The sequence below is a fragment of the Rubripirellula lacrimiformis genome (genome assembly GCF_007741535.1).
Classification (GTDB): domain Bacteria; phylum Planctomycetota; class Planctomycetia; order Pirellulales; family Pirellulaceae; genus Rubripirellula; species Rubripirellula lacrimiformis.
The window spans coordinates 5,190,424-5,248,094 of sequence record NZ_CP036525.1; the positions used below are offsets into that span (position 1 = coordinate 5,190,424).

General features: G+C 58.0%; 47 protein-coding genes (2 of these 47 only partly in view). 20 read left to right on the forward strand and 27 right to left on the reverse strand.

All coding sequences use genetic code 11. The features are described from left to right. The 8 genes from K227x_RS18310 to K227x_RS18345 form a co-directional block, all read right to left on the reverse strand. Window positions 1–2,482, reverse strand: the 5' portion of a protein-coding gene (locus tag K227x_RS18310) for an ABC transporter permease (RefSeq protein WP_218933351.1). 113 nt of this gene lie to the left of the window's left edge; 2,482 of the gene's 2,595 nt are visible here — the first part of the coding sequence; it begins with the start codon at window positions 2,480–2,482; the stop codon falls past the left edge of the window. A gap of 69 nt (window positions 2,483–2,551) precedes the next feature. Beyond that, window positions 2,552–3,580 carry an ABC transporter ATP-binding protein gene (locus tag K227x_RS18315; protein WP_145171758.1) on the reverse strand — a complete coding sequence of 343 codons (1,029 nt, stop codon included), beginning with the start codon at window positions 3,578–3,580 and terminating at the stop codon, window positions 2,552–2,554. A 70-nt stretch (window positions 3,581–3,650) separates the two neighbouring features. After that, window positions 3,651–4,124: a GntR family transcriptional regulator gene (locus K227x_RS18320; RefSeq protein WP_145171760.1), complete on the reverse strand. Its 474-nt coding sequence runs from the start codon at window positions 4,122–4,124 to the stop codon at window positions 3,651–3,653. 320 nt (window positions 4,125–4,444) lie between these two features. After that, a complete protein-coding gene (locus K227x_RS18325) occupies window positions 4,445–6,493 on the reverse strand; it encodes a DUF4340 domain-containing protein (RefSeq protein WP_145171763.1) in 2,049 nt (682 codons plus the stop codon). 105 nt (window positions 6,494–6,598) lie between these two features. After that, complete coding sequence (locus K227x_RS18330; protein WP_145171764.1) at window positions 6,599–9,532, reverse strand: Gldg family protein; 2,934 nt, start codon at window positions 9,530–9,532, stop codon at window positions 6,599–6,601. Between the two features lie 292 nt (window positions 9,533–9,824). Beyond that, window positions 9,825–10,586 carry an ABC transporter ATP-binding protein gene (locus K227x_RS18335; protein WP_145171766.1) on the reverse strand — a complete coding sequence of 254 codons (762 nt, stop codon included), beginning with the start codon at window positions 10,584–10,586 and terminating at the stop codon, window positions 9,825–9,827. A 379-nt stretch (window positions 10,587–10,965) separates the two neighbouring features. After that, window positions 10,966–11,313: a hypothetical protein gene (locus K227x_RS18340; protein WP_145171768.1), complete on the reverse strand. Its 348-nt coding sequence runs from the start codon at window positions 11,311–11,313 to the stop codon at window positions 10,966–10,968. 318 nt (window positions 11,314–11,631) lie between these two features. Continuing rightward, a complete protein-coding gene (locus K227x_RS18345) occupies window positions 11,632–12,186 on the reverse strand; it encodes a GNAT family N-acetyltransferase (protein ID WP_246145903.1) in 555 nt (184 codons plus the stop codon). Window positions 12,187–12,375: 189 nt separating this feature from the next. Between K227x_RS18345 and K227x_RS18350 the strand changes: the two genes are divergently transcribed. After that, entirely contained in the window at window positions 12,376–14,556 is a 2,181-nt protein-coding gene (locus K227x_RS18350; protein ID WP_218933352.1) for a sulfatase/phosphatase domain-containing protein, read from the forward strand. 104 nt (window positions 14,557–14,660) lie between these two features. Here K227x_RS18350 and rimI read toward each other — a convergent pair whose 3' ends face one another. Beyond that, on the reverse strand, window positions 14,661–15,137 hold the full coding sequence (gene rimI / locus K227x_RS18355) for a ribosomal protein S18-alanine N-acetyltransferase (RefSeq protein WP_145178083.1): 477 nt from the start codon (window positions 15,135–15,137) through the stop codon (window positions 14,661–14,663). A 443-nt stretch (window positions 15,138–15,580) separates the two neighbouring features. On the opposite strand from rimI, the gene K227x_RS18360 reads away from it, so the two are divergent. The 5 genes from K227x_RS18360 (at window position 15,581) to K227x_RS18380 (ending at window position 19,425) form a co-directional block, all read left to right on the forward strand. Beyond that, window positions 15,581–16,138 carry a DUF1697 domain-containing protein gene (locus K227x_RS18360; RefSeq protein WP_145171769.1) on the forward strand — a complete coding sequence of 186 codons (558 nt, stop codon included), beginning with the start codon at window positions 15,581–15,583 and terminating at the stop codon, window positions 16,136–16,138. A 306-nt stretch (window positions 16,139–16,444) separates the two neighbouring features. Beyond that, window positions 16,445–18,061, forward strand: coding sequence for a sensor histidine kinase (locus K227x_RS18365; protein WP_145171771.1), 1,617 nt, complete (start codon window positions 16,445–16,447; stop codon window positions 18,059–18,061). After that, entirely contained in the window at window positions 18,051–18,428 is a 378-nt protein-coding gene (locus K227x_RS18370) for a response regulator (protein WP_145171773.1), read from the forward strand. Before K227x_RS18365 ends, K227x_RS18370 begins: the two co-directional genes overlap by 11 nt. Before the next feature lie 11 nt (window positions 18,429–18,439). After that, entirely contained in the window at window positions 18,440–18,829 is a 390-nt protein-coding gene (locus tag K227x_RS18375) for a response regulator (RefSeq protein ID WP_218933353.1), read from the forward strand. Window positions 18,830–18,879: 50 nt separating this feature from the next. Beyond that, window positions 18,880–19,425, forward strand: coding sequence for a response regulator (locus K227x_RS18380; RefSeq protein ID WP_145171777.1), 546 nt, complete (start codon window positions 18,880–18,882; stop codon window positions 19,423–19,425). Window positions 19,426–19,664: 239 nt separating this feature from the next. Here the strand turns inward: K227x_RS18380 and K227x_RS18385 are convergent, their stop codons facing one another. The 4 genes from K227x_RS18385 to ahcY form a co-directional block, all read right to left on the reverse strand. Beyond that, window positions 19,665–20,639 (reverse strand): ParB/RepB/Spo0J family partition protein, encoded by a 975-nt coding sequence (locus K227x_RS18385; protein WP_391540382.1) that lies wholly within the window; start codon window positions 20,637–20,639, stop codon window positions 19,665–19,667. Next, the gene (locus K227x_RS18390) at window positions 20,632–21,378 is read right to left on the reverse strand and encodes a ParA family protein (RefSeq protein WP_145171779.1); all 747 of its coding nucleotides are present in this window, start codon (window positions 21,376–21,378) and stop codon (window positions 20,632–20,634) included. Before K227x_RS18390 ends, K227x_RS18385 begins: the two co-directional genes overlap by 8 nt. A 1,018-nt stretch (window positions 21,379–22,396) precedes the next feature. Continuing rightward, the gene (locus tag K227x_RS18395) at window positions 22,397–24,085 is read right to left on the reverse strand and encodes a DUF1015 domain-containing protein (RefSeq protein ID WP_246145906.1); all 1,689 of its coding nucleotides are present in this window, start codon (window positions 24,083–24,085) and stop codon (window positions 22,397–22,399) included. Window positions 24,086–24,148: 63 nt separating this feature from the next. Continuing rightward, window positions 24,149–25,495: an adenosylhomocysteinase gene (gene ahcY / locus K227x_RS18400; protein WP_145171781.1), complete on the reverse strand. Its 1,347-nt coding sequence runs from the start codon at window positions 25,493–25,495 to the stop codon at window positions 24,149–24,151. 302 nt (window positions 25,496–25,797) lie between these two features. On the opposite strand from ahcY, the gene hemP reads away from it, so the two are divergent. Further along, complete coding sequence (gene hemP, locus K227x_RS18405) at window positions 25,798–26,115, forward strand: hemin uptake protein HemP (RefSeq protein ID WP_246145907.1); 318 nt, start codon at window positions 25,798–25,800, stop codon at window positions 26,113–26,115. A gap of 443 nt (window positions 26,116–26,558) precedes the next feature. On the opposite strand, the gene K227x_RS18410 is transcribed toward hemP, so the two are convergent. After that, on the reverse strand, window positions 26,559–27,206 hold the full coding sequence (locus K227x_RS18410) for a phosphoribosylanthranilate isomerase (RefSeq protein ID WP_218933354.1): 648 nt from the start codon (window positions 27,204–27,206) through the stop codon (window positions 26,559–26,561). 120 nt (window positions 27,207–27,326) lie between these two features. Between K227x_RS18410 and K227x_RS18415 the strand changes: the two genes are divergently transcribed. Then, the gene (locus tag K227x_RS18415) at window positions 27,327–28,136 is read left to right on the forward strand and encodes a hypothetical protein (protein WP_145171783.1); all 810 of its coding nucleotides are present in this window, start codon (window positions 27,327–27,329) and stop codon (window positions 28,134–28,136) included. 243 nt (window positions 28,137–28,379) lie between these two features. On the opposite strand, the gene K227x_RS18420 is transcribed toward K227x_RS18415, so the two are convergent. Next, a complete protein-coding gene (locus K227x_RS18420; RefSeq protein ID WP_315854315.1) occupies window positions 28,380–29,084 on the reverse strand; it encodes a hypothetical protein in 705 nt (234 codons plus the stop codon). Between the two features lie 63 nt (window positions 29,085–29,147). After that, the gene (locus tag K227x_RS18425; RefSeq protein WP_246145908.1) at window positions 29,148–30,167 is read right to left on the reverse strand and encodes a peptidylprolyl isomerase; all 1,020 of its coding nucleotides are present in this window, start codon (window positions 30,165–30,167) and stop codon (window positions 29,148–29,150) included. 270 nt (window positions 30,168–30,437) lie between these two features. On the opposite strand from K227x_RS18425, the gene K227x_RS18430 reads away from it, so the two are divergent. Beyond that, window positions 30,438–31,370, forward strand: a complete 933-nt coding sequence (locus K227x_RS18430) for a tetratricopeptide repeat protein (RefSeq protein ID WP_145171787.1) — start codon at window positions 30,438–30,440, stop codon at window positions 31,368–31,370. A gap of 401 nt (window positions 31,371–31,771) precedes the next feature. Then, the gene (locus K227x_RS18435) at window positions 31,772–32,386 is read left to right on the forward strand and encodes a transposase (protein ID WP_145171789.1); all 615 of its coding nucleotides are present in this window, start codon (window positions 31,772–31,774) and stop codon (window positions 32,384–32,386) included. 869 nt (window positions 32,387–33,255) lie between these two features. Here K227x_RS18435 and K227x_RS18440 read toward each other — a convergent pair. The 5 genes from K227x_RS18440 to K227x_RS30675 all read right to left on the reverse strand — a co-directional run bounded on the left by K227x_RS18440 (window position 33,256) and on the right by K227x_RS30675 (window position 38,110). Next, on the reverse strand, window positions 33,256–34,449 hold the full coding sequence (locus K227x_RS18440; RefSeq protein WP_145171791.1) for a 1-acyl-sn-glycerol-3-phosphate acyltransferase: 1,194 nt from the start codon (window positions 34,447–34,449) through the stop codon (window positions 33,256–33,258). Between the two features lie 74 nt (window positions 34,450–34,523). Next, window positions 34,524–35,435, reverse strand: a complete 912-nt coding sequence (locus K227x_RS18445) for an NAD(P)-dependent oxidoreductase (RefSeq protein WP_145171793.1) — start codon at window positions 35,433–35,435, stop codon at window positions 34,524–34,526. A 66-nt stretch (window positions 35,436–35,501) separates the two neighbouring features. Then, entirely contained in the window at window positions 35,502–35,957 is a 456-nt protein-coding gene (locus tag K227x_RS18450) for a hypothetical protein (protein ID WP_145171795.1), read from the reverse strand. 80 nt (window positions 35,958–36,037) lie between these two features. Next, window positions 36,038–37,834 carry an ExeA family protein gene (locus K227x_RS18455; protein WP_145171797.1) on the reverse strand — a complete coding sequence of 599 codons (1,797 nt, stop codon included), beginning with the start codon at window positions 37,832–37,834 and terminating at the stop codon, window positions 36,038–36,040. A 108-nt stretch (window positions 37,835–37,942) separates the two neighbouring features. Further along, entirely contained in the window at window positions 37,943–38,110 is a 168-nt protein-coding gene (locus K227x_RS30675) for a hypothetical protein (RefSeq protein WP_218933355.1), read from the reverse strand. A gap of 217 nt (window positions 38,111–38,327) precedes the next feature. On the opposite strand from K227x_RS30675, the gene K227x_RS18460 reads away from it, so the two are divergent. Then, window positions 38,328–38,672 carry a hypothetical protein gene (locus K227x_RS18460; RefSeq protein WP_246145909.1) on the forward strand — a complete coding sequence of 115 codons (345 nt, stop codon included), beginning with the start codon at window positions 38,328–38,330 and terminating at the stop codon, window positions 38,670–38,672. Window positions 38,673–38,856: 184 nt separating this feature from the next. Here the strand turns inward: K227x_RS18460 and K227x_RS18465 are convergent, their stop codons facing one another. Then, window positions 38,857–41,682 carry a protein kinase family protein gene (locus K227x_RS18465; RefSeq protein ID WP_145171799.1) on the reverse strand — a complete coding sequence of 942 codons (2,826 nt, stop codon included), beginning with the start codon at window positions 41,680–41,682 and terminating at the stop codon, window positions 38,857–38,859. Between the two features lie 345 nt (window positions 41,683–42,027). Between K227x_RS18465 and K227x_RS18470 the strand changes: the two genes are divergently transcribed. Further along, window positions 42,028–43,035: a hypothetical protein gene (locus K227x_RS18470; protein ID WP_246145910.1), complete on the forward strand. Its 1,008-nt coding sequence runs from the start codon at window positions 42,028–42,030 to the stop codon at window positions 43,033–43,035. Window positions 43,036–43,125: 90 nt separating this feature from the next. Here the strand turns inward: K227x_RS18470 and K227x_RS18475 are convergent, their stop codons facing one another. Then, window positions 43,126–43,671 (reverse strand): TerB family tellurite resistance protein, encoded by a 546-nt coding sequence (locus K227x_RS18475; RefSeq protein ID WP_246145911.1) that lies wholly within the window; start codon window positions 43,669–43,671, stop codon window positions 43,126–43,128. Window positions 43,672–43,942: 271 nt separating this feature from the next. Between K227x_RS18475 and K227x_RS18480 the strand changes: the two genes are divergently transcribed. From K227x_RS18480 to csrA, 3 genes are all read left to right on the forward strand, one after another. Further along, window positions 43,943–45,898, forward strand: a complete 1,956-nt coding sequence (locus K227x_RS18480; RefSeq protein WP_145171803.1) for a flagellin N-terminal helical domain-containing protein — start codon at window positions 43,943–43,945, stop codon at window positions 45,896–45,898. Window positions 45,899–46,069: 171 nt separating this feature from the next. Next, window positions 46,070–46,531, forward strand: a complete 462-nt coding sequence (gene fliW, locus K227x_RS18485) for a flagellar assembly protein FliW (protein WP_145171805.1) — start codon at window positions 46,070–46,072, stop codon at window positions 46,529–46,531. 232 nt (window positions 46,532–46,763) lie between these two features. Beyond that, on the forward strand, window positions 46,764–46,988 hold the full coding sequence (csrA, locus tag K227x_RS18490; RefSeq protein ID WP_145171807.1) for a carbon storage regulator CsrA: 225 nt from the start codon (window positions 46,764–46,766) through the stop codon (window positions 46,986–46,988). Between the two features lie 415 nt (window positions 46,989–47,403). On the opposite strand, the gene K227x_RS18495 is transcribed toward csrA, so the two are convergent. Then, on the reverse strand, window positions 47,404–49,134 hold the full coding sequence (locus K227x_RS18495) for an ArnT family glycosyltransferase (protein WP_145171809.1): 1,731 nt from the start codon (window positions 49,132–49,134) through the stop codon (window positions 47,404–47,406). Then, window positions 49,131–50,231: a glycosyltransferase family 2 protein gene (locus K227x_RS18500; RefSeq protein ID WP_145171811.1), complete on the reverse strand. Its 1,101-nt coding sequence runs from the start codon at window positions 50,229–50,231 to the stop codon at window positions 49,131–49,133. The genes K227x_RS18495 and K227x_RS18500 overlap by 4 nt, the downstream gene beginning before the upstream one ends. A 388-nt stretch (window positions 50,232–50,619) precedes the next feature. Here K227x_RS18500 and K227x_RS18505 point away from each other — a divergent pair, with 388 nt between their 5' ends. Both K227x_RS18505 and K227x_RS18510 read left to right on the forward strand, forming a co-directional pair. Continuing rightward, entirely contained in the window at window positions 50,620–51,213 is a 594-nt protein-coding gene (locus tag K227x_RS18505; RefSeq protein WP_145171813.1) for an RNA polymerase sigma factor, read from the forward strand. Further along, the gene (locus tag K227x_RS18510; RefSeq protein WP_145171815.1) at window positions 51,191–53,554 is read left to right on the forward strand and encodes a serine/threonine-protein kinase; all 2,364 of its coding nucleotides are present in this window, start codon (window positions 51,191–51,193) and stop codon (window positions 53,552–53,554) included. The genes K227x_RS18505 and K227x_RS18510 overlap by 23 nt, the downstream gene beginning before the upstream one ends. Before the next feature lie 75 nt (window positions 53,555–53,629). On the opposite strand, the gene K227x_RS18515 is transcribed toward K227x_RS18510, so the two are convergent. Then, window positions 53,630–54,592 carry an SMP-30/gluconolactonase/LRE family protein gene (locus tag K227x_RS18515; protein WP_145171817.1) on the reverse strand — a complete coding sequence of 321 codons (963 nt, stop codon included), beginning with the start codon at window positions 54,590–54,592 and terminating at the stop codon, window positions 53,630–53,632. A gap of 177 nt (window positions 54,593–54,769) precedes the next feature. On the opposite strand from K227x_RS18515, the gene K227x_RS18520 reads away from it, so the two are divergent. Both K227x_RS18520 and K227x_RS18525 read left to right on the forward strand, forming a co-directional pair. Next, complete coding sequence (locus K227x_RS18520) at window positions 54,770–55,207, forward strand: 6-pyruvoyl trahydropterin synthase family protein (protein ID WP_145171819.1); 438 nt, start codon at window positions 54,770–54,772, stop codon at window positions 55,205–55,207. A gap of 28 nt (window positions 55,208–55,235) precedes the next feature. After that, the gene (locus K227x_RS18525) at window positions 55,236–55,622 is read left to right on the forward strand and encodes a VOC family protein (RefSeq protein ID WP_246145912.1); all 387 of its coding nucleotides are present in this window, start codon (window positions 55,236–55,238) and stop codon (window positions 55,620–55,622) included. A gap of 225 nt (window positions 55,623–55,847) precedes the next feature. Here the strand turns inward: K227x_RS18525 and K227x_RS18530 are convergent, their stop codons facing one another. Continuing rightward, window positions 55,848–56,222 carry a hypothetical protein gene (locus tag K227x_RS18530; protein WP_145171821.1) on the reverse strand — a complete coding sequence of 125 codons (375 nt, stop codon included), beginning with the start codon at window positions 56,220–56,222 and terminating at the stop codon, window positions 55,848–55,850. A gap of 195 nt (window positions 56,223–56,417) precedes the next feature. Between K227x_RS18530 and K227x_RS18535 the strand changes: the two genes are divergently transcribed. Continuing rightward, on the forward strand, window positions 56,418–57,671 hold the 5' portion of the coding sequence (locus tag K227x_RS18535) for a DUF1552 domain-containing protein (protein WP_145171823.1). The gene runs 153 nt beyond the window's last position; only the first 1,254 of its 1,407 coding nucleotides appear in the window; it begins with the start codon at window positions 56,418–56,420; its stop codon lies beyond the right edge, outside the window.

A 57,671-nucleotide genomic window follows, 5' to 3' on the forward strand; every position in this document is an offset into this window, starting at 1 on the left:
GCCGCGAACCCGGCTGGTACAAACTCCCCAGCTTGGCTTGCAGAAAGTCGTCACGCCATTGTTCACGACTGGCGACGGTTACGAACAATCCACCGTCCCTGATCTGTTCGATCATCTGTCGTGTGAAGAGGTCAACATATCGATCGGCTCGATTTCTTTCGATCCAGTAACGGTGCGCCCGCCCATCTAGCATTTTCACGCCTCCGAACGAGTTCCACAGGTGTCCGAAGCCGACCGTGTTCCAACCGTGCTGATACCGCCGCCACTCATGAATCACCGCGATCCGGCGTGAACGACGCCGCAGATCATCCGAGGGAATCATATCTACCAGCGGCTTGTCGCTGACCAGCGATTTCATCGTCGGATCGGCATTCAAAGCGTGCAGCGCCAATCGCTCGGCTGGTTCCGCGATTCGGACCAATCCAATCAAGCCTTCCTGACCGTCCAAGACAAGTTGCCGAACCTCTCGCGACCATTTCAACAACACCTCCGTCGCCAACTGCCGATTGACGACGGCTCGCATGACTGCATCCTGCGTGGTTTGACCATCACCGGAATCCTCCGTCGTCGCGCCAGCGGGGCGAGCCCCCACCGAGTCAGCAAGTTCGGTGATGGCAGAATCGAGATCGGCGATGGCGGAATCAAGTTCCATCCCCATTGCATCGCTATTCTGATCCTCTTCGCCCAGTGCGACGGACAAACCAAGGTTCAAGGACGCCAAACTCACTAGCCCCCTCAGTTCGGAAAATCCGACATGAAAGCCAATCGTTTCCGCGTCATCGAGCTCTAGCCTCAGCCGATCCGTGATCTGAGGGCGAATGTGAGTCCCAGCGGTTATCGGGCTCATCGCTTCGAAAGAGATCGCGCGTGATATCGGAAGGTCGTAGCTAAGGCCTTGTCGAGGATTTTTTGCCGCTGGGATCGATTCCGCCAACATGCTCCGGCGCCAACCGTCCATCTGCATCGGTGTCGTCACCCACCGGGACGCCATCACGATCAGGATCGGCAGTGCCGCGGCTGCCACCGTCCAAGCGACCACGCGGACGTGAAAGCCACGGTCCATTCGCCCGTCCAACCAACGTCCAATCAAACGCCACGATGCGAATAGCAACACCGGCGGCACCGCCAACATGGCCCATTGATATCCCACGTAGCCCGTCAAAAATATGACGGTCATCATCAGCGAAATCATCGCGAACGCGGGCGTCGCAAAGAACGACAATACTGGCCGTTTGACCCACAACGAAACCAGTTGTCCGCAACCATAAAACGCAAACCACCAAGCAACCGAAATCGGTTCCATGTCGCCCATCCGTTGGGGTCCATCCTGGCTTTGCTGAGTGACAAATACCATCGCGATCAAGAACAACGCCGGTACCAACGTCGGAATGATCCGCGTCAACCAGATTTGTGATTTAGAAATTCCGCGATCGGCAAAGAAGGCACATTGGCGGCGAACCGAGTCACCATAAAAGGTGAGCGCCCCCAACCACATCAATGCTAAAGTCGTCACCGGTATCGCCAGCTCGGCCATGGCGTGCATGGGCCGGAAATAGTTTCGTGAAGTTGACATCACACACAACACGAAGACGATGACGACCATCGGCAATACAGCCAATTGGACCTGTCGCCATTGTTGCCAAAGCAGTGCGAAAATCGGCGAAGGTCGATACAGCCCAACAACAGCCATTGGCGGCGGACGATAGGCTTCGGCTGTGACAACAGCGCCCATCGGATTCGAGAGAGTCTTTTCGGTGTCCAACAAACGCCGGCGAGCCAACCATCGCTGCAACACAAACAGCCCAGCCAAAAACGCCATCCCCACCGCAATTAGCCGCCACCACTGCCACGCCGGGGCCGTCATGTCGGCCAACGAATTTGCGTAGCGGTCGTCCATCAAAATGGTTGCGATCACGACGATCACGTACCACGTGATCGAAACGATCGGCAGCAATGCCACCAGCGCCGCTACCGGTGATCGCAATGCATACGAACTGGCAAATCCAATCAGCAGCAACGTGGCACTAAAGAACATCGCTTGCAAAACCCCGGTCATCGTCAACATGCCGGGGAACGCCCGTGCAACATGCTGGTCAGAGTGAGGCAACGCCCATATGCAGATCCACAAAGAACAGGACGCCAACAACCAAGCACCGGCAACGGCCAGTGCCGAGACCAAGAGCTTCGAGTCCGCAATCAGCTGCCATCGAAGCGGCAGAGTTCGCAGCCAGCGAAACGTGCCTGTTTCTTCTTCGGTACCGATCAACATCGCCGGGGCGCCGATGGCGACTAGATTGGGCAGCAACACCCACATCATCACGGCAATCACCATCGCCGCACGGCCGCCGTCATCGCTGGTCGCAGAGACGAAGGCAACCAACAGTGGAGCAGCAAGAATTGCGATCCCGATGGCCAGCAACAACGGCTTGATCATCAAACCGTCTTTCCAAACCAGCCGTTGCCAAATTCGTTGTGTGTTCATCGTACCCATGCCAAGACAAGTAAACCGCAGACCGCAAACGCCAAAATCCGTCAACCCAATCGCGTCGGGCTAACGATGCAGCGAATGGTCCGTGATAGAGCGTGCAGGGACTGTTTGACCAGCAACCGCATGCTCGGATGTCCCCCGACGATCGTTCGGTCCATTCATGCCCGGACCAATCGCATCTGAGTTCAGCGCTGCGGGCCGGACGGCGCGGTCGTCACAAACCGCGACAAAAATTTCTTCTAGCGTTGCCGGTACCGCCACGGCATCGGTCACACCGCTATCGGGACCGTAGAACGCACGCCAATCGTCCGACAAGTCCGACACGACCCATCGCATCTGACGCCCATTGCGTGATTCGCACAGCACGTTGCCCGCGGGCACGGCAACCGTTGTACTGGCGTGATCCAACGTTGCCGTCACGATCAACGTCCTGGCCCGCAACGTTTCCAACGGCTCGCATACTTTCAACATCCCCTTGTGGACGATCGCGACCCAGTCTGCGACACGCTCCACCTCGCTGATCTGGTGGCTCGACAGCAGCACGGTTCGGCCCAGCGCCGCCCGATCGACCATCGATTCCAAGAACTGACGCCGCACCATCGGGTCCAAACCGCTGGTCGGTTCGTCCAAAATCAGAAGCTTGGGGTCATGTGCGGTCGCAAGCGCTAGGGCGACTTTCGCTCGCTGGCCTTTGCTCATGTTCTTTAGCCGAACGCCCGTCGGAACATCAAACGCCGCCAACAACTCCAGATACCGCAGCGGAAACGCGTCGTCGTAAAACGCCGATGTGAACCAACCGATTTCCTCTGCCTTCATCCAGTCGTATAGCGCCGGTGCATCCGACACATAGCCGATCGATTGCCGGATTTGCATCGCACCATCGGACGCCGAGTGGCCCAGCACCGTGGCGCTCCCCGAATCGGGCTGAACAAAGCCGGTCAGGATGCGAATCATCGTCGTCTTCCCCGCCCCGTTCTCGCCAAGCAGCGCGAACACGACACCCTCGGGCACTTCCAGCGACAAGTGATCCAGTGCCTGAGTGCGACCGTACCGTTTGCAGACATTTCGAAGCGAGATGATGGAGTCAGACATAGGACTAGTCCCTCGAGAACGCGTGGTTTGGTGATAAGTTTGGTGAGTTGGCAAAGACGCTGCGTCGCACCTATCCACTGGATCCGGATGCCGAATCATCCGGCGACGGCGACTGGCCGCCGGACGCTGAATCGGATCCGTTTTCAGATGCAACCGGCGCCGAACTTCCCGACTGCTTGGCCAGTTCCAGCTCGAAGATTGTCCGCAGATCGTCCGCCGTCATGCCGCCGGACAACGCATCCGCCATCGCACGACGCACGGCATCGGCGACCAAGGAATTGCGAGCCTTGGTGCAGCGAGTGATCGCATCGCGGCGGACAATCATGCCTCGCCCCCGCAGCGGCTCTAGCACCAAGTCACTCTGCAGCTCGGTATAGGCCCGTGCGATCGTGTTCGGGTTGATGGCCAAGTCACTCGCCAACTGCCGAACACTTGGCACCATCTGGCCACCCACCAAGACACCGTCGGCGACCGCCAACTTCACTTGCCGGACGATCTGTTCGTAAATGGCGACGTCGCCAGAAGGATCAATTGAAAAAAACATTCGCACCACTCGCCGTAAGAGACCCGTGTACTGCCGTAATAGTACAGCAGCTCTAGCCGAGTGTCAAGACTTTGCGGCTCGTATATCCGGCCGGCAGTTACGTTGCGTTCGTAGTACCGGCTTCAGCCGGCTTCGGTAGCCCCGACGATCAGGCTCGATTCCGCCTAAAGTCGGTACTACAAACGGTGCGGATGGACTTTCCGTCCAAGCAAAAAGAAACCTCTCCGGGATTACCGGAGAGGCTTCGAAATTCATCAGGGATTGACCGCCGCGGAATCAACGGCGGCGGTCTGGATCCCAAATCACGCAATACCAGCGGATCAGTTGCCGGGGAATCCGGCGCCTGGGTTACCGAACGAAGGCATCTGCATGCTAGGGCCACCGGTCGATGGTGGTCCGGCAGGAGTTGATGAACCAAACAGGTCTTCGCGTTTGATCCGCAACTGCGAATAGGTGCCTTCGGGAATGACGTAGTACCAGTCAGCGAATCGTTCGTTCAGTTCACGCACCCTGCGCTGAGCCGCTTCAAGTTGATCTTTCCGTGCATCCAACTTGCGTTGGTTTTCTTTCGTAATCTTCTCTTGTTCGGCTTCCAAACGTTCTTGAAGCTCTTCTTGCGTTAACTGTTGATCATCCGCCTTGGCGTCCGCATCATCGGCTTTTTGCTCTGGTGCATCGGCCGGCTTCGCATCATCGTTCTCTGCGTCAGGATCATCTTCAGTACCATCCTGCGCCTGACCGGTTCCCGATGCCTCGCCTTCGCCAGCGGTTTCGGTTTCGCCCGACTTCTCTACGGCTTCTTCGCCGGCTTCTGTGCCCGCATCGCCGGAAGTCGGTTCCGCCTCCGACGGCTGATCAGACTCCTGTGGTTTGTCCGATTCGGCTGGCATGTCTTCAGCGGCTTCTTCGGCAGCCGGCTCGTCACCGCCCTGCTCTTCTTCGCTAACGTCTTCCTTTTCGGTTTCAGCGGGTTCCTCGGTTTCAGCAGGCTCCTCTGCTGCCTCTTCCTTCATCTCGGCCTCTTCGGCGGCAGGCTCGGCTTTGGTTGCTTCCTCGCTGGCGGGTTCGTCGACCTCCGCGGCAGGTTCATCGATTTTGGGCGGGTTCAGCATCGCATCGAGTTCTTCTAGAGTTTGCGGGATCGCCCGCAGTTCTGGCACGGGGAACTTCGATTCGTCGACCATGGTGGTGACGAACAGGTAGCGATTGACACCACTATCGGATGCTGTTTCGCTGCCTTCGGCGTCGCCGTCCTCGGTTCCAGCATCTTCGCCGGACCCGACACCTGCGATGTTGCCGAAGCGGATCAGATACTTGACGCCGTCCTTCAACGACACGCTCAGTTCGCCGTTAGCCGACAGAATTTCTGCTTGGCCATCGGCACCTGCTTCGATCGGATAGAAACCACGCTGAGCCAAGGATGCGATTGCATCTTGGTTGGACAGCAAGTCAGCACTGGCTTTTAGCGTTGCGCTAACGCCCTCTGGCTTGCGGAACACGTTGACAATTTTCAAGTCATCCAATGCATTCTTCAGCTCGTTCAGCTTGGTCTTGTTCAGCTCTTTGCCAGCCGGGATTTCGACGTTCTTGCCTTCCACTCGCGGGTCGTTGGGATCAAATTCCTGCAGCGAAGCCAGTTCATACTGAGCCCCATCCAATTTGATATCGGCGGTATATTGGCGGCTAAGCGAGATGCCTCGCTGGCCCAACGTCGCGGTGTAGTCCTTGATCTGCAGACTGTCGATGTCGATGCTGCTTAGCTGCAGCAAGTCGTCTTCGATCCAGTCGCGGAAGTTGGTGGTCAACGGTGATTCGTCGAACTTCACGACGTAGACCGGATCCTGGTTCGGAATGCGCACATACCGTTTGGTGGGATCGTCTTTCAGTGCGTCCCCGATGATCAACGACGCCAAGACTTCCTGGGCTTCGTTTTTGAAGGTCACCAATCGACCGACGCCTTCGTCACCGACTTCTAGATCTTCGAGCGCCGGTTCGGCGACGCCCAGATCGTCATGGTCTTCGGCGTTTTCGGTTTGGATATCCAAAATCTTGACGCCCACCAGCGCGTTGGCCGCATCCTTCATCTGTTCGATCGCGTCGGCCGGGTAGCCTTCGCGTGAAGGGATCGTCCACAAGCCTGATTCGCGGTCCTTGCGGACTTCGAACGTGTCCAAAGTGCCTTGGGTTTCGTCGAACGTGACGACCTTCATGCTGGCCGCAGCCAACGGATCGGTAAACGTTTCGAACAGCATCTGACCAGCTTCGTTATCCGCTTGGGTAACGGGCCGGGGCCAAGCGACCAAAGCAGCGACGCCAGCGACAACAGCCGCAGCGCCCCAGAACAGTCCAGTTTTCTTGCCTTCGTTCATTGGGAAAGATTTTAGGTTTAAGGTATTAGGCGTTAGGTAAAACAACGGTGGCTTTGGGATCGGGCGTTGGTTTTGATTGAAAACCAAACGCCGAATCCGTAACACCTACTTCAATCGGCTCTTGCTGATGTTTTCGCGTTCTCGCAGTCGCCGAGCGGCGAACACGATCACGCCAACCACCAACGGTGGGATGCATGGCAGGGTGACCGCAGCGGCTTTGACCTTGTTCTGAATCTTGGTCACTTCGTCGGCTGCGGCTCGTTCGATATCACGCACTTTCAGTTCGCGATCCCGTTCCAGTTTGGTTCGCTTGACGTCCAGTTTGCGTTGTTCCAGTTCCTGTTGGGTTTGGAACGTTTGCAACTTGGCCTGCAATTCGGCACGCGAAACATTGCCATCGGCGTTCTGTTTCTGCAGCTTCTCGACCTCTTCTTGCAGTTCCTTCATGCGAGCCTGCTGAGCCTCTTGGGCATCGCGGATCGCAGCATCGTATTCCGTCTGGAAATCTTTACTGCCATTGCGAACCGCGGTGCGAGCCTCTTCCTTGACCGAGTCGATCATGCGTAGGGAAGCAAAGATCGGCTCGTGCTTACGAACTTCGATGAAATCGTACTGGCCGGTCAGCCAGTCGATACAGTTCAGCACGAAGGTAACGTTTTGAAACTGGAACCGTGCCTCGGTGACAACGTTCGGATCCGCTCGGATCATCAGGAACTCGGGCAACATCATGTCCGTGTCGGCCACGTACACCGCTTTGATCCCCGGCGCGTTGGTGTCCGGTTTGGACTGCTGCTCGGCTGGGTCTGCCGCACCGTCCTCGCCTTCGCCTTCGGCCTGTTCTGCGTCGTCGGCGGCCGCACGCGTGGCGCCTTCGATCGCCATCGCGATGGGGATCGATGGTTTGATGCCCTTGGTTTCGCGAGCCACCGTGGTCTGACCGGTCATGATCTGCTGCATCTTGGTGCCGTCGATCAAACCGCTAAGTCCACCGGTTTGTAGCAGCGGCGTGTGCTTCAGCGGCGATCCGGCCTTGGCCAACACGGCACCAGCGACAATCCCTAGCACCTCTTGCATGCCCGACGTGATTGGGTTGTCTTGGCTTAACGCCATTCCCATTTCGGCACCTGGTGCCTCTTCGTCGATAAAGATCCATAGCTCGTTAGCCTGGTCGTCCAGGGTCGGGTACGGATTGTGTTGTTGCCACACCAAATCAGGCGTGTACATCTCTTGCATGCCGGCGCGTCCTGGGATCTCGACGCCTAGCAGGTCCCACAACTGGCGAATGTCGGCCTTCGGTTGTGGTCCACCACCGCCACCAAACATGCCGCCGGGAGCCTGTTTCGGCGACCCCGTCGGTGTGATGTAGCCTGCACCGACCGGCGCGGGATCTTCAAAGATCGCCACTGGCACACCGGCTCGGATGGCTTCCAGCAAACGGTCGAACTGTGGCGGTGCCAACGAAGATGGCTGGACGCACAGCAAAGCGGCGTAGACATCCGGCGACACCGGCGAATTCAAATCGACTTCTTCGACTTCGTATTGCTTGCCAAGTTCGTCCATCAACGGGTGACGGGGAACCTGTTGCATCGACATGCCGCTCATCACGGTTCCGCCGGTCAAGCGAGCGTCGGTTGCGACGATCCCCAGTCGTTGGCGAGCCCCGGAAGCGACCGTGTTGATCGAACGAACCAGTTCGTATTCCACCGGGATGCCGTATTCGAAGATTGGCACGGTGACCTTTTCTAGACCGGACTTGAATGCCGCCCCCATGATCAATTGTTTCTGCTGGGACGCACCTCGTTCCTTGACCATCCGCGTTTGCGGCGCGATCCCGAAACGTTCTTCGGCTAGCGCGGCTTCGTCCGAAAACAGTTCGATGTCGTCATACAGATTGACGGTAATCTCGCGTCCACGGGCGGCCGCTTCGCTGCGGAATTCCTTCAACAGGTTGATCAGTTCGTAGCGAGTCTTGGCGTAAACCTCGGGGATTTCCTTGCTGATGAACGCGTCGATGACGATCGGGCGATCTGAATCCAATTCGCGAATCAGCTTCTTGGTTGCGGGCGCCAGCGACGACACTTTGCCTTCGGTAAAGTCATGGCGGAACACGTCTCGGCTGCGGAACAGGATCACCGCACCAGCCGTGACGACGACCAACGCCAACACGCGGGCAATGTAGTGCCAAGCCATCGTGTTGCCATCTTTGCCACCGGTCCAGTGACGTCGGCCGATCAGCACCATACAGATATAAAGTGCGACAGCGGCGACCAACACGAAGTAGATGACCGACGACGAACTGACCACCCCGCGGCCAAAGTCGTCAAAGGGGCGTGCGATTCCGCTAGCGGCAATCCACTTGGCAATGTTCTGGTTGGGCGAAACGGATTCGACCAAGGACGCGAACGCCAAAGGTGCGTTGAACAACGCCCCCAGGATGAAGCCCACCGTCAAGTTGCCGGTCAAGAACGACGCGATCATGCCGATCGCAATCATCGTCAGACCGACAAAGTAATAGCCTAGGTAACTGGTGAAGATCAGTCCCGTGTCCAATTCACCTTCGGTCAGGATCGCCAGGGTGACAAACGTGCTGATTTGGCTGAACAGGAGCGAAGCGGTGAAAATCGCTGCGGCCGCCATGTATTTACCAATCACGATGTCAAAGTCATCGGCGGGCAACGTCAGCAGCAATTCGTCGGTGCCCTGCCGCTTTTCTTCGGCCCAGATCGACATGGTGATCGCAGGGATGAAGACCAGCATGATCAGTGGAAACCAATAGTTCAGTTGGTCCACGGTGGCCAGGTTCTGGTTAAAGAACTCGTACGGCCAAAATGCGGCGACCGAGGTCAGGAACACGAAGATGCACAGGAACACATACCCGGTCGGGTTGCTGAAGTACCCGACGAAGTTGCGTTTCATGACCGCAAAGGCAGCCTGCTTCGTCCCGGCCAGCAGTGCCACGATGGCAACCAGCAAAGCCAGAAAGACGAGGTCGTGAACCAACAGACTCAAAAGGGCGGTGGTTACGTTATTGAGCGCCATCAGATCTTTAGGTTGAGTGAAAGGAACTTAGGTCCGCGGTGGGGGACCGCGGTTGATCGGCCGACGCTGGCCAGCCGATCGAAGTGGGATAGGACGGGCCGCAATGACCCGTTTCGTCCGCGATCCGAGTCGCGGTAGACCGGCCAACACGGGGCGGCCGATCGCATTGATTTTTCTTACAACACCGGTTGGCAACCGTTCGGGGGCTGGTCGGGCGTTGCCCACGGTTCGACAAATGAAAGCGTCCCGCGGGCGTCAATCCGGCGCGGGCCGGTAGCGGGGGATCGACGCTTTACGACGTGGTCAGGTTGTGGAAGGCATCGTCCAGGTCGCCTGAACCGATTTCGCGCAGCTTCGCCACGTCGCCGTCGTACACGACACGACCTTCGTTGATCATCACAACGCGGTCCGCCATCGCTTCGACTTCCTGCAGAATGTGCGTGCTAAGCAAAATGGTCTTCGTTTCGCTCAATCGCCGCATCGTTTCCCGCACTCCGCGAATCTGGTTGGGGTCCAGACCGGCGGTCGGTTCGTCCAGAATCAGCACATCGGGTTCGTGCAACAAAGCCTGGCTCATGCCGACTCGCTGCTTGAAACCTTTGGATAGTTTGCTGATCGCCTTGTACATCACGCTGGACAGGTCACAGATGTCGACGACCTTTTCGATGCGATCTTTTTTGAGCGTCTTGGACATGCCGCGGGCGTCGGCAAAGAACTCCAACATGGTCAGCGGAGTCATTTCGGGGTACAGCGGGCCATTCTCGGGGAGATACCCCAGGTGGCGGCTACCCTCGATACGGTTTTCCATCATGTTGTGACCGGCGATGCGGGCGGTACCTTCGCTGGGGGCGATGTAACCGGTCAACATTTTCATCGTCGTGCTCTTGCCGGCACCGTTGGGGCCTAAGAACGCAACCAATTCGCCTTCGCGGACGGAAAACGTGACATCACGAGCCGCAGCAAACGGGCCGTAAAATTTGCTCAGGCCTTCTGCCTCGATCATCGGCCGGGCGGCCTTGACCGAAGTGTCGGGCGACGGTGAGTTATCGGACATTCGTTTCCTGTTCAATCCTTGGACGGGGTGATGACGGGAAATATAGCCGTCATCCATCAGATCTCAAGCTGACGTTACGACACCGCAAGGGGAACGGTTCGCGCCGAATCCTCCAAGATCACCCCAATCGCGGGGAAAACAGCCAGCTGAGCGAAAACCGGGAAAATGCGTCATTCGGCCCTGAGGCCTTGCATCTCAACGCCGACAGGCAAAGTGAACACAATGCCACATCCGTCAATCTGGTCGCGTCGAACCCCGCCGGAATACCGTACGGAGCCCAAAATTGAAGTAGCAGACTGAAAGCAAGTTAGCTTGTCTGACGAAACTGCGGTGGCGGCTTGGTGGAAAGATCGATTTCTGAATCAGATGCGATGATGCTTCAATCGCGTGGCTTACCGTCAACCCGTTGAATGCTGACGATGATCTGAAATGGAACGTAGCGACGCAAACCACCAAGATCTTTCTTGTGAGCAGGGTTACCAAATTCGCTGGAAACCAACCCCGTCACGAATTCTCTTCCCAGAACATGAACCACCGTTGGATTCACCAATGTCGCCTCTCCGTTGATGCAGTAGGTGCCGGGCGGCAACAACATTGAGTCGTCTGCCGAAACGACAGAAGTAGCGATCAGAAAAGCAGAAAGAAGAAATAGACGATTCATGCGAAACGCTAGGCTGCCATTCACGATTGTCAAACGATTGCTTTTTAAAAACGCAAAAGCGACCACTCGCTGTGCCCAATAGGTCGCGTGGCTTTGGTCACGCTTTCGCGTTGCCTACTGAACCAACGGTTGTTCGTCCATCGATAGGTTTCATGCGATGGCTCAGTGGGCGGACAGTAAAAACCGCGAAGCGGAATCGGCTCGGAGGATCGTTGACGTCGAGAAAATCGGCGCAGTGCTGTGATGCGAGGTACGAACACCGTTGCCAAAATTTGGACGCAAGCAACTAATTTCGAAATTGGCTCCCATGCTCGCCGCCGACGCTTCCGGTGCGCTGCCGCGTCACCCACCAAGCGGGAATGTAGGCGACTTCACGCTAGATCCCTATACATGGGTCCGCAGTTGCTTTTGCATCGGTATGCAGGGCAGAGAGATTCCGCGTGGCGACTGGTACATGCCGCGTCGCTGGCCAACGAAACCACAGCGGCGGTAAAACGCGGCTGCATTCAGCGTTGAATCCAATGTCAATCGCGTCAAGCCAGCCGTGATCGCAACCGATTCCAAGTGGCCCATCATCTGCCGCCCAATCCCCATGCCCATGTGACTAGGGTGGACAAAGATCGCATCGATCTGGCCGGTCAAACCATCTAGCGTGCCCGTCCCCACGACTTCGTCGGCAACGGTTGCAACCCACCAACGGTCGACCACCGCTTCGACGAACGAGTCCGCCATTTCGCCAGATGTCCAATCCGCCAACAGGCCATCCGGATAGTGCCCCGCACAATGGGACAAAATCGCTGCACGGCGAATCTCCCACACTCGGCTTGGGTCCGCGTGGTTGGCTTTTCGAATGATCGGATTCACAGCGGCTTCGCCGAAAAAATTCTGTTCAACGGGTGCGGTGGTCGCCCGGGCCATCACGATCGCTAGGATGGACACGAGTCTCGTTTGCCCCAACCAAGAACCAACGGGATATCACTTGGCGGCAATGCGACTGGCTACAATGGTTGCGGACGACTTGCATTTTCGCATCCCCCCCTGGTCTGCGTTTTTTCGAAGTCACCTGTCCCTTGCCCGCTGCCCCCCTTCTGTTTCCCTGCCCCCTGCCCTTTCCCCGGAGCCGCTCCTGTGATTTCGCTGCGACTGTTCGCCTTCGCGATTTTGGCCAGCGCCGGTCTTTCGACCGGATTTGCCAAACAACCCAATATTCTGTTCGTATTCTCCGATGACCATGCACCGCAAGCGATTGGTGCCTACGGATCGAAGATCAACGAAACGCCCAATATGGACCGGATCGCCAAAGAAGGCGCGATCTTCCAAAACTCATTTTGCGCCAATTCAATTTGCGGCCCTTCGCGGGCCTGCATCCTGACCGGCAAACACAGTCACAAGAACGGGTTCCTGCACAATGGGAACCGGTTCGACGGGTCACAGATGACCTTTCCCAAACTGATGCAGGATGCCGGCTACCAAACCGCCATCATCGGCAAGTGGCACCTGGGGACTGACCCGGTCGGTTTCGATCACTGGGAAGTCCTCCCCGGACAAGGCAGTTACTACAACCCTGACTTCTTGCAAATGGACGGCAAGCGAAAACGGTACCAGGGCTACTGCACCGACATCATCACTGAAAATGCCTTGGCATGGTTGAAACAGGATCGCGATCCCGACAAGCCGTTCATCATGATGTGCCAACACAAGGCGCCACACCGCAACTGGTCGCCACCGCCACGCTACTATTCGCTTTACGAGGACGTCAGCATTCCGGAACCGGACACCCTGTTCGATGACTATGCCGGACGTAGCGATCTTTTGAAGTTGAACGAGATGTCGATTGCCAATCACATGCATTGGGGGCACGACATGAAGTTCAAAGGCGAGAACCAGTTCCCCGATCATTTTGCCGGCAGGCATAACAACGGCGAATACGCTCGCATGACCAACGCACAGAAAGCCGCCTGGGACGAAGTTTACGAACCCCGAAACCAGGCCTTCATCGAAAAGATGAAAGCGGGCGATCTGACCGACCGTGAAGTCGTCCAGTGGAAGTATCAACGATACATCAAGGACTACCTGCGCTGCATTCAAGCGGTCGACGATTCGGTGGGTTCGCTGTTGGACTACCTGGACGAATCCGGTTTGGCCGAAGACACCATCGTGATCTACAGCAGTGACCAAGGTTTTTACCTAGGCGAACACGGCTGGTACGACAAGCGTTGGATGTTCGAAGAATCGCTTCGAATGCCGTTCCTAATCCGTTGGCCTGGCGTGATCAACCCGGGTGTGGAATCCACCGCGATGATCCAGAACATCGACTACGGTCCGACGTTTCTGGACGCTGCCGGTGCGCAGGTGCCTGCCGAAATGCAGGGACGAAGCATGGTCGAAATGCTACGCAACCAAGGCAAAGAATCGGCGACCTGGCGTGATGCCATCTATTACGCGTACTACGAAAACGCAGCCGTGCATGCGGTTCCGGTCCATGATGGTGTGCGAACCGATCGCTACAAGTTGATGTTCTTCCCGCGTTCACGGCAGTGGAACCTGTTCGACCTGGAAACCGACCCTACGGAAATGACCAGCGTCCATGCGGACCCGGCATACGCGGACATCTTGGCCGGAATGCAAAAACGCTATCGCGACCTGCGTCAGTTTTACGACGTCAACAGCGCCACCATCCCAGCGACTCGCGGCGACGAACCCAATTGGGCCAAGCGAGATGCTGCGATGACGAAAGCCGCTAAGAACTCCGACGTCGACTTGGTGTTCATCGGCGACTCGATCACCCAGGGATGGGAAGGTGCCGGCAAAGACGTTTGGTCCCAGTTCTATGGTGACCGCAAAACGCTGAACCTTGGGATTGGCGGTGACCGGACCGAACATGTGATTTGGCGATTGACACATGGCAACCTGGGCAAAATCAAACCGAAGGTAGCGGTGTTGATGATCGGCACCAACAACACGGGCCATTTCGATCAGGATCCGTCGCAAGTCGCCGCTGGCGTGCAAGAGATCTTGGACATTCTGGCCAAAAAGCTGCCAGACACAAAAGTCGTCCTGCATGGCATCTTCCCACGTGGCAACGGGCCGTTGGACCTGAAGCGATTGAACAACATCGCGATCAACCAACAGATCCGCCGCATGGCAGATGGCGAAAGAGTCCAGTTTGTTGAGTTTGGCGATCAGTTCCTGGAAGCCGATGGATCGATCAGCCCGACGATCATGCCGGACAAACTGCACCTGACCCCCGAAGGCTATCGCCGCTGGGCTAGCGCACTGGAACCCGTCTTGAAAGACTTGGGGCTGTAATCCAGTTCCCATGCGATGGCCAAGCAACTGGCCGAAAACGAAAAAAGCCTGCAGTGTTAAACAAACGCTGCAGGCTTTTCTTTTTGGACATTGCTGGCGAAGGACTAGCCTGCCAGTCGTGATATCCGATTGTGTGGTTCCGCCAATTCTTCGGCACTGGCCTGATAGCGGTACTGCATCAGGTAAGCGTCTTCGTCGGTGTCTTCATAGAAGTCACGCAAGACAGAGACAGCACGGAAGCCGATCTTCTTGAAGAACAACTGTGCTTCGAGATTCGTTTCACGAACTTCTAGCATGATCCGGTTTCGACGTTCTTGCGAAAGTTTGCCCAGCAGCTTTCCGATCATCGCCAATCCAACGCCACCGCGACGCTGATCGGGACCAACCGCAAAGTTCAGAATGTGCAATCGGTTCTTATGCAATTCGTAGATCATGAAGCCGACAACTCGGTCGCCCTCTTCGGCGACCATGCCGATGCAATTGCGTTGACGCAAGCAACGAATGAAATCGTCCTCGTTCCACGCAAACTCAAAACTCTTGTTCTCGATCGCAAGCACTGCCGGCATGTCCCGACGGATCATCCAACGAATGTGGACACAAGTGCGCGTTTGTTCGGTTTCCACCCTGGGACTCCTTTCCAGCGAAACACCATCGCACCGAGAAACCAACATCCGTTTCCCGAGCCGCCCATAGCCATCATGGCCGAGCGATTCGGAGATTAGCAGATGACTAAAATGTCACCAAGGTGAAAATGACGTTATCCAATATTTGGTACCGTCGGATCGCTGGCCGCGGACACCACAAGCGGTCGAAACTCGATCGACACAGGGTTTCATGGCGATCGAGTAACGGCGAGACTTCACGGGGCAACGCATGCCTATCCAGCCGAACTCCCCCAGCCTCGTTTGCCGGCGGCCTGCGACGATCCTGCTACCCAAACCAAATCGCGGAACCGGTACGTTTATTCTGGTCGGCCAAGCTGACTTCCCGACTGCCCCAACCTCTTCCCCCCTCGTCGATCAAAATGCCAACCTGGATTGCCCTGTTCCATGCGGTCAACGTTGCAGGAAAGAACCGAATGCCGATGGGCGAACTGAAGGCCTCGCTTGAGTCCGTGAAATGCAAAGACGTGCGCACCTACGTCCAGTCTGGGAACGTTGTCTTTCGCTCGGCGATGAAGAACAAGCGGAACCTATCGACACGACTGTTGGACGCCGTCGAAAAGGACTTTTCGTTCCGCCCGCGACTGACGCTGATGACAGCCGACGAACTGCGCGCGGCCGCAGACTGCAATCCATTTCCCCAAGGGACCGACCAACCCAAGACGCTTCACTTCTTTTTTCTTGCCGAGTCGCCCGCGGCGCCTGACATCGAAGGCATTGAGAACGCGGCGACAGATTCAGAGGCATACCGCTTGGCAAATCTCGTTTTCTACCTTTGGACTCCGGACGGTTTCGGCAAGTCAAAGCTGGCAGCTTCGGTCCAACGCAGGCTTGGCGTGCCGACGACAGCCCGAAACTATTCCACGGTCCTTCAGATCATCCGCATGACGGAAACCAGCGAAAACGTCGGCAATCGCTGAATCCACGGCGCCTCGGCAATCAGCTCTTAATCGAACGAATTTGCCGATGGCATCGATTAGCCAACCTGGCACGGCTCGTCCGAATGCTCCGCTAGCGACGCTGCTGAATGAAGTCGCTGGCCCCCGACCGGCCAAGTTACATCCGGCATCAACGTGACCACCCCCCCGCTCTGTGAGCGGTAGGCAAGATGATTGGCGGCTAAATCCGCTCACGCCGCAAATTGTGTCTTAGGCTTCAATAGTCGATGGGGCAATGGACTTCGATAGCTAAGCAAGTAGCTTTCAACTTGCAGACCTAAGGGGCACATGATGGGCGATCGAATCGTTCGCGTATTGGTAGTCGAGGACGACGACCTGGATGTTACGATCCTGCAAGTCGCACTCCTGCGGTCAGTTGGCACCTATCAACTGACTCATGCCAGTAGCTTAGCCGAGGCAATCGAGGCGTCGAAGAAATCTGACTTTGACGTCATCTTCACCGACTTGGGGCTGCCGGATTCGATCGGCCTCAACGCAGTCGAAGCTCTTAGCATGGCTAGCCATTCGTCTGCCATCATCGCCATGTCGGGCCAGGACCAGGAACAGCTTTACGTGGATGCGGTCGCCTCGGGAGCCGATAACTTTCTGTGCAAAATTGACCTGACGCCGACGGCGGTCCATCGCTGTATCCAGCAAAGCATCCAACGCATTGCACAGCGGAACGAGATCGAACGCTTGATGCAAACCAATCAAGCGCACAAAGAGATGTTGGAAAAGCAGTCGCAACAACTAGAACAACAAAACGCACGACTGCGACGCCTGTACGATTCGTCGCGAGATTTTGTGAACAACGTTTCGCACGAGTTTCGAACTCCGCTTTGCGTCGTCAAACAGTATGCCAACCTGATCGCCGATGGCGTCGTCGGAACGGTGCATGACGAACAGCGGCGAATGCTAAGAGTGATTGAAGATCGCGTCGATGACCTGAACAACATGGTCGACGACATGCTGGACATCAGCCGTCACGAGTCCGGTCTGTTGGCGGCGAAACGCAGCCGATGCAGCCCGAACGAAGTCGTCGATCGTGTGTTTCCCGGTCTGCAACAGCGGGCATCGATACGAGACGTTTCGCTACTGTTTGCCGGCTGCGATCCGGAAACGGCCATCTACTGCGACGCCGAAAAAGTGTCTCGCACGCTGATCAACCTGATCGTCAATGCTATCAAATTCTCGTCCGCGGGCGATACTGTCACCATCACTGCCGTGGTGGACCACGCCAATCACGAAGTCCGATTCTCGGTCGCCGACCAGGGGCCCGGTATCCCTGCCGACCATCAAGAGATGATCTTTGCCAGGTTTGAACAAACCCACACGAGCCTAGACCGGTCGACCAAGGGCGTCGGTTTGGGACTGAACATCGCCAAGGAACTGGTGGACTTGAACCTGGGGTCGATGCACTTGACCAGCGCGTTGGGCAAGGGAAGCACGTTCGCCTTCACGGTCCCGCTAGACGAACCAGACGAAGTGGCCAAACGATTCTTCGCCCGTGCGGTCCCCGGTGAAGCAATGACGGTGTTCGTGGTCGAGCCCGTCGAGCCGAACGCGCCGCCCGAGGCGTTGACAGAAATTCATCAATTGCTGAACTACCTGATTCGTTCCCGCGACCTACTGGTCCGACAAACGCCTTCGCAGTGGACAATCGTCCTAGCCGCCGACGAGGCGGGCTGCCTGGTGTTTTTGCAGCGAGCCAGCGAAGACATCGAATCGATCAATCGCAACCGTCCGCAAGGCAAACTGCCCAGGCTGCAACTGCGTCGCCATGCCGGCATGGTGGTCCCCCCGCCGGCCAGCACCAGCAAGCCACGCGTGGAAACCGAATACCCCGTTTCAACGTTTGTCAGCGATCTGACCACCGCAAGTCCGGAGTGCACCTATGCACTTTGAACCAACGGTCCTGGTCGTCGAAGACGACGACGCCATTCGCCATGGCACTGCGATGCGGTTGAACTTCAACGGGTACAAGGTGCTAACAGCCAACGACGGCGAACAGGGCACTCAGCTGGCGGGCCAGCATTTTCCGGACCTGATTCTGATGGACATCCGGATGCCGCGAATGGACGGGCTTACCGCGCTGTCGCTGCTGCAGCAAGACCCACGGACGAAGGACATTCCCGTGATCATGATCTCAGCCAGCCCAGGTGACCAGGAAAAGTCGCTCGAATGCGGCGCCAAGTTCTTCCTTACCAAGCCTGTACCGAACGGATCGATGATGGCTGCAATCGAATCCGCGTTGTCCGTACCTCAAATTTAAGAACCCAAACTATGTCTGAACTGAACATCCTACTGATCGACGACGATGTCGATTTCGCTGACGCGGCCGCCATGTCGCTGCGCAGCTTGGGCCACAACATCACCGTCACCCACAATTGGCTCTCGGTGATGCTGAAGCTAAAGGACGGCAACTTTGACGCCATCGTCGCTGACATTCAAACGCCAACCGGAAACGGTCTGACCGCAATGGGCTTCCTAAGCCAGGATCCCAAAATCAGCCAGATCCCCAAAGTCTTTGTCAGCGGACTCAACGATCCCGAAACCATCCAATCCTGCCAATCGCTGAACGCGATGTACCTTCACAAATCAGCAACCGTTTTCAACGAACTGTGCGCGACGATCACCTACATCGCAGCACAACGCGAACTCGCGTTGGCATAACCGATTCGCGAACGCAAACCGAAGTACACAAAAACATTTTGGGGCAAACCATGAATGCAAAGCCAGATTGGAATACGGCGCAAAGCGACACGCAGCCCAGCGAACTCGCAGGACCGCACACGTCACCGGGCGACGCTGGAACACACCACAATTCCCTCAACGATGGGCCGCATACGGCGATCCATTCATCCCACCAAAAGTGCAGCTATCCGGTCGACCGACCGTGGATCCTTTGCATTGACGATGACGTTGATTTTTCGAACGGCCTGAAATGGACACTGCAGTCCAGCGGGTTCGAAGTGGTCCGAGCATTCGAAGGCGAACAGGGGTATCGATTCGCATTCGACTTAGATCCGGCGGTCATCCTGCTGGACCTTGGACTTCCGAAGATTGGCGGTGAAGAGTGGCTGGCCCACCTAACTCTGCACCCCGACACGTCTCACATCCCAGTCATCATCGTCACGGCAATGAACGAACAGGGACTGCACGACCGACTGCTATCGCAGGGTGCCAAGGCCGTGTTTCAAAAACCCGTCAGCGCCATCGCACTGATTCGAAAAATCAAACAACTCTCCGGCAGCGACCAGGCACAGTAACCCGGTGGACACCGAGATCCGGGCACTGCCACCGCAGAATATCTCAGCCGACGCGTGAAACAAACGTGAAACGCAACCAAGCCGACTGCACCGAATGAATTCCATTCGGCTTGCCGGGCTTGCCGAACGGGGGTGACCGCGATGGCGGTGACAACCGGCCATAAAAAAACCCGGGCTCGCCGACAAGCGAACTCGGGTTTGATCTTAGGTTTCTTTCCGATGCTGAAACGGGACGCTCCCTAGCCTGCGACTCGCAGACGAGGTTTCGCCGATTCGCACAGGATCTCTTTCAGCCGATCGAACTCATCCGCATCGGTGAAGTGGATGGTGATCTTACCGCGGCTTCTGGCCGATGACTTGATCTCGATCTTGGTACCGAAAATCATCCGCATCTCTTGCTGCATTGCCTCGATCTGAGGCGACACGGGTCGACGCTTTTGGCGAGATGCGTTGACAACCTTTTTACCGGTGTCCTCGTCCTCTTCGTTCTTCAGCAGTTCGGCGATGTGACTTTCCGTTGCCCGCACGCTCCAGCGATCTTCCATGATCTTTCGAGCGATGTTGACTTGGATATCCTCGTCGCCGACCGGCAGCAAGGCACGGGCATGGCCCGCGCTAATTTCGCCTGCCGCCAGAAAATCCAGGATTGCCTGAGGCAACTCTAGCAGACGCATCAGGTTTGCGATCGTGCTGCGGTCGATGCTAAGTCGCCGAGCCAGATCATCTTGCTTGCACTTGTGTTCGGTGATGTACCGTTTGAACGACAGAGCCTTTTCGATCGGGTTCAGATCTTTACGCTGAAGGTTCTCGATGATCGCCAGTTCGGCAACCAAGCGATCGTCCGCTTCGCGAACCTCGGCTCGAATCTTCGACAGCCCCGCGTGGATCGTCGCACGCAAACGGCGTTCGCCACTGATCAGCTGGTACTTGCCGTCCACAATCCGAACCAACACCGGCTGAAGCTGCTGGTGGTTCTTGATGCTTTCGGCAAGCGAAGCAATTTCGTCAGCGTTGAATTCGCGTCGCGGCTGGAACGGGTTGGCTTCGATCTCGCTGACATTCAGTTCCAGCGACTCGATACCGTGCGAAGCCCCCGACGAGCCGTTCCCTGCCTCAGCACTTGGTCGTTGGAAATCATCATCCATCGAATCACCGAGTAGAGCGGCAAGTCCTTTGCCAAGTCGTCGGTCTTTATTGGTCGTTGCACTAGTCACGCTGGAGCACCTCCATGCACAGCTGGGTATAAGCGAACGCGCCGCGCGATCGCGGAGCGTATTGGAACACGGTCTGGCCGTGGCTGGGAGCTTCGCACAGCGAAACGTCCCGAGGCACGACGTTATCAAAAACGATATCGCCAAAGAAGTCTCGTACTTCTTCGTCGACCTCGTGAGTGAGTTCTAGATGCGGATCGTACATCGTCAGTAGGATGCCGCCAAAGGTCAGTCGCCCGTCGGTGGCGACCATGACCTTCTTGATGGTCTGGATCAGCTGGGTCAAACCCTCCATCGCGAAGTACTCGCATTGGATGGGCATCAGCACTTCGGTCGATGCGGTCAGGGCCGATTGCGTCAACGCACCCACACTGGGCGGACAGTCAATCAGCACAAAGTCATAGTCGTCCATCACGGCGTCCAGGTGGCGGCGGACCAGCTTGGCCTGGTCGTCGTCCGCATGTGCGAGCTTGTCGACGTCGTGGAAGGTGCGGCTACCAGGCACGACCGACAGATTCGGTTGCCGCGCTTCCATGATTCGTTCGGCTAGGTCTTCTTCGCCCACCAGGGCGTGCCCGTTGGTTGGCTGGATACCCAGCGATGTTGTGGCGTTGCACTGCGGGTCCATATCGACCAACAGCGTACGTTGTCCGGCCAAGGCCAGTGCGGCAGACAGATTGACAGACGTGGTGGTTTTGCCCACGCCCCCTTTCTGATTCACCACGCAAAGTATCCTTCCCACCGGGGATGTTCTCGATTCGGAGAAACCTGCCTTTGGCGACCACAGGACTGTGTCGCTCGATGGAATGCAAAGTACGGAAAAGGTTCCCCATGAAACAAGAGTGGTTTCACAAGAAACTGACCTTGACCTGGGCCGCGATCGCAGCACCCCCGAAAGCCGCCAATGCCATCGCGGGACGGATAGCGGATGGTCGACCAGGCAGGAACCGCCACTGGATGCCGTCTCCTCCAGATGCAAAGCAAGCTCCACTTGCCGAAGATCCGGGGAAGAGGGGAGGCAGGAGAGACGAGGGAGAAAGGCACGCAAGCTTCCTCTAGCCCCCCTCTCCCCCGCGGCAGGTGCGAGTGGAGCTCGCGACTGTCGTGGGGGAGAGGGGTTGGGGTGAGGGGGCGCAAAGGCGGCACAGGGAGACTGGCCGCAGGGCTTGGGACTACGTGTGCGGGCGGGGTGGACAGGCACGGCGTTTTGGCCCCCTCACCCCCGACCCCTCTCCCCCAGATCTTGGGCAAGCTCCACTTGCCCAAGATCCGGGGGAGAGGGGAGGCAGGAGAGACACGAGAGAATGGCAGGAGAGACAAGCGCGCAAGCTTCTTCTAGGCCCCCTCTCCCCCGCGGCAGATGCGAGTGGAGCTCGCAACTGTCGTGGGGGAGAGGGGTTGGGGTGAGGGGGCGCAAAGGCGGCACAGGGAGACTGGCCGCAGGGCTTGGGACTACGTGTGCGGGCGGGGTGGACGGGCACGGCGCTGTCGCCCCCTCACCCCCGACCCCTCTCCCCCAGATCTTAGGCAAGCTTCACTTGCCCAAGATCCGGGGGAGAGGGGAGGCAGGAGAGACACGAGAGAATGGCAGGAGAGAAAAGCACGCACGACAAGCGCGCAAGCTTCTTCTAGGCCCCCTCTCCCCCGCGGCAGGTGCGAGTGGATCTCGCAACTGTTGTGGGGGAGAGGGGAGGCAGGGGAGGCAGGAGAAAGAACGGCCAGCTCACGACGACTGGAGGCTCGGCGTGCCTGCCGGTCGGCTACTGCAATGGGTTGAATGTCAGACCGCTTAGCAGCTTGGGGTAGAAGTACGTGCTTTTCGCTGGCATGCGTTCTTTGTGCAGACTGATCGCCTCCACGTGCGCCAACGTCGCTGGCATGACTAGGGCGGCCAGCGTGTAGGGATCGTCGCCGTCGGATTCTGCTTGACTGCCCTGCCCTTGCATCCCGCCGATCACTTCGTCGACCTCGTGTACGTAGGTCGGTTTTGGATGGCCGGCCGATTCCAGCAGTTCGTCGATCACTAGTCGGTGCAGTAGGCTGACGCCTAGCGATCGCCAATCGTCACTCTTGTCCGGTTCGATCTGTGCCATCCGAACCGCGGCCTGATCCGTCGCACGGCACAGCAACCATGAATCGTCTTTGACGGCGTACAGCCCGATCAGCCCCTGGTCGTTCGACGTTTCCATCTGGCCCCAAACGGTTCCGGCAACCTGCAATCCGCCCGCCACCAGTTCACAGTCGAAGACTCCCGCCAATGCCGCCGTGATCTCTGCCGAGGAAAATCGTGGTGTCCCTCGCAGCAGACGATGCGTTGGCAACACAACCATTCCGGGGTCGCTCATCCCGACCATCATCGTCATCAAGAAATTGGCGGGGTGATCCTCTGGCAACGGACCGCCCTGCTCTGCTGCGTACTGCGCCGCGACTTGGTCCTTGTAATTGCACGAGGTCTCGTAGCGGTGATGACCATCGGCGACGAACATCGGCCGGTCCATCATCAGATCACTGACCTGCTGGATCACCTGCGGGTCGGTGACCGGCCATAGCGTATGCAGCACGCCTAAATGGTCCGTCGCCTGGACCGGCTGAATCCCCTCGGTCGCCGCATCCAACAGGTCGATGACCTGGTTCTCGGGATCCGGATACAGACCGAAGATCTGGCTATTGTTTTGTTTGGTCGCGGTCGTCAGCTTCAACCGATCGACTTTGGCTTTGGGATGCGTTTCTTCGTGCGGGTAGATATTGCCTTCGCCGAAGGGGGTTGTGCGAACACGACCCTGGAATCCTCGCCGGGTGACCGTTTGCCCGTCAACTTCGAAGGTCTGATGATAGACATAGAACGCTGGCGATTCTTCCCGCATCAACACTCCCTCGCTGATCCACTGTCGCACGAACTTGGCCGCACGATCGTAGTTGGCGTCCGGCGCATCCCCGGGTTCCGTCCGATTCAGGATCACGCGAACGACGTTGGCGGTATGCCGTTTGTAGAGCTGCTCTTGCAGCTCGGGATCGATGACGTCATACGGCGGCGCGACGACGTCCGATAGTGACCCAATGTGTTCGAGGTTGTATCGGAGTGCTGCGAATGGGACGGTTTGTGGCATGGATCTATTTTGAAGAATGTCGATATTTTGGCTAAAGTTTCCCGCGTCGGTTTCGGCCGGCCTAGCCGAAGGAGCCGAGCGGCCATCATCATAACCGCCGATCGCCTGATCATGGCTGACCAACAGCGGCACACTTTGATGCACATCCCGCGGCACTTTGGGCCCGCCCCATCGCCCGTCACGACGATCCAATCCGGCGCCCCGACGCCATTGGTTTGCCAAACACGCACCGGTTGCCGAGCGACTTAGGAACGCGGCCAACGATTGGCCATCAGCGGCACTTCCACAGCGGCGCATGAAAAAACCCGGACGCCATGGACGCCCGGGTTCTGCTCGGTTCAACGCAGCCGGTATCCGAGTACCGGCAACGTTTCGTTTGATATCAGCGGTCGCCCGCTGGGCCGATTAGTATCGGTAATGATCCGGCTTGTATGGACCTTCCACTGGCACGCCCATGTACTCGGCTTGGGTCGCGGTCAGCTTGGTCAGCTTGACGCCACAGGCATCCAGGTGCAGACGAGCGACTTCTTCGTCCAACGCCTTCGGCATCAAGTAAACCTTGACCTGGTACTTGTCGTTTTCGCGGTTTTCCCACAATTCCAACTGAGCCAACACTTGGTTGGTGAAGCTAGTGCTCATGACAAAGCTGGGGTGTCCGGTGGCACAGCCCAAGTTGACCAAACGGCCCTTGGCCAGAATGATCACGCTGCGGCCAGTGTCGGCGAACGTGTAGCGATCGACTGCACCGATTTCCGATGGCTTGATCGAGCTGGCCGTCGCCTTGCCGTCAGCAACTTGCTTTTCGATCCAAGCGACGTCGATTTCGGTGTCGAAGTGACCGATGTTGCAAAGGATCGCGTCGTTCGGCATTTCAGCGATGTGCTGGCCCAGGATGATGTCCTTGTTCCCGGTGGTGGTAACAAACAGACGACCTTCCTTGCAGGCTTCTTCCATCGTCGTGACTTCGAAACCTTCCATCGCGGCTTGCAGCGCGTTGATCGGATCGATTTCGGTAACGATCACGCGGCAGCCGTAGCTCTTCAAGCTGTGGGCACAACCCTTGCCAACGTCGCCGTAGCCACAGACCACAGCAACCTTGCCAGCCAACATCACGTCGGTCGCTCGCTTGACACCGTCGGCCAACGATTCCCGGCAACCGTATAGATTGTCGAACTTCGACTTGGTGGCCGAGTCGTTGATGTTGATCGCAGGAACCTGCAACTTGCCGGTCTTGTTCAACACGTCTAGGCGGTGGACACCGGCGGTGGTTTCTTCGCTGATGCCGTGGATCTCGGTCAACAGTTCTGGGAACCGATCGTGGACCATCGCGGTTAGGTCACCACCGTCGTCCAGGATCATGTTCAGCTTCTTGCCATCGGCAAAATGCAGAGTCTGCTCGATGCACCAATCGAACTCTTGATCCGTCATGCCCTTCCAAGCGTAGACGGGGATGCCAGCGGCTGCGATCGCAGCGGCTGCGTGATCTTGGGTGCTGAAAATATTGCAGGACGACCAGGTGACTTCGGCACCCAATTCAACCAGCGTTTCGATCAACACAGCGGTTTGAATGGTCATGTGCAAACAACCAGCGATCCGAGCGCCCTTCAGCGGCTTGCTCGGACCATACTTGGTTCGCAACGACATCAGGCCAGGCATCTCGTTCTCGGCCAGTTCGATCTCTTTACGACCGAATTCAGCCAGGCTGATGTCTTTGACCTTGTAGGGGAGTCGGTCCGTTTCGACTTGTGACACGCGTTTTCTCTCTCTTCGGGAGGGAACAAAAAAGGTTATTTCCACCCAGCTCCATGACGTGACGGACCGAACACAGGGACTCCCGCTGATTCGCACTTCGTTGCCGAGTAACCGCCATGATAGCGGTATGTCAAACGATTTATAGGGCTAAAGTCCCAACAGGCAACCCTGCCGGGACGGGAACAACCACCGATCACAGCCCAAATGGACCGACGACATGGGCCGCGCAGCACGCCCAGCCGGTCCAGTTACTGCGAATCGTTCTCAACAATGCATTGCGTCCAATCGGAAATAACGCAACAATGGGTGAGACAAATCGCAGCCACCCCACCTCACTCTCGCTGGACAAGCCTCAGGCGATGCCGGACCAACCCCACAACGCCGCCGCTGCATCGCCCTCGAACCTGAAGGCAGCACTGGAACAAGAGGCTGCCTTGGGCCAGAAAACAGTAGCGGCAACGCCGGTTCAGCAGGAAGTGAATCCGAACCACCCTGCCCTTCCCAAGATCGTCAAGTTCTCGGACTTGGCCCGCTGCGGTGACGAGATCTGGATCGAGCACGAGAACCAACTTTATCGCCTGCGGGCGACCCGCCAAAATAAATTGATCCTGACGAAATAGGCCGCGGCGGACACCCAAATCCGCAGCACGCGAGACGCAGATCGGTGGGATCGCAGACAACGGCATCTACGCCTTCCCGTCACGAAAGTCGCCAAGACTTTCGGCCAATCCCAAGCCGCACCCAAAATTCTCGGCGGGGTGTCACGAACGGGGGTGGGGGAGGCAGATTCATTTGTCGCCGGCCGTCTAGCGTTGGGAATCGATAGGGCCCGGACGCTGACGCTTTGCGAGCCCGAAAGTCTTGGCGGCTTGTCACTTTCAACGGCAATGGTGAACCGCTGGCAGTGAGGCCACGGGCAGCGGGGGGGATTCCCGGCCGCTCAGGCGATCACGGCTCACTCAATCGACCAAGTCTTGGCGACTTTTGCCACGGCTGGTGGGTGGGTCTTGCGACAGGTGACGCAGACAAACTTTCATTTTGGATCAATCGCTAGCATTGCGGTCTATCCGGACGCTTGCTGGAGAAATTGTTGGATCAGGGCGGCCGATTTGACTCCCTTGGGCGACTCGACTCCGCTTGCCGTGTCGACGCTGGCGGTCCCGCTGGTCCGGATCGCCTCGGCCACATTCTGCGGATTCAGGCCCCCCGCCAGCGTCCAACCGCTCTGGCCGTGTTGGTCGTTCCAGTCCGCCACCGATTTCCAATCCAAATATTTTCCGCTGCCGCCGTGGGCCGCCCCCGCGTCGGCATCGAACAACACATGGAACCCAGCGTCGATCCAGGGCCGTGCGGCCGATTCGATCAGGTCCACCGAAACGGGACCGACCGGCAACTTGATCGCTCGCAACCGTGGGCCGCGGACCGTGCCGGCCGCCGAAAGGGTTTCGTCGCCATGCAACTGAACCGCGTCCAGCCCGACCTGATCAACGATCTGATGAATCTGGTCTGCGGTTTCATTGACGAATACCCCGACACGCAGCAACTTGGCCGCCGCCGCAGCCTCGGACAGCAACCGTGTGGATTCGGATTGCGGATCCACAAAACGGACACTTGGCCGAAAGAAATTCAGCCCCACCGCATCGCCCCCCGCCGCTGCGACCGCATCGACATCGGACTTGAGTCGAATGCCACAAATTTTGACGCGAAACATGCAGGTCGGCCTCAGGATAGGAAAAGTTTGACTAATCCGACCATTCTCGGATCTCCGATACCAGAAGTAACGCAATCCGTTTCGCAGGGGAAGTCGCTGATGATCGCACGAAAACCATCCATGCCCCGCCGCGACAGGATGTTCGTGTTTTTGACAGCATTCCTGATCGCACTTAGCTTTCTGCCGAAACCGCCCGCTCGGCAAACGATCGAGGTTCGCGAACGCGTGATCGGCGGCCTGTCCGATTCACCACGCCTATACTCCTTGGCTCTCGGCGATCCGCGACTGGTACAAATCCGACGCCAAATCTTAAACTACGGCCATTCCAAACCGGCGGCCGCATTGGGGATGGCTCGGTGGCAGGCGGAAACAGCAGCGATCTACGCTCAACGCACCAACGAACTGGCCGTCGATCCAACCACGATCGACCGACCCACCCTGGGAAGCATCACTCCCGTGATCCCAGTCTCGTTTACCAACCAAGCGAAAACGATCGATCTGGTGGGATACTGGAACCAAGTCGACGAACAAGCCCGCGGCCACCTGCTGAAACTGGAAACGGTCTGGCGTCAACAACAGGCCACGATCGGGCCTCCACCGGTCCGACTAGGCAACGTGACTCAGCCGCTGCTGTCGGGCACAAACCTCGGATACGCCGCGTTGATAGCATTCCTAGCGATGCTGCTGATGGCCGTATGGATTCGAGTCCAACCGCCACGCAGATTGGTTGGCGCATCGGCCGAAGACATGCAAGCGATTTCAACCAAGCGGGAACAGAGCCAAGGCAAGTCTTCTTCGCAAAGCGAAAACCAACTGCCGGTGATCCTGCCTGCCGCATGGATCCGGCTACGACAACCGATCGGCGTGCACCTGCGAAAAATCGTGTACGTCGGCTTGTTCGCCACCGCCGTGGGATGCTGGACGATCTAGTAGAGGGCGTGCAGATCGATAGGTTCGCACCGAGTTTTCCCATCGCACCGAGCTTCCCTATCGCACCTACGAAGTCGCTCGCAAGTTAAGCGTCGGCTAGCAACGCGGGCCTTTGACCGACATATCGGAAAGCCGCGTAAATGGGACGAATCTCGTTTGCCAGCAAAGCAAGTCGCGACTGCGGCGTTTCATCGTCAAACCGCGGACAGCGATGTCCGAGGCACCGCAACCATCGTCGACGGACTAGTGTTTTAGCAGGCGATTGGAATCCGCCTGAGTGATCCGGCCGAAGATGTCGCGCAAGATCACTTGCTCCAGCGACGTGTCACGGCCAAGCGGGATCCAGCCCAACGTTTGCGGGCTGTCGTCATACCCGTCCGATCGACGGATGATCGTACCATCGTGACGAACCGATGCCGTTGATTCGGTCGAGTACTGGCTGCGATCGGTGTCTTCGAGGTCCTTTTGGACAATGACTTCGATCGAGTACGCCGCGCCGCGGGGACGGACAACCACAGTGGCGCGTCGGCGGATCGACTGGAGCGTGCTTTGCAGTCGTTCGAAGCCGGAAGTGCTGTCTTTTCTCCACGGCTCTAGCAGCGAGGCACCGATCTGGTAGGACGTTTCGATCGTTCCGTCCAGGATCACTCCGTCCGAGTTCTGAACGGGCTGTTCGCGAACGATGCGGAAATAGTCGTCCACCGAATCAACCACCTGCGACCACACGAAGTCGTCTTTCGCAGGAGGCAGTTCCAGCGGATTGGGGACAAAGGTTTCCGGCACATCGTTCTTCAAGCGATACGCCAACTGGCCGCATCCGGTGACCGTCAACAGCAAGGCCGCCAACGTCGATGACGCCATCCCCACGCTTCCGATTCCGCTAACACCGAGCGCAAACCGCAGAAAACCGCGTCGGTTCGTCTTTCCGGATTGGGATTCTCTGATCATGGACGGTCGAGATAGCTGGACGGTAGAGCCGATGAAAGTTGCCGTGGTCTGCGAGATCGATCTCTATTGCAAACGCGATACGCTGGTGGGAAGCGGGTTGGCACCCGGTGTATCGTCGGGGAACAACGACCAAACGGGAATCCGCTTGTGCATCGCTTCCATGACTTCGACTTGCGACTGCTGAATTTTTTCCGCGCGGATCTTTTCGCGAATTTCGTCCTGCACCTTGCTAAGCGGTGTCACGCCCGCCTCCTCACGTTCCAACACACGGACGATGTGCAACCCATCGGTATCCTTGATGATCTCGCTCATCTCGTTCAACGGAATCGAAAAGATCTGCTGATCCAAGGCCGACGACGCCAATGATCCCTTCGTGGTCCAGTCATGCAGACCACCTTTGCTAGCGAAAGGTTCTTGGCTCTTTTCACGAGCAACGGCTTGCATGTTTCCACCAAAGTAGGCTTCGCGGCCCATCGCTTCGATCGCCTGGCGAGCCTCTTCGGCGGTCGCAAACCGATCGAACAGGACGGACATCTGTTCCCACCGAGCACGGGTTGGGTTCAGAAATTCGTCGCGATTGACTTGGTAGTAGTCGTTGATTTCCGAGATAGAAACTTTCGGTTCGCGATCGACTTTGTCACGGATATAGAGGTGCCCCAGCATCATGTCGACAAATTCGCGTTGTTGGGACGCCAGCGACGTTCCTTTTTCGCGTAGCTTTTCGTCCAGCACGTTTCGGTCGGTCGTTTCGTACTGTTTCATCAAGTCAGGCAACTGCGACTCGTGGAACATCATTCGGGCGCGAGAGGTGAGTTTCGCATCGGCCTGGGCGCGTTTGTCGGCGGCTTCGGTTCCCATTTGGTCGATCAGGAACGCTTCTCGCATCATTTTGTTTTGGATCGACTGGGCCAACAGTCCACGAACCAGATTGACTTTGGCGATTTCCAACTGAGCTTCAGGGATTTCCTGACCTGCTCGCTTGGTCACCTCGGCAATTTTGGCTTCGACTTTCGGAAGCAGATCAGCGAGCAAGATTCGCTGCTGTCCAACGACTGCGATCAGCGCAGCGGGGTCTTCGGGCAACCGGACACTCGGTCTTTGGCCATCGGAAAACGGCTGAGCCGAGACGGCGGCGGCGAACCAAAGGCAGGGTAGCAATGTTAGGAGACGCGGTATCATTCCGAGCCCTACGTGATGGCGTATCGTGAATTATCGAATGGATCGGTATCGCTTGTAGGGCGTTTCACGACCGTTTGGCAAGACCGATGTTAGAACGTGCGAATCGAATCATCGGTCGATCCCGTGATGGACTCTTCTTGACGGGGCGCCCGCCGGGCAGGTAATCACGCGACTATGTTCGCATCACGTGTTCCCATCGCTTTCGCACTGCTGTTCCTATCCGGATGCCGGATGGGCGCGCCGGTGCACCTATGGAAGCCACCATCGCTAGAGTCGACTGTCGGCAAACGGGTCGCGGTCGCCGAAGTTCTAGGGCCGAAAGAAATCGCCGGTCCGGTCCGACGCAAAATGTTGGCGTTGGCGCCGTCCGACGCTGGTCGCCAGATCGAAGCCTTGGCCCCCGAGTCGTTGGCACAGCACGAGACGATCCGCTTGGTATCCGGCACCGACGAAGTCAACGATCTAGCGTTGGCCTCGGTCGCCAGACAAGAGGACGTGGATTATGTGCTTCGCGGCCAAGTCCTGTCGCGGCGTAGTCACCAAGAAGACCAGGACGAATTCGACTCCGCCGCCCCCTTGGCGGTATCTTGGCGATTGATGTCTGTCGCCGATGGACGTCACGCCGGTGGTCGCCCCGTCGTCGTTGATCTCGAGACAGCTCGGAAAGACTATCCCGAACTAGCATTGATCGCTGACCCCGCCGAGGCGCTTGCGACGGCGGCAGCGCGAGAAGCCTATCGGTTGGTCGCTCCTTCGGTCGTTCGCGAACGTGTCCAGATCGAAATCCCCTACCTATGGGCTGGCAGCAAAGAAGTACGGCGAGGCAACCTACTGGCTCGCAACGGAAAATGGGGCGAAGCTGAACAGGTATGGCAGAAGGTTTTCGACCAGCACCCCACACAGACCGCGGCGCTACACAACCTAGCGATCGCTGCGGCCGCGGCACAGGACTTCTCGCTCGCCAAAGAACGCATCCGAAGAGTCATTCGGCGGCAACCCACACCGCTGCACAAACAGTCCATGGCCTGGATTGAACAGCAGCAACGGAAGTACCACCAAGCGTTCGATCTGCCCGATCCACCCGAAGGCTGGTTCGTCACACGCTAGCCAGCACTGGCCCCCATCGCCCCCATCGCCGCAGACGAACAGCAAGTCAAATTCGGACCGCACATCGCCCCCCATCGTTTAACCGCGTGGGCATCGCCCCGTGCGTCCACCCACCAAACGCGCGGCCCGGTGGGCACGCGGTCAAACGACTGACTCGGCTCGACCGCATATCGACCGCATATCGACCGCACATCGACCGCACATCGTTTAACCGCGTGGGCATCGCCCCGTGCGTCCACCCACCAAACCACCAAACCCATTGGCCACGCGATTTGACGAGCGTGCAAGAACCAAGTATCAAAAAGGATCGTTTAGCCGCGCGGCAACGCCCCGCGCGTCCACCCTGCATCGCGCGGCCCTTTGGGCCCGTGGGGCAAACGGTTCTAGCTGGGAGGAGCGTGATGGTTCATGGATACCATGTTGTGTTTGGGACTTATGGATTTTGGCTTCCTAACGACCAACGCGGCTCTTGGTCCAACTTCATTGCGGTCTGGGAGCTGCGACTTCAGGGACCAACGACGAAAGGAACGGAGCGACAACAGCTAACGGACGAACAGCAGCGATGGCAGCAGTCGACAAAGCTGAAACTGCAGTACCCCGAGGTCCATCTGGATGGGCAGCAGGCGCTGGCAATCGGGTGCGGTTTCAAGAACGCAATCCACAAAAGCAAGTTCACCATCTGGGCATGCTCGATCCTGCCACAACACGTGCATTTGGTAATCGCCCGCCACCGCTTCAAGGTCGAGTACATCGCAGGATTGCTGAAGGGCGAAGCAACCAAAAAGCTAAACCAGCAAAAGTGTCATCCGCTTGCCGGTTACAAAACCAAGGAGAATGAGACACCGACTCCATGGACGGCAAGGTGCTATCGCGGCTTCCTGGAATCGGAACAGGAAATTGAAGATGCAATGTCCTACGTGATTGAGAATCCAATCAAAGAAGGAAAGAGAAGACAAAAGTGGAGCTTCGTCACACCATTCGTAGGGCTGGATCCCGGGTGGAACACCTACCAATGACAGATGCATGGAGCGGCGAGGGGAAACGCGCGGCCCGGTGGTAGACGCGAGGGGACAGCGCATCAATCCACATCGACGCGCGTCGTTTAACCGCGTGGGCAACGCCCCGTGCGTCCACCCACCAAACGCGCGGCCCGATGGGCACGCGGTTAAACGACTGGACCGCACGTCCACCCACCAGTACGCGCGGCCCGATGGGCACGCGGCTAAACGACAGACTCGGCTGGCCCCCAAATCCACACCCATCGTTTAACCGCGTGGGCATCGCCCCGTGCGTCCACCCACCAAACGCGCGGCCCGATGGGTACGCGGTGAAACGACAGACTCAGCTGGCCCCCAAATCCACCCCCATCGTTTAACCGCGTGGGCAACGCCCCGTGCGTCCATCCACGCAAACGCGCGGCCCGATGGGCACGCGGTTAAACGACAGACTCGGCTGGCCCCCAAATCCACACCCATCGTTTAACCGCGTGGGCAACGCCCCGTGCGTCCACCCACCCAGACGCGCGGCCCGATGGGCACGCGGTTAAACGACTGGACCGCACGTCCACCCACCAGTACGCGCGGGCCGATGGGCACGCGGTTAAACGACTGACAGGGCTCGACCGTGCGTCCATCCACCAATACGCGCGGCCCGATGGGCACGCGGTTAAACGACAGACTGGGCATCGCCCCGCACGTCCGTCCACCAAACGCGCGGCCCGATGGGCACGCGGCTAAACGACTGGACCTCGCGTCCACCCACCAGTACGCGCGGCCCGGTGGGCTCGCGGTGACACCGACAGACACCGACAGATACCGGCGATGCGAGTGGACGGCGCTTCGGCGCGTGTCGCCTGGTCGCACGGGCACGCGGAGAGAGATCGACGCTATTGGGATTCGCCGTGGATGCTGTCTAGCATTCCTTGGACGCGGGCTTCGATCTGGGTCGTGATCTCGGTGGTTTGACCTTTGACTTTTTTGTCACCGATCACTTCGACGGCTTCGCCGAACATCACCTTCACTTTGCGGCGGGCCTTGATTGATGCTGTTGGTTCCTTCAACACGTCTTCCTCGAACTTGTCAATCGTCTCGGCCACTCGCTCGATCGATGGTTTGTCACCCACGTAGTCACCGGGGTAGCTGAACGACTGAACCACCAGAAACAGGTCCTCCAGATCGTCGTCCAAGCGTGACCTATCAGCATCGACGAGTTCATCGGCGGAACGTTTTTCGATGATGGCTTTGCGAGCGGCTTTGACACGTTCGGGGATCGACTTGTTGCCGCACGCCAGTTCATGCCTAGCTTCGACAGCATCCAACACAAAATCACCAAACGCACGAATTCGCTCGGGCAATCGACCTGATTTCGTTTCTCCGTAGTATTCCAGTTCTTTGACCGCCAACAGGGCCTCGGCAAATCGATAGATTCGTTCTTCTAACGAACGGTTGGTCTGCCGACGCCAGAAGATCGACTCTTCCAAACGCCCCATCGTTTCGGTCAGAGCGGGTGTGGGGTCATCGACGTATCGGTACGAGATTGCACAGGGGATGCACACGATCGGGCGATCCGACTTTCGGGCCGCGGCGACAGCGATCGCAGCTGCACCCTCGCGAAACGGCGTCACCCGGTCGCTGCAGTGATAGATCTCGCCTTCGGGAAAGATCACCAGCGGATGTGGTTCCTGTTGCAACAGCCCGCTTGCCAATTTGAACGCACCGATGTCGTTAGCTTCGCGGTCCACGCTAAAACAGCCGTGCTTTCGAAGCAGCCACTGAACCAGACGCGACTTTTCATGAAACACGTGCCAGGTGGCCATCAATAGCAGCGGTGTCCCGATCAGGTCCGCCGCGGCATAGATAACATACGGATCGGCGTGCGACGAATGGTTGGGCATCAGCATGACGCCGTGCCCGGCGTCCAAATGTCGGCGGACGATGTCGTCCCCACTGACTTCGAAGTCGGCGATACAAACCTCGCGATTGCACTGCTGGGTGCGGAGCGATTTCAGCCAGCGCACCAGAGTCGGACTCAGCGATGGCTTCCAAACGTGCGGCGCGAAACGCATCCGGTAACGATTCATCTGCTCGCCTCGTTCAGTCTTTTAGGAAACGATCGAAATGGCGATCTGTTCTTGATCTGCCGCGATCGTGTTGGCTACTGCGTGTTTTGATTTCGCAGCGCGATCAGCAACGCCTGAGTACCGCTCTTGCTATGCCCTGCTGCGGCCAGGTCTTGGTACATCCGATGAGCCATTGCCAGCCCCGGCAGTTCCAGTCCCATCCGCGCGGCTTCATCCAGTGCGATGCCCATGTCCTTGATGAAGTGTTCCACATAAAAACCGGGTGCGAAGTCGCCAGCGATCATACGCGGTGCCAAGTTGGAAAGCGACCAACTACCTGCTGCCCCGCTGCTGACACTCTGCAGAACCTTTTCCAGGTCCAGTCCTACTCGCTCGGCATACAGCAGTGCTTCACAAACGGCCACCATGCCCGCGGCGATCAACGTTTGGTTGACCATTTTGGTGTGCTGTCCCGATCCGGCCGGTCCCTGGTGGACGATCGTCTTGCCCATTCGCTGCAACAATGGATCAACGGCCGCAACCGCGTCGGCTTCGCCACCGACCATGATCGACAATCCGGCATTGCGAGCGCCCAGGTCCCCACCGCTGACGGGCGCGTCGATCGCGTGCACCCCGTGTCGGGCAGCTTGTTCCGCAATCTGGATCGCCAACGACGGTTTGCTAGTCGTCATGTCCACGATGATCGATCCGGGACTGGCCCCGGCAAGGACGCCATCGTCGCCCAAGATCACCGATTCGACATCAGACGGAAAACCGACGATCGTGAAGATCACATCACTGGCCTCAGCGACCAATCGAGGCGAATCAACGCGAACGGCACCTTTGCTGACCAAGTCATCAGCTTTGGCCGGCGATCGATTGAACACTGCCGCGGCATAGCCGGCATCGATCAGGTGACCACACATACTGCGCCCCATCACGCCTGTGCCAATCCAGCCAATGCGAGTGGACGGGGTGACCTTTACCGGCGTCGGAAGCTGAGTCATGGCTATTCAATATGGGGAAAGTATCGCGAAGCTGCGTCGAAATGGTGGCCAGCTGCCCCATGACGTTTAGGCGGCCACCAACGGGCGTTCGCCAAGCGGGATAGGCGTGACCCATTCTGGCAATGGCTGACCAACGTGGCAAAGTCCGATCACCAGCGCGTCGTCGCGATTCGCAGTATTGCGTTGGCGACCATCCAACGAGCTTGCCGTTGCCGATCTGGGACGCCCGATCGACGAAGTCAGTTCGATCGAATGATCTGCGCTGCATCGTTTGCGGAGCATGCGTGTGATCCGTTTGGCGTCCTGCATCGCCATTGTATCACTGATCATCGCCATGATCCCGGTTTCGGTCCGCAACCAGTCAATTCGAACCGTCCGCCCCGACCGCTGCGCCAGCACAGCGACGAATTGCTGATAGAAAGCCGGTCGAAACGACAAATACTTGGGAGTCACCAATACCGGCGTGGTATCGCCGGAACGACAAATTTCGACGATTCGGTTTGCCAAAGGTTCTAGCGACATGTTTTACGGCGTGATCAGATGGCGGTTTGATAAGCGGGGCGGCGATCAAAATCACCGCGTCCTAAACGTCCCGAGGAACGTTAACTGCCGGTTCGCATACGCGAGAGCATGGATTGGAAATCGATGGTGACGCTTCGCGGTGCACCTTCCGATTTCGAACCAGGATCGGTTCGTGTCAGATCCATTTCGTCTTCGATCACCAGCATATCGCTGTCATCATGCGCCAGTCGCAGACCACCATCGAAACTTTGCTGATCATCGTATCCCAATGGTTGACAGTGGTTTGTCGGCGCCGCGGCGCCACGGTCGTCGCTGTCCCAATCGATGTCTTGCGACGCATTGATGTCGTGACCACCGTCGTCAAACGAAGGGCTTTCCAAGCTCAATACTTCTGGACGCTCTGCAACAGGTTCCGGCATGATCATCACCGAATCGTCGTAGCTAGACATTCCGATGATCTCTTGATGCAACATCGCTTCCAAGTTTGTGGTCGATCGAACGCCCGACATCGGCACGGGTTCGGAAACAGCGGCCGGCTGATGCACCGATTTCGCTGCCTCGGACGTGGCCGCTGCGGGTGCCGCTGCGGGGATGTGGGCAGCAGGCACCGACGGAGCCGTTGCTTCCATTTCAACGCTGCAGGCGTGGTCGACGGATCGGCCGGCTAGGTCGTCGTTGGAACACCCGTCACCGAACGACGCGTTGTGTGCGGACGCGGCGACAGCATTCAGGTCGACGTCTTCTTCGATTTCAAAGTCACCAAACAAGGCGGCAGGCAGCGGAGTGGTCCGAAGCAGTGCTGCGGCATCGCATTCATCCGGCTCGGATTCCAAGGTCGCGTCGGCCCCAGCATCGGATTCGTCTACCCACATCGCGGTCGCCGGTTCCACGCGAATATCATCCACCTCGCCGCCGGGTTCTTCCCAATTGCAGTCGTCGGATTCATCGGATGAATCGCATGGCACCGGTTGGGCCGGCTGGCTTGATTCCAAACTGCTAAGTTCGCCGAATTCGATCGGTGACCCGGCGTTGGCCGATTTCAAGGCCGGTTCTTCGATCATCGGGCTAGGCAATTGTTGCAGCGTTGCCCAAGCGCGATCGACAACCGCTTCGGTGATCACCGATTCGTCAGATTCCTCGGCGCAATCGATCGCTTGCGTCATCATTTGGTTGACCAAACGAGGCACACCGCTGGCGGCATGATGGATCGCCGCAATCGCTTCGTCACTGATGGTTTGATCCGGTTCGGCACCACAGTGGCGAATGGTTTCTTGGATATAGCAGCGTGTTTCTTGGCTGTTCATCGGATGCAGATAGCATCGCGTCGACACGCGTTGGACAAACGATTCCAACGATGGATCAATCAGGACTTCGTCCAGTTTCATGCCACCGCAAACCACGGCCGTCACACGTGGCTGACCCGATCGCATGATGTTGGTGACCATCCGGATCGATTCAAGCACTTCGCGAGCGAGCGACTGTGCTTCGTCGACGACGATCAGCAGTCCTCGGTCGGACGCATCGGGCCCACAAACGCGATCGACCAAGGCCAGATGCAGATCGTTGTCGGGTGTGCGAGCGTATTCGCAGCCAAGGTGATGCAGCAGATGGCGCAAGAACGCAGCCCGATCTTCGATCGTTGTATCGCCAAGCACCACGACGTCGTGCGTCTTTTGATAGCGTTTGACCAACAGGTTGCAGATCAGCGACTTGCCAGTTCCGGGAGGGCCGATCACCAACGAAATGGCTTCCTGGGCGTCGATGCTGCGACCGACTCGAGTCACCGCGTCTTCGATACTGCCCAGTGCCACGTAACGGCTAACGCTTGGAAATGCCGGAAACGGTGGAACGTTGTATGTGCTGTTGGAAGATTGCATGGAATGGCCCGCGAACGTTTGGGGGAGGTCGTTGTGGTGTGCAGCGCCGATAGACCGCTACGATCGGTATAATCGGCACAATCTGCCACGACCTTGAGAGCGACTGTGTCAAAAACGGCGAGCACTCGAATTTGTCCCGCTCAGGTAGACCGGTGTTCGGTGCCAATCCATCAGCGGTTCGATGGCCCAGCGGGCCTGTTCCGGCCCCCCTTGGGACGTCCAGGCCAAGCCGTCGCAGGCCACCGCGATGCCAGCATGCGGGCGTGAAACAGGCATCGCAGCGTTGATAAAAATCAGCCACGACGGCCAGACCGGATAACCCGCACTTCTTGCCGCCAGAACCCGAAACGGTGCCATCAGTCTTTTTTCAGAGCTAACGTCCCGGCATGCCTGGGTCGATACCGTCCACTGCTCGGCGATCGGGCAGTCGGTGCTGGATCGCGACAGAGGCCATCAAACTTCCTTCCTAGTGACCACCCCCAAAAGGAATTTTATGATCGGTTTAACGCCACGTAAGATCGACTTCACGACCCTGTGCGAGAACATCGAACGGCGACTTTGCGACCTCGGCCACCTGGTCCCCAATCAGTTCCCGATGACTCAGCGCGAAGTCGTGCGAGCCGGAAAGACTGTCGGCGTTTACTTCTGTGTGCACGGCCCGCGAAGTGTCAAGTTGACGGCGATTTGCGACTTCAACAAGAAACAAGTGATCTTCTACGGCAGCGACGGTATCCGACGCGAATCGATGCCAGTCGCCGTCCAAGCACCCGTGAAGGTTGCCAACAGCAAACCCGCCAAGGCCGCGGCTAAAGATGAAGCCCAAACCGTGTTGGCCTGAGGATTGGATCACGGGATCCGGCCAAGACAAGAGAGCCGGTGAACGAGTGGCCGTTGAATGAACGGCCAGTGAATGAACGGCCAGTGAATGAACGGCCAGTGAATGAAGACCCAGTGCAAAGCCCGCTAGAAAAGGGGCGATGCAGAGGCCAGTCCGACCGGGACGCGGCTGCAACGCATCGACATCAAAGCCGAGACAACTGGTCGGACCGCGGCGCTTCCTTAGGCAGTTCCATCGTCCGCAGCGGCGTCGGATGGGTCATCACCAGCAATTGGACATGGCGCAGATCCCAGCGTCGGATCACGCCATCGTCGTAACCGGCCACCAGCCAACGCCCGGCGGGGTCAATCCACACCGACCACGCTTCGCCGCCGGAGTCGAGGATTTGGTAGGCCGCCCCAAGCCGGTCCGACTCGCCATCCACCAACCACACGCTGCCGTCCATCATCGCTGCTGCGATCCAACGACCATCGGCCGAAACATCCAGCCCCAACACGGACTGCGACGACAGATCCAGACGTGCGGCCGTGGCGATCGATCCCAGCTGCCAACGATGGATCGATCCATCGGCGCCGCCGGTGACAATCACGTCATGATCGGGCTTCCGAACAATCTTCATCGCTTCGACCTGGCCGCTGTGAGGCGAATTGGCAAGATCGATCAACGTGGGTGACTGATCCGGCACATCCGATAAACCGTACAGGGCCACGCTGCCACCGCGGCTGCCGACCACCAAGGTTGCCAAATCACCACGAGGACTGGCAAAACCAATCTGCTTGGCATCGACCGCACCAAAATCAATGGCCGGCACCGATGATGGCGTTTGGCGAGTCGCGTCGATCGCGTTCCAGGGATACACCACCGCTTCGACATCGTTCGCGACAGGATCCTTTCTGGCCACCGCGGCCAGCCATTTCGAATCCGGATCGATTGCTAGTTGAGAGATTTCCTGGTCGGCAAAAAAAGCGGCTCCGTTGACAGAACCGTTGGGCGATGCGGTGGTGCCTGGCCCGATTTCCCAGATTCCGATTCGCTTCCCTCTGGAACCGGTCACGACGATGGGCAGCGTTGGGTGCCAGGTGGCCGCCAACACTTCACTCGTCTCGCCTTCGATCGGCAACACGGTGCTGGCCACTTGATCCGCGGTCAGATCCCACAATCGCGGCGTCGCGTCAAAGCCGCCCGATAGCAACCGCTTGCCATCCGGCGAAATCTGGACCAACGTCGCCATGTCCTGATGCCCCACCAACTTTTCCGGTGCAACCGGTTGGTCGGAAGCTCCGCCATCCGAATGCTGGTTCAAGTTCCATACGAATGGCTCTGCATCTTCGGCGATCGATACCAAGCGGTCCGCAGATCCGATGATGCGGTTCACTTCGCCCTGATGGCCTGGCATCCGGATGGTCGCTGGCACAGCCAAACTGACATCGGTCGCCATCGCCTTGCCGAATTGTTCCGAAGCCGCCACGGGGTCGGTCGCCAAAAGTTCGATCGCGCTGGTCATCCATTGGTCCGCAGTCCGCTGTCCCCCGTCCGGCCCGACCACGATAGGCTTCGTTTCGGCAACATCTTTGTCGCCACCGTTATGGCCTGAAGCCTCGGATTGCTCGGTCTTGGACACTGACGCTGACCCATCGCCCGCATCATCCTGGCTGTCGCCCCCCCCCATCGCGACGATGGCAATGAACAGCAGCACCAAGCCGCCGCCGACGACTCCGGCAACGACTTTGGGATGGAAGCGGTTGCCGGCGGCACGGCCATTCTCCCCACCGGTATGCGTCCCGATTGTCGCCCCCGTGGCTGTGCCAGCAATTGGCACCGACGCGATCGTTTCGTCGAAAAATCCTTCGGCGGTGGATTGATCGGATGCCAATGCCTGAGTCGCGGACACGGCGAACGGTTCGGTGGGCACGGCATCGGGAACGGTGTCCAAGGTCGCGGTGAAGTCTTCACCAGCGGTCGAAAGATTGCCCAAGTCGGCCGTTTCAGCAGCTGTCCCCGACGGGGTGGGCGATGCGAATCCGGAAATTCCCGCACCGGACGCCACAAAGCTAGGCTTCGTTTGCCCTTCGGCACGCAGCGCATCCCGCAATGCGTCGACCATATCGACGTTGGTTTCGAAACGCTGTTCCCATTTCAGGTCGGTCGCTTTTCGAATCACTTCTTGTTCGGCGGGACTGACTTGGTCCAGATGCAGATTGCCTTGGCGGTGGGCATCCAGCACTTCCCACAACGATCCATCGTTGACCGGCAGAGTTCCGGTTCGCAGATGGTAGTACGTGACGGCCAACGCATATTGGTCACTGGAACGCGACGGCTTTCCGCTGATCGCCTCGGGGGCCATGTACGCCGGCGTGCCCGCCGCGCTGGTCGCGGTGACCTGGTTGCGAGTCAGGATGCGAGCCAGCCCAAAGTCACAAACCACTGCGGATGATCCGATCAGCACGATGTTGGCTGGCTTGATATCACTGTGTTGGATCGCGATCGGGCCATCGCCCAAGTCGTGGATGGGCGAATTCAGGAAATCGATGCCTTTGGCCGATTCGTCCATGTACGAAATCAGTTCCTTGGGCGGGATCCCCGGCAGTCCCGATTTGACACAATCACGCAGCCTGGCCTGCAAACTCTGTCCCCCCAACAACATCGAAACCGCCAACCAACTCGGTTCGACTTCATGCTGGGGAACGAACAGCCCCGATTGACCTTTGCCTTCGACGATCGACAGATCGATCGTTTCGTTGGCAACGTCGGGCGCCTCTTCGATCACCTTGCCTTCACCATCAAGCAACCAGATGGCAGTGATCGGCATCAGATTGGCGTGCCGAATCTGTTTGACTCGTCGAACGCCGTCGTATTCCTTTTGCCCCTGCCCGTCCGAAAGATCAATGAACTTGACTGCCGCAGCGGCGCCACCGGGAGCGGTTGCCCGCCAAACTTGACCAAACTGCCCTCGCCCGAGGAATTCTTGCAGCCGGTATCCCGGGGCGAATTGGAATCCACGTTTCAGCATGTTCGATCCGAAGGCAAAGAGTACGTCGTCAGCAACGAGTATAGCGAAAGTCGATCGCGGTTCTTACCGCAGTCGGACCGCAGTCGACGACGCGTTTTCCATCATCCGATCATGGCCCGCGGCATCATCTTGTTGAATGTTGCTGTGATTGAAATGTGGATTCCGGATCCCACCGAACGCCATGATTTCCCGATTGCGACGGACAGGAATTCTTTTTGCTGAAGGCCTGGGTCAGGTTGTGCCGATTGTTCCGAATGGAGGGGTCGGTCTGGTACGGCGCGCATAGGAATGACGCGACGAGCACTGCTGCGCCCTTTCGCTTGCACAGCCCTTAAGGATCGAACCATGCGAATCTCGTTCTCACGAATCATGACCGCCGCGACCACCTTGGTGATTGCCGCGGGAGCCGTTTCCAACGCCGAAGCCCAGCGTCCGGTCGTGCCCGGAATGGGCTCGGAAATCGTCGGCGTCGCGGACGACTTCGAAGACGAAAAGTGGGGATACATTCCTCGCGATCCCAAAAGCACCGAAGACATCGACGAAAACCAACGCGGTCCGATGGGTCGCAGCACCAATGGTCGTTGGTACGAAGGCATCAAACGCGGCCACCCCGATATCGTCAAACGAGTCTCCACGCCCAGCGGCGGGCTGCCCGGTAGCACCGGATCGCTGTTGCTGAAGAGCCTGCGAACGGGGATCCCCGGACAACCATCGGGCAAAATGCACCAGGACGATTTCGTCGCCAATGTGCAGTACCGCCTGAAACGAACGATCAATGTTTCCGAGGCTCCCAGCGTCACCACGCGGCTGTACCTGCCGCCCGTCGACACCTGGGAAAACCGATCGGGACCACACTTCGGTTTCCGCTTGGCCCTGGAAACCACGGCGATGACCGACAAAGAAGTCGGCGTCGGCATCTTCAAACGAACCAAGCGTGAAATGGGCAACGAAGTCTATTGGCCAGGTCTGTTTGTCGAATTTGAAAGCAAATCAGATTCCGGCAAAGACGCCGACTTCGCCTACCTGCGGGTTCGCAGCAATCAACGAGGCGGCGATTTCCGAGGCCCTCAAATCACGACCACCGGATGGTGGACGCTGGGAATGAGCGTGACGCCGGACGGAATGGTTCACTATTACGCTTCGCCGGGTGTCGACGAGTTGACCGAGGCGGACTACATCACCAGCCAATTCCCATACGATTATCGCTGCGAACGGTTCCGAACGTTCTTCTATAACGTCTGCAGTGCCGACGACGACCGACGTTGGAGTACGGCGTTCATCGTTGACGACCCGAAGGTCTACGTCGTGCGTCCGCAGGGACAAATGGCGACCCGCAGCAATAATCGGCGGTAATGGGGGGCATAGGGCCGAAAGAAGATGGCCGAAAGTCTTGGCGACTTGCGCTACGGAAGTCGGCGGCGAAGATGGCCGGGGTGGATGCCGTTACCGGAGCGTTGCTTCGATGGCGGCTTCGTATTCGTTGTCCGACAGATTCAAAATTTCTCGCATCTCGGCCAGCACTTTCAGCTTCTCGTCGCTCAGTTCGCCTTCGGCGCTGGCGGCCAAGAACATCGCCTGCAGCGCCTCGACACGTTGGCCTTGATCCCAGCGTGTCGAAACCGTCAACACATAGTTGGCGGCTTTGATCCCATTCTGTTGGGCGATCGAGCACAATCGGCCCAGTTCTTCTCGGTCGAATTCACGGCCCAGTCTGTCGGACCCCAAATCCAACAGCGCGGCAATCTCTGCTTCGCTGATCGATCCGTCGATCAATGTCACTACGACGGCGGACCGGATGGTTTCGTCCACGAACTGCTCTGCAGCGGCCATTTCATGAGTGGCCTGATCCATCTGCATCACGGTCGGATCCCAGGTCTGTTTGCACTGATCGCACTGGACAAACAATTCGGGCCCCCCAATCGGAACGGTGGGGATGAAATACAGCGTCAACCAGGGCCGACGGGCCCGCAGCCGGAACGTCTGGGGCACTCTGCAACCGGGACAATAGAAATTGCCTCGTTCGCGGGTCCGCGTCAAATTCGTGGTGCCGATTAAAATCATGCTCCCATGATACGGGTCCCCGCGATGTCGGTCGACGGGCGATTCGACCGACCGATCCACCGCCATCCGCTAATGGGGGGCACCCACCCGGGTATGTCTTCCGGTTTCGTAGGTGCCGAAATCCCTGCCCGGCGGCCCAGCGTGCATCGATATGCAGTTTTGCTGAATGTCCCGGTTGTCAAACGACGATTAAAGTCGCATGGCACTTCTACCAATCTCGGCGACTCGAACCAGCACCCCGCTTTCGAATCAACGGCTGTTGTTCCAACTGAACAACGACCAGCTAGCGATCCAGCGTCAATACGACCAACTCAGCACCGGTCAACGGGTATTGAGTCTGTCGGACGATCCGGCCGCAGCCAACCGCGCGATCACCTTGCATCGCAGCATCGACAACAGCAATCAGTTGGTCCGAAACGCGACCAGCACACGCAGCTTTTATCAGGCAGCCGACGATTCGTTGGCACAGATCGACAACGCTCTGATCGAAGCTCGCGGGGCCGCCGTGCTGGGTGCCCAAAACGTGATTTCCGACGACGAACGTGCGGCCCTGGGCGCAACGTTGCAGCAGACGATCGACCGAGTCGTGGCAGCCGGAAATTCGATGTTCCGCGATCACCAACAACTGGGCGGCTTTCTGAATTCCGCCAGTTCGTTCAATTACGATCAAAAAGACATCGTTTTTAGCGGAAAAAGTGCGATCGGCCGAACGGAGATCGGTGCGGGGACGCCCGCCGAAATCAACCTGACCGCCAACGCAGCCCTGGGTGCCAACGCGGTCATCGTCGACGGCACATCGCTGGACGCCGCCCTGGACGCCGATTCGCGGTTGGTCGACCTGCGACAAGGCCGCGGCGTGGTACCGGGCGAGATCAGGTTGTCGGGCGGTGGCAACTGGGTCGACCTAGACCTCAGCAACGCAGCGACCATCGGTGACGTCGTCGAACTGATCTCCACCATCAAACTGGATGATCGCCCTGTCGTCGCATCGCTGACCAATGATGGTATCCGCATCGAATACCAAGATGGGCTGGGCGGAACGCTAGCAATCGCCGATGGTGTCGGCAGCACCATGGCTGCAGAGCTAGCGATCAGCAACCCGACCGGAGTTCAAGCTCCGCCAATTATCGGCGATCGCCTGTCCCCGCGGGTAACGTCGGCGACGAAGATATCGGACCTGGCCAACGGGGCCGGGTTGGACCTGTCCGACGGTATCCAAATCATCCAAGGCGACAAGACGTTCACCGTCAACTTCGACGGTGCCGAGGACCTCAGCGACGTGCTGATTGCGATCAACCGCAGCGGCGCGGACGTGACGGCCGAACTGGATCAAGCCGAAGGCCGCATCGTGCTGCGGTCCCAGCGGATGGGCGTCGACTATTCGATCGGCGAAAATGGTGGCGACACGGCCGCCGCACTGGGCATTCGATCAGCCGACACCACCACATCCTTGGCTTCGCTGGGGCGTGACCGTGGGCTAGCTCTGAATCCGAACTCATCCGATCTAACCATTATCCGCCCCGATGGCGTGGAATTGGAATTCGATCTGGAGGGTGCCGAGACGATCGCGGATGTGATCGATCTGATTCGCAACCACCCACAAAACCAAGACACCCGCCGCGTTTTGGTGGATCTGAACGATTTTGGCAACGGATTGCAACTGAAGGCGCCCCCCGGAGCGGGAGCTTTGACGGTCACGCAAACCGCGGTGTCCAACGCCGGTACGCGATTGGGGCTGATCCCGCTGGGGCAAAACACCAGTTCGGGCGGCGTCGTCGGTTCGGTCGACACGATCGTGGGCGAGGATTATGCCACGCGAGATGCCGGCGGGGCCCTGGACACGCTTTTGCGTCTGCAGCGGGCGGTCGAGTCCGGTGACGGGCCCGAGATCGAACGATTGCAGGCCAAGCTGGACATCGATCTGGACCGTGCTTCAAGAGTTCGCGGCAAGGTGGGCGTCTGGACTCAGAATCTGGACCAACTGCAAGAGACCACCGAAACGCGGGTGATCCAGTTGCGAGCCCAGCTATCCGAAGAGATCGATGCCGACCTGACCGAGGTGATCAGCGAACTGGGGCAGCGTCAGGTGTCGTTGGAAGCATCGCTGCGGATCATCGGACAAACGGCCAGCATGACCGTGCTGAACTATTTGTAACGATTTTGTCGATTGCTCCGCCCATGCGGCCGATGAATAAAAAGACGGGATAGCATCGTCTCCAATTTCGGACGACGCGAACGCTTTCGGGCGGATCGATCGAAATCCCGCAACGCGACTGGACGGATTCAATTCCGGCTAGTTTTAACTGTTTCATTGGGAACTTCGGCCATGCGGATCGACACGCAACGCTTCGGCACTCTTCGTCTGAATGCCAACCAACTCTTCCTGTTTCCACAGGGATTGATAGGGATGGAAACGCTGCGTCAGTGGGCATTGTTGCCCGATCCGCAGAATGCTTCTGTGGCTTGGCTGCAGAGTGCGTCACGCGGTGACCGGGCGATCGCATTGGTCAGCCCGCGAGCATTCTTCGAGGATTATCGGGTCCACGTCACCCGCCGGGAACTGGCGTGTTTGCACATGCAGCCGGGTGCCGAAATGTATGTCATGACGACCGTTTCAGGGCACGTCGGCAAACTGACGACCAACCTGCGTTCACCGCTGCTACTGAACCTTAGCCGCCGCTTAGGGTGTCAGGTCATCACCAGCGACGAACAACCCATCCAACGATCGCTGCCGCTGGCTCAGGCCGCCGCCGATTCGATGGTTCAGTCTTTGCGGAAAGCCGCGTAAGCGGATCGACCGGCGCCGCTATGCGTCGGTGGGTCAGCCGGTACGATCGGCATTGGTGGACTTCGCGACCGCCACTTCAATTTGTCACTCAGGGTGGTCGATGAATCCCTTGTCGAGAGGTTGCTGCGACTTCTGAAAGCAGCCCTCGATAAGAATCACTATCAACCTTGGGGGCGATTGTACGCTGCCCAAAGCGAAATCCCTTCCCCCCAAAGATCACCACGAGGACAACATGCTCGTCCTTTCCAGGCACCGCGACGAAAGCATCATGATTGGCGACGATGTCGTGGTGACCATCGTTGACATCCGAGGCGACAAAGTTCGTCTGGGCATCGAAGCACCACAATCGATCCCCGTTCACCGGCAAGAAGTCTACGATGCGATTCAGCGGGAAAACCGCCGAGCCACCCAGACTGGCACCGGTGCAACCAAAGACGTCCAGCCGCCCAAAGGCTGAAACGTTAGCGGTCCAGCCAAGCTTGATTGCAGGCTGGACATGACAATCGGTCGCAGCGAGAGCCGTCAACCGTTTGTTGAAGCAACATCCCCATGTGCAAGCCACGGATCCTAGCGGTCCAAGCCGCTGGTATACCGGGATGTTGCCCTCAGTGTCGAATCCAACCGATCCGGCACATTCAACCAACCGTCAACGGCTTTGGGCGACCCTTCGTCCCAAGCAACCACGATGACGCGCCCTCGCATCCCGCCGGCGCTGTCATCGCAACCACAATCCGCTGCACTCACCACGCAATGGATCCCCACCCCGATCGCCCGACGTGGATTTCGCCCGAAATCTCAATTGCGCAGCGGTTGCCCCCAACAAGATCCAACGCTTCACCAGCGTCTACATCCTTGGGCAATCGCGGCCCCGATCAATACGTCAGATCGGGCAATTCGGCAATTCGATGCACCGGGCGACGTCCGTCGGGATATCCGGTCACGGGAACATCGACTCCCGGCGGCAACTCCCCGCTCTTGATCGCTGTCCCCATTCCGGCTACTTCGCAGAAGCGAAAATGAGTCGTGTCGCCCGAACCGTACTGGTACCGGATGTCGACGTCGTGCCAACGCGTATCGATGGCTGCCAGTGTCGTTTCGACCGACTGACTTAGCCGTCGCAGTCCGCCCTGGCCATCACCGTCGCTTTTGCGATCGACAACCAACAGAATTCGGTCGGTGTCTTTGGGGGGGAAACTTAGTCCCGCCGGACGCCGAAACGGAAGATCGCTGATCGTGATCACCGGCATGTCCGGAAAGTGCGCCCGCAGATTTCCGGCGAATCGAATGTTCGATGCCGCAATCATGTCGGGCTGCGGATGAATCCGCTTGATCTCTTCGGCAACCGTATCAAACGGCATGTTCAGCCACGAATAGTCACCTCGCACCGACGCGGTCAGCGGTCGTCCAACCACGACGGCAAGAACCACTAGTGCCAAGCATCCCGTGGTGATGCCCAATCGCCCACCACCGATGTCAAAGGTGCGAACGTCGTTGCCCTGTGGCCGAAGTCCGCGGATGTGACTGCGACTGAAAAATCGCATCACCAGATACACAGGCAGCAGGAACAGATAGGGCTGCAGCCAATGATTTTTGGTGTCAATCGCGTTGCCCGACGCAGCCAAGATCAACATGATCGCTGCGACGCCAATCATGGTCCGTTCGACCAAGCACGTGACATCGTCGGCCAGCACATTTGCAATCGCGTCAGCCAAACGCTTGGGTTTTTCGTTCACCGGTTCGGGCAGTGAATTCCGAACGCGAAACCAGCGTGGAAACAGCCGCTCGCGGAACGCGATGGAAAACAAGATGCAGGTCGCCGAACAAGTCGAAAATGTCGAACCCGCAAGCGCTAGCAATCCCAACTCGATCCTTCGTCCAAGCGAAAGCGGCTCGCTAGGCAACAACTGCTCCATGGCCTTCGACGACGCCGTTTCCAGGTGCTCCATCGCCCACAGGTAGTGCGGCGCGATGCAGACGAGGGCAATGGCGATCGCGGCCACGATCCGAGTGTCCAACAATCGGGCCCGAAACGAATCGATCGACAAGGCTGCCCCCATGAAGGCAACCAAAATGACAGCAAAGTTGTATTTGAACAGCAAACCGGCCGCGGTCGCAAAACCGATCGCCAAATATCCGGCCATGCTAGGTCGTTGGCGAACGTTGACAATCGCCCAAAACAACCAAGTGGCTGCAAAAAGTGCGGCAACGGTGTGCGATAGATCTCGGTGGCTTTCCCATGCGATCTGGGGCATCGTCAACATGGCTGCCGACGCAGCGATCCCGGTCACCCGATTCCCAGTCGCCCGGCCAACCGCACCATAGACGCACAGGTAGGTCAACAACAGGAACAGGTTCTTCAGCAGCGGCAGAGCCAATGCCGCCTGGCCAATCGTGTCCAGAATCGGTGTCTGCAGCCACGTGTACAGCGGCGGTTGGCCGTTGTATCCGACGTGCCACCACTGAGAAAGATAGACCTGTTCCGCTTCGTCAAATGTCAACGACGATGACAGCGAAGCACGCACGATTACGTGCAGTGCAAAATACCCCACCAAAACAGCCGGATATCGATAGGGAGTTGCCGCCAACCAACGCAAAGGGTTCATGCCGCATTTCGCCGATAGGGGGCCAGAATCGATGGAGACGCTTGTTCGGCGTCATCGAAATTTGTGTGCTCTTGTCGAACGATGTAGTTGCCTTGGCCCGGAAGTTCCATATAGATCCGGGAAACCATCTCGGCCAAAATTCCGATCGCGATCAACTGCACCGCCGTGCACAGAGCGAAGGCACCGACGATCAGCATCGGCCGATTGCCAATGTCTTGACCAAGCCCGAATTTGGCGAATCCAACGATCGACAACATGGCCGTTCCGATCGCCGCTAGGACCAATCCGATCGATCCAAAGAAGTGACCAGGACGTGCCCGGTATCGCATGAAGAACAACACCGAAAGTAGATCCAACACGACGCGAAAGGTTCGTGAAATCCCGTACTTGGACTGTCCGAATTGGCGAGCATGGTGACGAACACCGATTTCGCCGATGCGGTCCGGCGATGTGATTTTTGCGACCCAGGCTGGGATGAAGCGATGCATTTCGCCCACCAATTGAACATCACGGATCACTTCACCGCGATAGATTTTAAGGCTGCAGCCATAGTCGGAAATCTTGACTCCCGTGACTCGCGATATCAGCCGGTTGGCGATCCAGGAGGGGATTTTTCGCAATAGGAACGCGTCTTTGCGTCGTTCGCGGCGACCGCACAGCAGATCCAACCCGTTGTCTTCGAGATGCTGGACCATGCGTGGGATATCAGCGGGATCGTTTTGCAGATCCCCGTCGATGGTGGCGACAATTCGTCCCCGCGAGGCATCGATTCCGGCCTGCATCGCCGCGGTTTGACCGAAGTTTCTTCGCAAGGAGACCACACGAGTCTCGGTGGCAACCGATTCGCTGACCTTGGCGGCTACGGCGTAAGTTCCGTCCGTACTGCCGTCATCGACCAACACGATTTCGGCGCGACCCACCGACTTCGCAGCCGACGTCAAAGCAGCCTCGATCTGTGCGACCAGCGGGCCCACGGATTCGGATTCGTTGTACAGCGGAACGATAATCGAAAGGTCAACCACATCCGACGATTTAGCGGCTAGGACGTCGTCGCCCGGTGTGTTTGCGGCCAAAGTTTTGTTGTCCAAATCGCTCATGGGGTTTCGTCTGGGATCAGCCGTTCTCGGATCGTTTGTTGTCTTGTCGGGCCGGGTCACGGGCGATACTTGGGGGGAACTCGGGTGGCGGGACGCGGGTGTCTTCGTCCGGTCGATATCAAAAACCTGTTTCACACGGCAAGACCACCCCGTCCGGTTCCCCCCATCCCAGCAATCGCAGCCATCCCCCAAACCCACCCGCGGGAATCGCATTCGTAGGACCACCCGGAAATCAAATTCGCCACAGTTCCCTTCCACACCACAGGGCATTCTGGCGAAGTCCACTACGGCATGGGGGATTCGACATTGGGATGGAGTTCGAGAAAGTTTCCGATTTTCTGGTAACAATGGGCAGCCACACTCGGGTTGCTGGTAGGAGAACACTGATTTGCAAGGTCCAGAAACACGTCCGACTTTCATTGGCAACCTAGCCAATCCGGCTTGCGAGCAAGCTTGGAACGAATTCGTGCGTCTGTACCGCGACATCATTTACCGGGTGGCACGCTCTAGAGGGCTGCAAAATGCCGATGCCGAAGACGTCACCCAGGAAGTGTTTGCGATCGTCAGCCGGAAAGTCGAATCCTTTGACTGCTCGGCTGCGGGCTCGTTTCGCGGATGGCTCCGCAAACTGGCTCGGGATACCGCCATCGATCGACTTCGACAGCCCCAGCATGACGTGGGTTCCGGCGACAGCCAGATGCGGCAAGCACTGGAACAACGCCTGACACCGGACGACACGGCCACGCTTTGGAATGTGGAAGTCAAACGCGAGCAGTTGTTGCGAGCGTGCGACCACATCCGCGATCAATTCTCTGAATCCGTATGGCAGTCATTTTGGTTGACTGCCATTGAACACCAATCGATCCCGTCGGCTGCGAAGCAGTTGGGAAAATCCGAGGGCTCCGTACGCGTCGCTCGCTGTCGCGTCATGGCCCGTTTAAAGAGAGAGGTTGATTCCGATGATCGCTCGCTTTCACTATGACCGCAGCCAGTTGCAAGCTTTTCTGGACCAGGATCCGTCGGCTGACCCCGCGGAGATTCAGTCACACATCGAATCGTGCGCCGACTGCCAAGCCGAACTAGAAACGATCGCCCAAGCCGACTTTGATTGGGAACAAGCGACTCGGCTACTAAGAGTCGATCCAACGTCGCTGACAAATTCCTTTGACCAACCGATGGAACTGGACGACATCCCTGGCTTCCTTGAACCCAGCGACCACCCCGGTTCACTCGGTCGGTTCGCTCGCTACGAGGTGCTAGAAATCTTGGGCCGCGGTGGCATGGGGATCGTCATGCGTGGATACGACACATCACTCAATCGCCATTCGGCGGTCAAGGTGTTGGCACCGGAACTGGCCACCAGTGCGGCGGCAAGAATGCGATTCTCGCGAGAAGCCAAGAGTGCCGCCGCCGTCGTGCATCCGCACGTCGTTCCGATCCAAACCGTTGACGAACACAACGGAATCCCCTACTTGGTGATGCCGGTCGTGGAAGGCAACAGCGTTGACGCCAGGGTGCGCAGCGTGGGACCACTGACGGTCATCGAAACCGTCCGAATCGCATCGCAAGTCGCCGAAGGATTGGCGGCCGCACACGAACAAGGCCTGGTCCACCGGGACATCAAACCCGCCAACGTGTTGTTGGAAAACGGGGTCGAACGCGTCCAAATCACCGATTTTGGGCTCGCTCGCGCCGTCGACGACGCCAGCATGACTCGCAGCGGCGTCATCGCCGGAACACCGCAGTACATGTCGCCCGAACAAGCTCATGGCGATTCCATCGACCATCGCAGCGATCTGTTCTCGCTGGGCAGCCTGATCTATTTCATGCTGACCGGGCGAAGCCCGTTTCGCAGCGAGACCACAATGGGCGTGCTGAACCGGATCGTGAACGACCAGCCGCGACGGCTGCGCAGCATCAATGCCGACGTCCCCGAGTGGCTGGAACAGATCGTCACCAAACTGCTGGCCAAATCACCCGACGAGCGTTTTCAGAACGCGTTGCAGGTCGCCGAAGTGCTGCAACAATGGCACGCCCATTTGCAAACGCCGGATGCGGTCCCAGAACCGACAACGACCGATCTTCCCGGTCTCCCGGCGCCCGTTTCGGATGGTGGAAACCGATGGCCACCCCGGAACAGGCTTGTCGCCGCAGCCGCGGCCGCCTTCTTCGCAATCTTTGGCACGATCATTTACCTAGAAACCAGCAAAGGCACGCTTCGGATCGAAAGCAATTCAAACGCCCAGGTCCCAATCGTCATTCGGCAGGATGGCAACGTCGTGCAAGAATTCACAGTCACCCAAGATGGAACCACCACCCGATTGCGAGCCGGAAAGTACTCGATCGAATCCAAGGCGGACGACCAATCCATCACGCTGCAGAACAATCAAGTCACGATCCAGTCCGGCGGCCGGTGGGTGGCACGTATCGCGATGCAGGAACCGCCGGAATCAGTCTTCGAAAGCCGTGACCCCAGCATCATCCGCCAAGCTGCGGCGGAGGACACCCGAGACGGGAACTACGAAGCGTCGCTGGACAAAATTCTGTGGTGCTGGGAAAACGGCGTCGAAGCCAACTCGGCCTGGTACGCCGTCCGTCGATCATTCTTGCTGTCGGATTGGCTGGATCTTGCCGACTCGTATCCCACCGCACTGCAGAAATTGAAATCGATCCAAGACGAACTCCAGCAACAGATCACCGCGAAAGATCAACATCGAGTCTCCGAGGACGACTTCGCTGATTTCGCATCCATCAACCGCGTGCTTCGTGAAGAGCAACGCACAATCGAGGTATACGACCAACTGGACCCGCGCGATCAAGCACGCGTGAAGTACTACTTGCCAAAGCCCCTTTCATCCGACGGGTCCGATGGGGCCGAACAAATCGCGGGCGCCGACCAGGACGATCAACCGCGGCAACCAGTCGAGGCGAAGCCACTTGATCGTCTTCGAGATTGGATTGAAACGCTGCCCGGCGGGTTCAACGATCCACCCAAGATCTCTCCTTTCACGCGGATGCAGTTCGACGACGAACGAGTCATCGTGACCATGGATTCCAAGACGTACGAATTGCTTGGCATCGACCATTTCCTGATCCAGGAATTGATCCAAAAAACCCGTGATCACTACGACCAGAAATGGAAGAAACGGTTGAGCGAGGACTTGGTCGAAGTTCTGTGGCACCTAGGACACATCCCCGGCCAGAATGTCGAACTGCGTCTCAAGCCGATCGATAGCGATCAGGAAATCACGATCCCACACGCCCCGATGACCAAGAAAAATCGCAGCGAACTGTACCGCGACAACGATCACAACCAACCCTGATCGTCGCGGCCTTCACCCGTCGTGGGATTCGCCAGAACGCCCCGTGCACGATTCCGTAGTGGGACGCGGGTGCAATCAGTGGCTGGGGTACACGGGTGCTAGCGGGCCGCCGGGATCTTGAATATCGGTATCGCCGATAAAGATTTGGCCGGCATTGGGACACTTCTTCAGGTCCTCGGCCGACAGGTTCTCGACCGCGGTCGTGATGATCAACTTGATCTCACCATCGTGGCGGACCAGTGCCGGACAGGTGTTCTGGGGCGATCCAGGCGTCTTCCACACGCACTGCAATTGGCCGCTTGCGAAATCGTACAGACGCGTTTGTCCGAACTCGGCCACGCCCGGATGGAACATCGCCACGATGATCCCCTTGCCATCGGGTGTCATGATCATGCCATCGGGAACCGCCGGGTCGTCGGTCAGGTCCAACACGGTGGTCGGTTCGCCAAGCGTGCCAGCGGCGATGTCCAGCGGATAACGGACGATCGTGCGAGTGGGCGAATCAATGTCGACCAGGTTCAGGCTGCCATCATCGCCTTGGACGATCGCCTTGCCATTGCTGCAGATCTGGTCGTCGCGAAGTCGGATCAGTTTCTGGTCGCTGCCACGAAACAGATACAAACCCGCTTTCTTGGTCGCAAATTCAAGGTCTTTGGTGCCAAAGATCAGATTGTTTTCGAAAACTAAGCCGTCATTGATGATCGTGCCGCTGACATCGCTGTCGACGCCCTCGCAGATCGGTTCCCACTGGCCCGATCGCACGTCGAACATTCCCAACTTCCGCTCGCAACCGACCACGAAGGTGGTTCCGTTTTTGCAGGGGAACGCAAACCCGGGACGGCCGGGAAGTTCGAATGATTCGTTCTTGCTGCACAACAGGTCATAAATATTGACGCTGCCGACGGTCGATTCGCTGCCGTGCTGGATTCCGACCCAACTGAATTTGCTTTCGCTGATCGAGATCGGGCCCTCGGGCAAGAACCGAAGAGCGTCGGTGTCGGGAAATCCAATCGGTCGTGCTTCAAGTGTTTGATTCATATGCCCGTTTTACACCCTGACGAAGCTGGAAAAAAGGAGTCGCAAACGCGCAGGCGAACATCGATCCGATCGCGTCGGATCGAAAATATCCCGAAAGTCGGCTACGCTGATTCACTGTATTCCCGGCCACCATTCTGTCTTCTCGACTACCGCCCGACTCGCACCCCTGACCGGACCATGCCACTTAGCATCATGCGTCGCTTCTCTTTCTGTGCTGGCCATCGCTTGGTCGGCCACGAGGGCAAATGCCAGAACCTTCACGGCCATAATTACGTCGTCGAGGTCTACGTCACGGGCCAGGAACAGGACGCCGTCGGCCGAATCCTAGACTTCAAGAAACTGAAACAATCGATCAATGGTTGGTTGGACAAGAATTGGGATCACACATTCATCCTGTGGGATAAAGACGAAAACGGGCTGGCCGCGATCCGTTCCTCCCAGCCTCACCGAATCTATGAACTCGACTGCAACCCGACGGCCGAAAACATGGCCATCCACTTCCTAGAAGTTGTCTGCCCCGAGGTATTGGCCGACAGCGGCGCTGTCGCCTTCAAAGTACGACTGTGGGAGAGCGAAGAGACGTGTGCCGAAGTCAGCAAAGACATCGTTGGCTAAACCAAATTCCCCCCGATGGATCACCACGATGGACAATTTATCGATGCAAGTTCGACGACTGGACCACATCGCTTTACATGTCGCTGATGTCCCGACCAGCGTCGCTTTCTATCGCGACACGATGAAGTTGCCGCAGATGGACCGGCCGGCTTTCGATTTCCCCGGTGCATGGTTTCGACTGGGCGTCGAACAGGAACTGCACTTGATCGGCGATCGTCTGGACCCTGTCTATTCGCACCACCGAGGTGGCCACTTTGCGTTGATCGTCGACGAACTGGACAGCTGGGAACAGCATTTGGACCGTCAAGGCGCCACGCGATTGCAGCGCAAAACCAGACCCGACGGAGCCCTGCAAACGTTCGTCCAAGATCCCGATGGACATTGGATCGAGCTGTGCGTCCCGCCCAAGAAGTGATCGCCAACGAAACGAAGCGTTCCCAGTGGACAGTCGCCGGGGGCTTGGCGTGAGCCTTGGGCTGCGAAACTCACCAAGGGCTTGTCGATTGAGTGAGCTGCAATCTTTGTGATGAAATCAAGGCGAAGGAGCTCCAGAGTTGAACTCCTTCGCCATGGTCGCAGGATTACCGAAAGTCTTGACGACTTCCGCTACCCGATGCTTCACAGCGTTTCCTCAGACCGCTTACTTGTGCGGTGTGTGACAGGCTTTGCAGTTGGCGGCCTTCTTCAACATCTCGCCCGCCTTCGGATCGTCCTTGACGGCTGCTTCGCTGGCCTTGACCAGAGCACCGGTCAATTTGTCCCAACTTTCCTGTTCACCCTTCTTCGGTGTGTTCTTTGCAAGCGCGACCATCATGTCGTGCAGCGTCTTCTTTTCTTCTTCGGATGCGTCACCACTGGCGACCTTCTTCAGCAGCGGCCCCTTCATCGCCTTCTTCATGATGTCCTTCGTTGCGTACTTCGGTTCGGCATCGTCGTCGGCAGCCAAAACCGGGATCGCCGTCAATGCGACAAGCAGACCTGCGGAACTTAAGATCGTCCAAAATTTCTTAGACATCGGCACTCTCAATCCAATCGGGAAAAACGGGAAGCACAGAAAACGCAGACTCGCCAAGATAGCGGAGCCAGAATCGGGCCGCCACAAGCAGCCGCTGACGGGTGCCCCATTATGCTATTCTGGAACCGGCTGCGGTGCCCGGTACCGATCCGGTCACGCGTTTCACCCTCGCCTTGATTTCGCAAAGGTTCCCCCATGGATCATTCCAGGTTTAGCCGTCGCTGTTGGCTTCGCGGGGCAGGAGCCAGCATCATTGGGCTGCCGTTTTTAGAGGAAATGGCGATCGGGGCCGGTCCCGCCGCTACCGTGGTCCCCACGCGATCGTTCAACGTTTTTTTTGGTTTGGGAATCCCAGCGCCACTGCAAACCGAGGGTTTCGACGGGGTACTGGAACCGCTGCGGCCGCTGGCCGACAAGCTGTTGATCATGCGAAACATCGATCAGGTTCGATGCGACGAGTCCGGCATCAACGCCCACTTCGACGGGGCAAGTGGGGCATTCACGGCAACGCCGCCTGATGGCGAGGCCAAGGCCGGTGGTGCGTCGATCGACCAAGTCATCCGCAAATCGGCCTATCCCGATGGGCTGCCGCCAAGTGTCGTGCCGACGCTGGTCGCCGGCACCTTCTTTCGTCGCAGCCGCGTCAGCCGATATGTGCATAGCTACAACAGCGATGGCACCGTCGCGGCTAATATCCAAGAGAAACCACGCGATGTGTTTGACCGTGTCTTCGGCGTACTCGAAGGCGCCTCGGACCACGGGGAGCGGCGCCTAAAACGCAGCGTTCTAGATGCGGTGGTCGACCAATACAAATTTTACACCGGCGCAAACTCGCCTCTTTCGGCCGCATCGCGAGGCCGCATCGCTGACCACTTGGACCGGATCCGCGAATACGAACAACGGGCGTTCGAAGTCCGACAATTGGATCCCGACGGACCGGCCTACCCTGCACCGTCCAACCTCGCCCACGGTGGCAAAGCCGACCCCGGCGGCGAAGGCATCGACATGGAACTGGACCAATTAACCGCCGAATGGAGATTGCAGGCCGACCTGTACGCGCTGGCCATCGAACTGGATCGCACTCGATTCGGATCGTTGACGTTCTTAGCCGCCGGCGAACGACTGCGGATCAAGGGCGACTATCAATACGATGGTCGCCTGATCCATACCTTCGACGATTCGTCTCAATTGGGCCGCGGTGGATCGGCCGGCTGCAGCCACGAATGGTGGCATAAGTTCAACGAAAAGAAAAAGAACGAACAGCTGCGTGCCCATGCCCACATGAAGATGCGCGAAGTCGCCTACTTCCTTTCTCGCTTGGACGAAACCACCGAAGCCAACGGAAAGACCATTCTGGAAAACAGCTGTATCACGATTAGCACGGAATCGGGCGATGGCCGTCACAGCGATGTCAAACGGGAACTCTCGGGTGTTTTCCACGCCATCACA

What these genes read in the sequence shown, in the direction of transcription:
- K227x_RS18435 (WP_145171789.1), top strand. Translation starts at nt 31,772, where the DNA reads ATGGTTCATGGATACCATGTTGTGTTTGGGACTTATGGATTTTGGCTT.
- K227x_RS18500 (WP_145171811.1), bottom strand. Translation starts at nt 50,231, where the DNA reads ATGAGCGATTTGGACAACAAAACTTTGGCCGCAAACACACCGGGCGAC.
- K227x_RS18445 (WP_145171793.1), bottom strand. Translation starts at nt 35,435, where the DNA reads ATGACTCAGCTTCCGACGCCGGTAAAGGTCACCCCGTCCACTCGCATT.
- fliW (WP_145171805.1), top strand. Translation starts at nt 46,070, where the DNA reads ATGCGGATCGACACGCAACGCTTCGGCACTCTTCGTCTGAATGCCAAC.
- K227x_RS18320 (WP_145171760.1), bottom strand. Translation starts at nt 4,124, where the DNA reads ATGTTTTTTTCAATTGATCCTTCTGGCGACGTCGCCATTTACGAACAG.
- K227x_RS18440 (WP_145171791.1), bottom strand. Translation starts at nt 34,449, where the DNA reads ATGAATCGTTACCGGATGCGTTTCGCGCCGCACGTTTGGAAGCCATCG.
- K227x_RS30675 (WP_218933355.1), bottom strand. Translation starts at nt 38,110, where the DNA reads ATGCCTGTTTCACGCCCGCATGCTGGCATCGCGGTGGCCTGCGACGGC.
- K227x_RS18480 (WP_145171803.1), top strand. Translation starts at nt 43,943, where the DNA reads ATGGCACTTCTACCAATCTCGGCGACTCGAACCAGCACCCCGCTTTCG.
- K227x_RS18335 (WP_145171766.1), bottom strand. Translation starts at nt 10,586, where the DNA reads ATGTCCGATAACTCACCGTCGCCCGACACTTCGGTCAAGGCCGCCCGG.
- K227x_RS18460 (WP_246145909.1), top strand. Translation starts at nt 38,328, where the DNA reads ATGATCGGTTTAACGCCACGTAAGATCGACTTCACGACCCTGTGCGAG.
- hemP (WP_246145907.1), top strand. Translation starts at nt 25,798, where the DNA reads ATGGGTGAGACAAATCGCAGCCACCCCACCTCACTCTCGCTGGACAAG.
- K227x_RS18520 (WP_145171819.1), top strand. Translation starts at nt 54,770, where the DNA reads ATGCCACTTAGCATCATGCGTCGCTTCTCTTTCTGTGCTGGCCATCGC.
- K227x_RS18365 (WP_145171771.1), top strand. Translation starts at nt 16,445, where the DNA reads ATGATGGGCGATCGAATCGTTCGCGTATTGGTAGTCGAGGACGACGAC.
- rimI (WP_145178083.1), bottom strand. Translation starts at nt 15,137, where the DNA reads ATGATCCGTCGGGACATGCCGGCAGTGCTTGCGATCGAGAACAAGAGT.
- K227x_RS18315 (WP_145171758.1), bottom strand. Translation starts at nt 3,580, where the DNA reads ATGTCTGACTCCATCATCTCGCTTCGAAATGTCTGCAAACGGTACGGT.
- K227x_RS18495 (WP_145171809.1), bottom strand. Translation starts at nt 49,134, where the DNA reads ATGAACCCTTTGCGTTGGTTGGCGGCAACTCCCTATCGATATCCGGCT.
- K227x_RS18510 (WP_145171815.1), top strand. Translation starts at nt 51,191, where the DNA reads ATGATCGCTCGCTTTCACTATGACCGCAGCCAGTTGCAAGCTTTTCTG.
- K227x_RS18325 (WP_145171763.1), bottom strand. Translation starts at nt 6,493, where the DNA reads ATGAACGAAGGCAAGAAAACTGGACTGTTCTGGGGCGCTGCGGCTGTT.
- K227x_RS18370 (WP_145171773.1), top strand. Translation starts at nt 18,051, where the DNA reads ATGCACTTTGAACCAACGGTCCTGGTCGTCGAAGACGACGACGCCATT.
- K227x_RS18410 (WP_218933354.1), bottom strand. Translation starts at nt 27,206, where the DNA reads ATGTTTCGCGTCAAAATTTGTGGCATTCGACTCAAGTCCGATGTCGAT.
- K227x_RS18530 (WP_145171821.1), bottom strand. Translation starts at nt 56,222, where the DNA reads ATGTCTAAGAAATTTTGGACGATCTTAAGTTCCGCAGGTCTGCTTGTC.
- K227x_RS18450 (WP_145171795.1), bottom strand. Translation starts at nt 35,957, where the DNA reads ATGTCGCTAGAACCTTTGGCAAACCGAATCGTCGAAATTTGTCGTTCC.
- K227x_RS18415 (WP_145171783.1), top strand. Translation starts at nt 27,327, where the DNA reads ATGCCCCGCCGCGACAGGATGTTCGTGTTTTTGACAGCATTCCTGATC.
- K227x_RS18455 (WP_145171797.1), bottom strand. Translation starts at nt 37,834, where the DNA reads ATGCAATCTTCCAACAGCACATACAACGTTCCACCGTTTCCGGCATTT.
- csrA (WP_145171807.1), top strand. Translation starts at nt 46,764, where the DNA reads ATGCTCGTCCTTTCCAGGCACCGCGACGAAAGCATCATGATTGGCGAC.
- K227x_RS18330 (WP_145171764.1), bottom strand. Translation starts at nt 9,532, where the DNA reads ATGGCGCTCAATAACGTAACCACCGCCCTTTTGAGTCTGTTGGTTCAC.
- K227x_RS18430 (WP_145171787.1), top strand. Translation starts at nt 30,438, where the DNA reads ATGTTCGCATCACGTGTTCCCATCGCTTTCGCACTGCTGTTCCTATCC.
- K227x_RS18515 (WP_145171817.1), bottom strand. Translation starts at nt 54,592, where the DNA reads ATGAATCAAACACTTGAAGCACGACCGATTGGATTTCCCGACACCGAC.
- K227x_RS18375 (WP_218933353.1), top strand. Translation starts at nt 18,440, where the DNA reads ATGTCTGAACTGAACATCCTACTGATCGACGACGATGTCGATTTCGCT.
- K227x_RS18420 (WP_315854315.1), bottom strand. Translation starts at nt 29,084, where the DNA reads ATGATCAGAGAATCCCAATCCGGAAAGACGAACCGACGCGGTTTTCTG.
- K227x_RS18470 (WP_246145910.1), top strand. Translation starts at nt 42,028, where the DNA reads ATGCGAATCTCGTTCTCACGAATCATGACCGCCGCGACCACCTTGGTG.
- K227x_RS18465 (WP_145171799.1), bottom strand. Translation starts at nt 41,682, where the DNA reads ATGCTGAAACGTGGATTCCAATTCGCCCCGGGATACCGGCTGCAAGAA.
- K227x_RS18360 (WP_145171769.1), top strand. Translation starts at nt 15,581, where the DNA reads ATGCCAACCTGGATTGCCCTGTTCCATGCGGTCAACGTTGCAGGAAAG.
- K227x_RS18525 (WP_246145912.1), top strand. Translation starts at nt 55,236, where the DNA reads ATGGACAATTTATCGATGCAAGTTCGACGACTGGACCACATCGCTTTA.
- K227x_RS18380 (WP_145171777.1), top strand. Translation starts at nt 18,880, where the DNA reads ATGAATGCAAAGCCAGATTGGAATACGGCGCAAAGCGACACGCAGCCC.